52 protein-coding genes and 1 other RNA gene (2 of these 53 only partly in view) are annotated in these 55,653 nt (G+C 70.2%); 36 read left to right on the top strand and 17 right to left on the bottom strand.

The features are described from left to right. Positions 1-582 carry the 5' portion of a DsbA family oxidoreductase gene (locus AC1RN0_RS14540; RefSeq protein ID WP_492788172.1) on the bottom strand. It extends 93 nt beyond the left edge of the window, so 582 of the gene's 675 nt are visible here — the first part of the coding sequence; it begins with the start codon at positions 580-582; its stop codon lies beyond the left edge, outside the window. 677 nt (positions 583-1,259) lie between these two features. On the opposite strand from AC1RN0_RS14540, the gene AC1RN0_RS14535 reads away from it, so the two are divergent. From AC1RN0_RS14535 to murG, 16 genes are all read left to right on the top strand, one after another. After that, positions 1,260-2,057: a crotonase/enoyl-CoA hydratase family protein gene (locus AC1RN0_RS14535; RefSeq protein ID WP_492788171.1), complete on the top strand. Its 798-nt coding sequence runs from the start codon at positions 1,260-1,262 to the stop codon at positions 2,055-2,057. Then, complete coding sequence (locus AC1RN0_RS14530) at positions 2,057-2,554, top strand: hypothetical protein (RefSeq protein WP_492788170.1); 498 nt, start codon at positions 2,057-2,059, stop codon at positions 2,552-2,554. The genes AC1RN0_RS14535 and AC1RN0_RS14530 overlap by 1 nt, the downstream gene beginning before the upstream one ends. After that, positions 2,554-3,051 (top strand): hypothetical protein, encoded by a 498-nt coding sequence (locus AC1RN0_RS14525; RefSeq protein WP_492788169.1) that lies wholly within the window; start codon positions 2,554-2,556, stop codon positions 3,049-3,051. The genes AC1RN0_RS14530 and AC1RN0_RS14525 overlap by 1 nt, the downstream gene beginning before the upstream one ends. Before the next feature lie 148 nt (positions 3,052-3,199). Then, positions 3,200-4,093: a DMT family transporter gene (locus AC1RN0_RS14520; RefSeq protein WP_492788168.1), complete on the top strand. Its 894-nt coding sequence runs from the start codon at positions 3,200-3,202 to the stop codon at positions 4,091-4,093. Further along, complete coding sequence (locus AC1RN0_RS14515) at positions 4,090-4,815, top strand: peptidoglycan recognition protein family protein (RefSeq protein WP_492788167.1); 726 nt, start codon at positions 4,090-4,092, stop codon at positions 4,813-4,815. Before AC1RN0_RS14520 ends, AC1RN0_RS14515 begins: the two co-directional genes overlap by 4 nt. 149 nt (positions 4,816-4,964) lie before the next feature. Then, positions 4,965-5,373: RNase P RNA component class A (rnpB, locus tag AC1RN0_RS14510), an RNA gene on the top strand. Between the two features lie 228 nt (positions 5,374-5,601). Next, the gene (locus tag AC1RN0_RS14505; RefSeq protein WP_492788166.1) at positions 5,602-6,069 is read left to right on the top strand and encodes a division/cell wall cluster transcriptional repressor MraZ; all 468 of its coding nucleotides are present in this window, start codon (positions 5,602-5,604) and stop codon (positions 6,067-6,069) included. Next, positions 6,066-7,004 (top strand): 16S rRNA (cytosine(1402)-N(4))-methyltransferase RsmH, encoded by a 939-nt coding sequence (gene rsmH, locus AC1RN0_RS14500; protein ID WP_492788165.1) that lies wholly within the window; start codon positions 6,066-6,068, stop codon positions 7,002-7,004. Before AC1RN0_RS14505 ends, rsmH begins: the two co-directional genes overlap by 4 nt. Beyond that, positions 7,001-7,363 (top strand): cell division protein FtsL, encoded by a 363-nt coding sequence (gene ftsL / locus AC1RN0_RS14495; RefSeq protein WP_492788164.1) that lies wholly within the window; start codon positions 7,001-7,003, stop codon positions 7,361-7,363. Before rsmH ends, ftsL begins: the two co-directional genes overlap by 4 nt. Next, positions 7,360-9,126, top strand: a complete 1,767-nt coding sequence (locus AC1RN0_RS14490) for a peptidoglycan D,D-transpeptidase FtsI family protein (RefSeq protein WP_492788163.1) — start codon at positions 7,360-7,362, stop codon at positions 9,124-9,126. The genes ftsL and AC1RN0_RS14490 overlap by 4 nt, the downstream gene beginning before the upstream one ends. Continuing rightward, on the top strand, positions 9,123-10,586 hold the full coding sequence (locus tag AC1RN0_RS14485; protein WP_492788162.1) for a UDP-N-acetylmuramoyl-L-alanyl-D-glutamate--2,6-diaminopimelate ligase: 1,464 nt from the start codon (positions 9,123-9,125) through the stop codon (positions 10,584-10,586). Before AC1RN0_RS14490 ends, AC1RN0_RS14485 begins: the two co-directional genes overlap by 4 nt. Continuing rightward, complete coding sequence (locus AC1RN0_RS14480) at positions 10,579-11,970, top strand: UDP-N-acetylmuramoyl-tripeptide--D-alanyl-D-alanine ligase (protein ID WP_492788161.1); 1,392 nt, start codon at positions 10,579-10,581, stop codon at positions 11,968-11,970. The genes AC1RN0_RS14485 and AC1RN0_RS14480 overlap by 8 nt, the downstream gene beginning before the upstream one ends. After that, positions 11,970-13,070, top strand: a complete 1,101-nt coding sequence (gene mraY, locus AC1RN0_RS14475; RefSeq protein ID WP_492788160.1) for a phospho-N-acetylmuramoyl-pentapeptide-transferase — start codon at positions 11,970-11,972, stop codon at positions 13,068-13,070. Before AC1RN0_RS14480 ends, mraY begins: the two co-directional genes overlap by 1 nt. A 17-nt stretch (positions 13,071-13,087) precedes the next feature. Next, positions 13,088-14,503 (top strand): UDP-N-acetylmuramoyl-L-alanine--D-glutamate ligase, encoded by a 1,416-nt coding sequence (gene murD / locus AC1RN0_RS14470; RefSeq protein ID WP_492788159.1) that lies wholly within the window; start codon positions 13,088-13,090, stop codon positions 14,501-14,503. Beyond that, positions 14,500-15,669, top strand: coding sequence for a putative lipid II flippase FtsW (ftsW, locus tag AC1RN0_RS14465; protein ID WP_492788158.1), 1,170 nt, complete (start codon positions 14,500-14,502; stop codon positions 15,667-15,669). Before murD ends, ftsW begins: the two co-directional genes overlap by 4 nt. Before the next feature lie 10 nt (positions 15,670-15,679). Further along, positions 15,680-16,777, top strand: coding sequence for an undecaprenyldiphospho-muramoylpentapeptide beta-N-acetylglucosaminyltransferase (murG, locus tag AC1RN0_RS14460; RefSeq protein ID WP_492788157.1), 1,098 nt, complete (start codon positions 15,680-15,682; stop codon positions 16,775-16,777). An 8-nt stretch (positions 16,778-16,785) separates the two neighbouring features. Here murG and AC1RN0_RS14455 read toward each other — a convergent pair whose 3' ends face one another. Beyond that, positions 16,786-17,091 carry a hypothetical protein gene (locus AC1RN0_RS14455; protein ID WP_492788156.1) on the bottom strand — a complete coding sequence of 102 codons (306 nt, stop codon included), beginning with the start codon at positions 17,089-17,091 and terminating at the stop codon, positions 16,786-16,788. Between the two features lie 501 nt (positions 17,092-17,592). Here AC1RN0_RS14455 and murC point away from each other — a divergent pair. From murC to ligA, 12 genes are all read left to right on the top strand, one after another. Next, a complete protein-coding gene (murC, locus tag AC1RN0_RS14450; RefSeq protein WP_492788155.1) occupies positions 17,593-19,017 on the top strand; it encodes a UDP-N-acetylmuramate--L-alanine ligase in 1,425 nt (474 codons plus the stop codon). Next, entirely contained in the window at positions 19,010-19,384 is a 375-nt protein-coding gene (locus tag AC1RN0_RS14445) for a hypothetical protein (protein ID WP_492788154.1), read from the top strand. Before murC ends, AC1RN0_RS14445 begins: the two co-directional genes overlap by 8 nt. Next, positions 19,381-20,295 (top strand): UDP-N-acetylmuramate dehydrogenase, encoded by a 915-nt coding sequence (gene murB / locus AC1RN0_RS14440; RefSeq protein ID WP_492788153.1) that lies wholly within the window; start codon positions 19,381-19,383, stop codon positions 20,293-20,295. Before AC1RN0_RS14445 ends, murB begins: the two co-directional genes overlap by 4 nt. Positions 20,296-20,298: 3 nt before the next feature. Next, on the top strand, positions 20,299-21,693 hold the full coding sequence (locus tag AC1RN0_RS14435) for a M28 family peptidase (protein ID WP_492788152.1): 1,395 nt from the start codon (positions 20,299-20,301) through the stop codon (positions 21,691-21,693). 104 nt (positions 21,694-21,797) lie between these two features. After that, positions 21,798-22,745: a D-alanine--D-alanine ligase gene (locus AC1RN0_RS14430; RefSeq protein WP_492788151.1), complete on the top strand. Its 948-nt coding sequence runs from the start codon at positions 21,798-21,800 to the stop codon at positions 22,743-22,745. Continuing rightward, complete coding sequence (locus tag AC1RN0_RS14425) at positions 22,711-23,622, top strand: cell division protein FtsQ/DivIB (RefSeq protein WP_492788150.1); 912 nt, start codon at positions 22,711-22,713, stop codon at positions 23,620-23,622. Before AC1RN0_RS14430 ends, AC1RN0_RS14425 begins: the two co-directional genes overlap by 35 nt. Positions 23,623-23,653: 31 nt before the next feature. After that, positions 23,654-24,979, top strand: a complete 1,326-nt coding sequence (gene ftsA, locus AC1RN0_RS14420; RefSeq protein WP_492788310.1) for a cell division protein FtsA — start codon at positions 23,654-23,656, stop codon at positions 24,977-24,979. Between the two features lie 200 nt (positions 24,980-25,179). Further along, on the top strand, positions 25,180-26,712 hold the full coding sequence (gene ftsZ / locus AC1RN0_RS14415) for a cell division protein FtsZ (RefSeq protein ID WP_492788149.1): 1,533 nt from the start codon (positions 25,180-25,182) through the stop codon (positions 26,710-26,712). A gap of 230 nt (positions 26,713-26,942) precedes the next feature. Then, the gene (gene lpxC / locus AC1RN0_RS14410) at positions 26,943-27,839 is read left to right on the top strand and encodes a UDP-3-O-acyl-N-acetylglucosamine deacetylase (RefSeq protein ID WP_492788148.1); all 897 of its coding nucleotides are present in this window, start codon (positions 26,943-26,945) and stop codon (positions 27,837-27,839) included. A 92-nt stretch (positions 27,840-27,931) separates the two neighbouring features. Beyond that, a complete protein-coding gene (locus tag AC1RN0_RS14405) occupies positions 27,932-28,912 on the top strand; it encodes an outer membrane protein assembly factor BamD (RefSeq protein WP_492788147.1) in 981 nt (326 codons plus the stop codon). Between the two features lie 29 nt (positions 28,913-28,941). After that, entirely contained in the window at positions 28,942-30,639 is a 1,698-nt protein-coding gene (gene recN / locus AC1RN0_RS14400) for a DNA repair protein RecN (RefSeq protein ID WP_492788146.1), read from the top strand. A gap of 136 nt (positions 30,640-30,775) precedes the next feature. Further along, entirely contained in the window at positions 30,776-33,121 is a 2,346-nt protein-coding gene (gene ligA, locus AC1RN0_RS14395) for an NAD-dependent DNA ligase LigA (RefSeq protein ID WP_492788145.1), read from the top strand. Positions 33,122-33,125: 4 nt separating this feature from the next. On the opposite strand, the gene AC1RN0_RS14390 is transcribed toward ligA, so the two are convergent. From AC1RN0_RS14390 to AC1RN0_RS14375, 4 genes are all read right to left on the bottom strand, one after another. Next, positions 33,126-34,958 (bottom strand): retropepsin-like aspartic protease, encoded by a 1,833-nt coding sequence (locus AC1RN0_RS14390; RefSeq protein ID WP_492788144.1) that lies wholly within the window; start codon positions 34,956-34,958, stop codon positions 33,126-33,128. Further along, entirely contained in the window at positions 34,955-35,764 is an 810-nt protein-coding gene (locus AC1RN0_RS14385) for a TrmB family transcriptional regulator (protein WP_492788143.1), read from the bottom strand. Before AC1RN0_RS14385 ends, AC1RN0_RS14390 begins: the two co-directional genes overlap by 4 nt. 62 nt (positions 35,765-35,826) lie before the next feature. Then, positions 35,827-36,480 (bottom strand): metal-dependent hydrolase, encoded by a 654-nt coding sequence (locus AC1RN0_RS14380; RefSeq protein ID WP_492788142.1) that lies wholly within the window; start codon positions 36,478-36,480, stop codon positions 35,827-35,829. 44 nt (positions 36,481-36,524) lie between these two features. After that, a complete protein-coding gene (locus AC1RN0_RS14375; protein ID WP_492788141.1) occupies positions 36,525-38,336 on the bottom strand; it encodes an aminopeptidase P family protein in 1,812 nt (603 codons plus the stop codon). Between the two features lie 137 nt (positions 38,337-38,473). Here AC1RN0_RS14375 and AC1RN0_RS14370 point away from each other — a divergent pair, with 137 nt between their 5' ends. After that, the gene (locus AC1RN0_RS14370) at positions 38,474-38,977 is read left to right on the top strand and encodes a carbonic anhydrase (RefSeq protein ID WP_492788140.1); all 504 of its coding nucleotides are present in this window, start codon (positions 38,474-38,476) and stop codon (positions 38,975-38,977) included. A gap of 4 nt (positions 38,978-38,981) precedes the next feature. Here the strand turns inward: AC1RN0_RS14370 and AC1RN0_RS14365 are convergent, their stop codons facing one another. The 5 genes from AC1RN0_RS14365 to AC1RN0_RS14345 form a co-directional block, all read right to left on the bottom strand. Continuing rightward, a complete protein-coding gene (locus AC1RN0_RS14365; protein ID WP_492788139.1) occupies positions 38,982-39,395 on the bottom strand; it encodes a hypothetical protein in 414 nt (137 codons plus the stop codon). Between the two features lie 67 nt (positions 39,396-39,462). Next, complete coding sequence (locus AC1RN0_RS14360) at positions 39,463-40,329, bottom strand: 50S ribosomal protein L11 methyltransferase (RefSeq protein ID WP_492788138.1); 867 nt, start codon at positions 40,327-40,329, stop codon at positions 39,463-39,465. 31 nt (positions 40,330-40,360) lie between these two features. Beyond that, positions 40,361-41,374 (bottom strand): hypothetical protein, encoded by a 1,014-nt coding sequence (locus AC1RN0_RS14355; RefSeq protein WP_492788137.1) that lies wholly within the window; start codon positions 41,372-41,374, stop codon positions 40,361-40,363. 190 nt (positions 41,375-41,564) lie between these two features. Continuing rightward, positions 41,565-41,891 carry a hypothetical protein gene (locus AC1RN0_RS14350; RefSeq protein WP_492788136.1) on the bottom strand — a complete coding sequence of 109 codons (327 nt, stop codon included), beginning with the start codon at positions 41,889-41,891 and terminating at the stop codon, positions 41,565-41,567. Between the two features lie 369 nt (positions 41,892-42,260). After that, the gene (locus AC1RN0_RS14345) at positions 42,261-44,591 is read right to left on the bottom strand and encodes an ATP-dependent helicase (protein WP_492788135.1); all 2,331 of its coding nucleotides are present in this window, start codon (positions 44,589-44,591) and stop codon (positions 42,261-42,263) included. A gap of 89 nt (positions 44,592-44,680) precedes the next feature. Here AC1RN0_RS14345 and AC1RN0_RS14340 point away from each other — a divergent pair, with 89 nt between their 5' ends. Then, the gene (locus tag AC1RN0_RS14340; RefSeq protein ID WP_492788134.1) at positions 44,681-44,866 is read left to right on the top strand and encodes a hypothetical protein; all 186 of its coding nucleotides are present in this window, start codon (positions 44,681-44,683) and stop codon (positions 44,864-44,866) included. Positions 44,867-45,140: 274 nt separating this feature from the next. On the opposite strand, the gene AC1RN0_RS14335 is transcribed toward AC1RN0_RS14340, so the two are convergent. Genes AC1RN0_RS14335 through AC1RN0_RS14325 form a run of 3 tightly spaced genes read right to left on the bottom strand, consistent with a single transcriptional unit; the run spans position 45,141 to position 46,434 of the window. Next, positions 45,141-45,386: a ribbon-helix-helix domain-containing protein gene (locus AC1RN0_RS14335; protein ID WP_492788133.1), complete on the bottom strand. Its 246-nt coding sequence runs from the start codon at positions 45,384-45,386 to the stop codon at positions 45,141-45,143. Continuing rightward, positions 45,383-45,559, bottom strand: a complete 177-nt coding sequence (locus AC1RN0_RS14330; RefSeq protein WP_492788132.1) for a DUF4169 family protein — start codon at positions 45,557-45,559, stop codon at positions 45,383-45,385. The genes AC1RN0_RS14335 and AC1RN0_RS14330 overlap by 4 nt, the downstream gene beginning before the upstream one ends. Next, complete coding sequence (locus AC1RN0_RS14325; RefSeq protein WP_492788131.1) at positions 45,556-46,434, bottom strand: DUF6807 family protein; 879 nt, start codon at positions 46,432-46,434, stop codon at positions 45,556-45,558. Before AC1RN0_RS14325 ends, AC1RN0_RS14330 begins: the two co-directional genes overlap by 4 nt. Before the next feature lie 125 nt (positions 46,435-46,559). On the opposite strand from AC1RN0_RS14325, the gene AC1RN0_RS14320 reads away from it, so the two are divergent. The 4 genes from AC1RN0_RS14320 to AC1RN0_RS14305 all read left to right on the top strand — a co-directional run bounded on the left by AC1RN0_RS14320 (position 46,560) and on the right by AC1RN0_RS14305 (position 48,883). Then, positions 46,560-46,796, top strand: coding sequence for a DUF2171 domain-containing protein (locus tag AC1RN0_RS14320; protein ID WP_492788130.1), 237 nt, complete (start codon positions 46,560-46,562; stop codon positions 46,794-46,796). Positions 46,797-47,009: 213 nt separating this feature from the next. After that, complete coding sequence (locus AC1RN0_RS14315; protein WP_492788129.1) at positions 47,010-47,252, top strand: DUF3297 family protein; 243 nt, start codon at positions 47,010-47,012, stop codon at positions 47,250-47,252. A 48-nt stretch (positions 47,253-47,300) separates the two neighbouring features. Next, positions 47,301-48,386, top strand: coding sequence for a serine hydrolase (locus tag AC1RN0_RS14310; RefSeq protein WP_492788128.1), 1,086 nt, complete (start codon positions 47,301-47,303; stop codon positions 48,384-48,386). After that, positions 48,383-48,883, top strand: a complete 501-nt coding sequence (locus AC1RN0_RS14305; RefSeq protein ID WP_492788127.1) for a hypothetical protein — start codon at positions 48,383-48,385, stop codon at positions 48,881-48,883. Before AC1RN0_RS14310 ends, AC1RN0_RS14305 begins: the two co-directional genes overlap by 4 nt. On the opposite strand, the gene AC1RN0_RS14300 is transcribed toward AC1RN0_RS14305, so the two are convergent. Beyond that, the gene (locus AC1RN0_RS14300; protein WP_492788126.1) at positions 48,880-49,971 is read right to left on the bottom strand and encodes an alkene reductase; all 1,092 of its coding nucleotides are present in this window, start codon (positions 49,969-49,971) and stop codon (positions 48,880-48,882) included. The two genes, AC1RN0_RS14305 and AC1RN0_RS14300, sit on opposite strands and share 4 nt — an antisense overlap. A gap of 412 nt (positions 49,972-50,383) precedes the next feature. Here AC1RN0_RS14300 and AC1RN0_RS14295 point away from each other — a divergent pair, with 412 nt between their 5' ends. Together AC1RN0_RS14295 and AC1RN0_RS14290 are read left to right on the top strand one after the other, a co-directional pair. After that, positions 50,384-53,854 (top strand): autotransporter domain-containing protein, encoded by a 3,471-nt coding sequence (locus AC1RN0_RS14295; RefSeq protein ID WP_492788125.1) that lies wholly within the window; start codon positions 50,384-50,386, stop codon positions 53,852-53,854. Between the two features lie 130 nt (positions 53,855-53,984). After that, the gene (locus AC1RN0_RS14290) at positions 53,985-54,764 is read left to right on the top strand and encodes an acid phosphatase (RefSeq protein WP_492788124.1); all 780 of its coding nucleotides are present in this window, start codon (positions 53,985-53,987) and stop codon (positions 54,762-54,764) included. Between the two features lie 54 nt (positions 54,765-54,818). On the opposite strand, the gene AC1RN0_RS14285 is transcribed toward AC1RN0_RS14290, so the two are convergent. Beyond that, positions 54,819-55,259 carry a DUF695 domain-containing protein gene (locus AC1RN0_RS14285; RefSeq protein WP_492788123.1) on the bottom strand — a complete coding sequence of 147 codons (441 nt, stop codon included), beginning with the start codon at positions 55,257-55,259 and terminating at the stop codon, positions 54,819-54,821. Positions 55,260-55,263: 4 nt separating this feature from the next. Next, positions 55,264-55,653, bottom strand: partial view of a pyridoxal phosphate-dependent aminotransferase gene (locus AC1RN0_RS14280; protein ID WP_492788122.1) — the 3' portion only. It continues 813 nt past the right edge of the window; only the last 390 of its 1,203 coding nucleotides appear in the window; its start codon lies off the right edge, out of view — the gene reads right to left on this strand; it ends in the stop codon at positions 55,264-55,266.

The raw sequence follows: 55,653 nt of genomic DNA, 5'->3' as shown, positions 1-55,653 counted from the left end.
CTGGCGCCCCTCGTTCAGGATATAGGTCGGGCTGCCCTGGACCCGCAGCGCGTCGGCCTCCTGGTAGTCGCCGGCCAGGGCCGCGAAGGCGCGGCCATCGCGGATCAGCGCTTCGATGCGGCCCGTGTCGACCCCGGCCGCCGCCGCGACGTCGCACTGCACGCGCCAGGTCGCGATGTCGCGCGCCTCTTCGAAAAAGGCGCGGCGCATCGCGCGCAGGGTCTCGTCAGCGGATCCGGGCACGCAGCCGGCGTCGGCTTCGTCCAGTTGCACGGCCTTCAGGAACAGGTGCGCGCCCATGGACGACGCGGGGCGGACGGTGAGCCACAGGTCGGGGTGGATGGAAATCTCGGGAAAGGCTTCGGCCGAGTGGCGCAGGTGGGCGTTGAAGCCTTCGTAGCCGCCCTTCTCGCGCCAGGTGGTCGGGATCTTGCGGGCTGTGTCGCCAAACACCGGGCAGAACCGCTGTTCGATGCTCACCTTGTCGCCGAAGGCCTGACGCACCGCGGCCAGCCGCAGCTCGGCGATGTAGGCCCAGATGCACAGGACGTCGGAAAAGTAGACGATCGGAACGGAGCTCACGGGCGACCCTCTTGATGCAACACGCATTATGCCGCGCGATGGGCGAAAGTCGCCTTGCGTCAGATCATGGGCCTTCCGACCGGCCGCTGGCCGCCAAGGGTCCATGAATGGAACGGAGCGGGGTGGGGCGCGTGGTTCGACAGGCGCTCCGCGCTGCTCACCATGACGTCGAGACGAGGCGGGCCTGGAAAAACGGGCCCCAAACGAGCAAGAGGACGGAGCTTCCGGTTGCCCGGCCGCTTCGCCCTCTCACCCAGAACCCTTGCGGGTCCTGCGGTCTGGAGGTCCTGGATCGCCGGTGTCCGGACTTGCGCCCGGTCCTTGATGATCCGCTCCTGGTCCGGTCTCCGAAGGTCTCCCTCCGGTCCTTGGTTCCTGGAGCGTCCCGCCCGCCTGGCCTTCCGGTTTCCCGTCTCGCCCGCGCCGCGTTTCCTCTCGACGGGTTCACTCTGCGACCGCCCGGGACCGGGCGCAACGACTTCGGAAACCCGTGTTGTGCAGCGTTCGGGAAGAACCTGTGGATCGTCGGTGCAAACGCGGGGACTCCTTTCCGCTAGGTCAGGATATTTCAAGGATCGCCGTTATCCACAGAAACCCTGCTTCGCATGACCGATGACGCGCGGCTCCGGGGCGGCTAAGGAAGCCGCACACCACAACAACCGACCGGGGAAGCGACCATGAGCCTGATCACCACCGAAAAGCGCGGCCACATCGCGATCCTGACGCTCAACCGGCCGGACTCGATGAACGCCCTGGGCGCGCCGGGCGACGGCGACCAGGTCGCTGAAGCCTGCGCGGCGATCAACGCCGATCGGGACGTGCGCTGCGTGGTGCTGACCGGCGCGGGCCGGGCCTTCTCGGCCGGCGGCGACGTCAAGGCGATGAAGACCCGGGCCGGGGCCTTCGCCGGTAACGGCATCGACCTGCGCGACGGTTACCGCAACAACATCCACCGCATCGTCCGGTCGATCTACGGCCTGGAGGTTCCCTCAATCGCCGCCGTCAACGGCGCGGCCATCGGCCTGGGCTGCGACGTGGCCTGCATGACCGACATCCGCATCTCTTCGGCCGACGCGCGGTTCGGCGTGACCTTCCTCAAGCTCGGCCTGATCCCCGGCGACGGCGGCGCCTGGCTGCTGCCGCGCACCATCGGCATGAGCCGCGCCTGCGAACTGCTGTTCACCGGCGACGTCATCGACGCCGAGACCGCCCGCGAATGGGGCCTGGTCAGCAGGGTCGTGCCCGGGGACGAGCTGATGGCCACCGCCATCGCCATGGCCGAGAAGATCGCCCAGCAGCCGCCGCATGCCCTGCGTCTGGGCAAGTCCCTGCTGAAGCACGGCCAGACCACCAGCTACGACACCCTGATGGAGATGAGCGCCGCCGCCCAGGCGATCAGCCACCTGACCGAGGACCATATCGAGGGGGTCGACGCCCTGCTCGAGAAGCGCCCGGCCAACTTCAAGGGCATGTGATGCGCGGGCCGGCGCTGATCGTCCTGGCCGCGCTGGCGCTGGCCGGCTGCAAGCCGGCCGCCGCGCCCGCGCCGACGCCGTCGGCCACGGCCCGCTGGGCGTTCGGCGTCGGCAAGAACAGCGTCGAGATGGCCTGGGTCACCAACGCGGAGACAGCCGAGGCGCCGCTCAGCCTGGTCTGCGCCCGGGGCGACGGCCTGATGGTCGTGGCCAAGGCCTTCCGTCCGATCGGCAGCGAGGAGCGGCTGACGCTCGGCGCCGGCGACGACGCCTTCGCGCTGGTCGCCGGCAACGTCGCTGATCCGGACGCGACCCTGGTGCGGGCCACCGCGCCGGCCGACGACCTGCTGCTGACGGCGATCGCCAGCGGCCGCCCGATCAGCGCCAGCTACGGCGCCCAGCACTTCGGCCCGATCGCCGCGCCGCCGCAGGCCCTGCGCCGGGCCTTCGCCGACACCTGCCGCAAGCTGAACGCCACCGCCGGCGCGCAGATCTGATGGGCAGGGACGTCGCCGCCGTTCCCGCCCGGTTCGCCGACGGTGAGGACGTCGGTCGGCTGCAGTGGGAAGCGCCCCGGCTGGTCTTCCGCGGCGCGACCCGCCGGGTGTTCGAGGGCATTGCGCTGAGGGGCGTCGCGGCCGACGGCGGCGATCTCGTCCTCGCGGACGGGTCGCGGTTCACACTGGGCGCCGTTCAGGCGGCGCGCTGGGCGAGCTCCATCGCCAATCCGCCCGGTCGGCTCGACAAGCTCGGCGTGACGGCGGGGATGAGGGTGGCGATCCTCGACCTCGATGAGCCGGGGTTCGAAGCGGAACTCGCGGCTCGCGCCATTCTGACGAACACGTTCAACGAACTTGATATGCTGATCCTGGGGCAGACTCCCCGGAACAGCTGGACCGGCTGCCCGACGTCATCCCGAGGCTGGCCGATCGTGGCGCCCTGTGGATCGTCTCGCTCAAGGGCAGGCTGCTGCGCATCCGCGACGTCGAGGTGATGGCCGCCGCCCGGGCGCACGGCCTGGTCGACAACAAGGTCTGCGCCTTCTCGGAGACGCGCACGGCGTTGCGGTTCACGCGCAAACGGTGACGCCGGGGTCGTCTTGGCGCTCGCCTTCCGTCACGAAACCGGACTAGAGGTCGCCCATGGCCCTGCGCGACTTCGCCCTGCTCGTCTTTGTCTGTCTCGTCTGGGCGTTCAACAACATCGTCAGCAAGATCGTGGTCGCCCAGTGGGGCGTGCCGCCGCTGTTCTATGCCTCGGTGCGGTTCGCGCTGGTGGCGCTGTGCACCATCCCCTGGCTGTTTCCGGCCCCGCGGCCGCTGTGGCGGCTGATCGCGGTGGCGCTGCTGATGGGCGGGGGCAACTTCGCGCTGCTGTTCATCGGCCTGAAGACGGCCAGCCCGTCGGCGGCCTCGATCATCGTCCAGCTGGGCGTGCCGATGACCACCCTCATGTCGATGCTGATGCTCGGCGAGCAGGTCCGCTGGCGACGGGGGCTCGGCATCGCCCTGACCCTCGCCGGCGCGCTGGTCGTCATGTGGCATCCGACGGGCCTGGCCATGTCGGCGGGCCTGTGGCTGATCGCCGGCGCGGCCTTCGCCGGCTCGCTCGGCGCGGTGATGATGAAGCAGATGGAAGGCGTGAAGCCGCTGCAGTTCCAGGCCTGGGTCGGGTTCTCGTCCCTCTGGCCGCTGCTGGGGCTCAGCGTCCTGACCGAGCACGACCAGATGGCGACGTCGCTGGCGGCCGGCTGGCCGTTCGTGGCGGCGGTGGTGTTCTCCGCCGTCGTCGTCTCGGTGATCGGTCACACCCTCTACTACATGCTGATCCAGCGCTATGAGGCCACCCTGATCTCGCCGCTGACGCTGATGACGCCGCTGGCGACCATCGGGCTCGGCGTCTGGATCACCCACGATCATTTCGACGGCCGCATGGCCCTCGGCGCGACCCTGGCCCTGCTGGGGGTCTTGATCATCGCGCTGCGGCCCAATCATGTGATGCCGCTGCTGATGGCCATCCGGAACCGCGCCCAATGACCCTGACATTCATCGACGCGCCGTCGCCCAACTTCGACGCCCGGACCAAGGTCCCGGACATGCTGGTGCTGCACTACACCGGCATGAAGACCGGCCCGGAGGCGTTGGCCCGGCTCCGTGATCCCGAGGCGCGGGTCTCGTCCCACTACATGGTCGAGGAAGACGGCCGCATCTTCCGGCTGGTCCCGGAGGAGCGCCGCGCCTGGCACGCCGGCCGCTCGTTCTGGAAGGGCGAGGAGGGGGTCAACCACGCCTCGATCGGCATCGAGATCGTCAATCCCGGCCACGAGTTCGGCTACCGCGCCTTTCCGGAGGCGCAGATCGCGGCGGTGATCGCCCTGGTCGGCGACATCCGCACGCGCTGGGAGATCGAGGACAGCCGCATTCTCGGCCACAGCGATGTCGCGCCGGACCGCAAGCAGGACCCCGGCGAGCTGTTCCCCTGGAAGCAGCTGGCCGAGGCTGGCCACGGCGTCTGGGCCGAGGCCGACCCGGCGCCGGGCGAGCCCCTGGCCGAGGGCGCCGAGGGCGTCGGCGTGTTCGCCCTGCAGGCCGGCCTGACCCGGCTGGGCTACGATTGCGCCCCGACCGGCCGGTTCGACCCGAAGACCCGTGACACGGTGACGGCCTTCCAGCGTCACTGGGTGCAGACCCGCTTCGACGGCGTGGCGGACGGGCTGACGAGGGCGCGACTGATGGCGGTGCTCCGGGCGAGTGGATAAAGATTGCGTGGTTCGACACGCGCTGCGCGCTGCTCTCCATGACGTGGAGTAGCGCTAAAGCACCTCATCCTGAGCAGGCCCGCAGGGCCGTGTCGAAGGACGCACCGTCATTGACCCCACACCCGCTATCGCCCACATACCGCGACGGATCAGACGGCCGGGCGATCGCGGTCCCTTCGGGGGTCGAGGAAAGTCCGGGCTCCACGGTGACAAGGCGGCGGGTAACGCCCGCCCGGGGTGACCCGAGGGATAGCGCCACAGAAAGCAAACCTCCTCCGCTTCGGCGGCGGGAAGGGTGAAAGGGTGGGGTAAGAGCCCACCGCGGACGTGGTGACACGGACGGCATGGCAAGCCCCGCCTGGAGCAAGACCGAATAGGGATTCCGCGCCCCGTATGTCCGCCGCGCAATCGGCGGATACTGCGGAGCAGGGCCGTCTCCGGCCCGAGGCGTCCGGGTTGGTCGCGAGAACCGTCCCGCAAGGGGCGGTCCAGAGGAATGATCGTCGCGCGCCCGCAAGGGCGTTGGCACAGAACCCGGCTTACAGGCCGTCTGATCCGCCTTCCTCCCCATCGCTAGACTGCAAACGGGCAGGTTATCCCCGGTGTTATTAACGCGTTCATTGTATGTTCTGTGGATAGTTTACGCGCGTTAACCACCAGTGGCCGCGACATAGTTGTTTTCGTGAAGAAACGGGGTCGAGTGTCATTGCCACCCATTTTATCCCATGTTAACCCAGTTGCTGTCGCCGGATGGGGTTCGGCGACGTTGGGCGGGGATTGGGCGACGTGTTCCTGTCGACCTTTGACAAGCAGTTGGACAGCAAGCGCCGCATCGTCGTGCCGCATGACTTCCGCGCGGCTGTCGGCCAGCCGTTCGACGGCGTGTTCTGTTTTCCCTCGATCGAGTTCGATTGCCTCGAAGGTGGCGGCAAAGCCTTGTTCGACCGTTACCTCGGCCTGATCGAGGAGCTGCCGTTCGGCGATCCGCTGCGCTCGGCGCTGGAGACCAGCGTGCTGGGCGGCATGTCGCGGCTGTCGTTCGATGACGCCGGCCGCATCACCCTGCCGCCCGCCCTGTGCGACATGGTCGGCCTGACCGACTGGGTGTCGGTGGTCGGCATGGGCGACCGTTTCCAGATCTGGACCCGCGACGCCTTCCAGGCGCACCGGGCCGCCGCCCGCGAAACGGCCCGCACGGGCCTGGCGCAGCTGCGCGCCGCCCAGCGCGCCCGGTTGGCGGAGGCGGCCGGATGAGCGAGGCGCCGCATCTCTCCGTCCTGCTCGACGAGGTGACCCGGGTGCTCAGGCCCGGACCGGGCGAGCTGATCATCGACGGCACCTTCGGCGCGGGCGGCTACGCTCGCGCCTTTCTCGATTCCGGGGCCCAGGTCGTGGCCTTCGACCGCGACCCGACCGCCCGCCGCTTCGCCGCTCCGCTGGAAGCGACTGGCCGGTTCAAGCTGATCGAGGCCCGCTTCTCGGAAATGGGCGACCATTTCGCGCCCGGATCGGTCGACGGGATCGCCCTCGATATCGGCGTCTCCTCGATGCAGCTGGACGAGGCCGACCGCGGCTTTTCCTTCATGCGCGACGGACCGCTGGACATGCGCATGAGCGACCAGGGTCCCACCGCCGCCGATCTGGTCAACACGCTGGAAAAGGACGAGCTGGCGCGGATCATCTGGCTGTACGGCGAGGAGCGCGAAAGCCGCCGCATCGCGTCCTTCATCATTCGCCGCCGCGCGACCCAGCCGTTCGAGCGCACCCTGGACCTCGCCGAGGTGGTCGAAAAGGCGCTGGGCGGCCGCCGCGGGGCCAAGACGCATCCGGCGACCAAGGTGTTCCAGGCCCTGCGCATCGCCGTCAACGAGGAGCTCGCCGAGCTTGAGGCCGCGCTGGTGGCGGCCGAAAAGATCCTCAAGACCGGCGGCCGCCTGGCGGTGGTAACCTTCCATTCGCTGGAAGACCGCATTGTGAAGGCCTTCTTCACCGCCCGGTCCGGCAACCTGCCGGGCGGCTCGCGTCACGCCCCGCCGGTGGCGGGCGGGCCCGCGCCGACCTTCGAGCTGCCGTTCAGGGGCGCGATCGAATCCGGCGAGGCCGAACTCGCGGCCAATCCCCGCGCCCGTTCGGCCAAGCTGCGCGCCGGCGTGCGCACCGATGCGCCGGCCTGGAGGGACGCGGCATGATGTCGACCGTGCTGAACCACCGCATCCGCGGCTTCCGGACCGTGAACATCGTCTTCGCGGCCCTGCTGTTGATCCTCGCGGTCGGGGTGAACCTGGCCAAGACCATCGCCGGCCGGGAACGCAACGAGATCGCCCGGGTCGAGACCGACATCGACAAGGAAAAGCAGCGCATCCGCGTCCTCGAGGCCGAGGTCGCCCACCTGGAGCAGCCCGAGCGGCTGGAGCGGCTGGCCCGCGGCTACCTCGAGATGGCCCCGGTCGCCGCGCGGCAGGAAGCGTCCGTCGACACCCTGGCCGAGGTCGCCAATCGTCACCCCACGCCCCAGGCGGTCTCGACCGTCAGCGTGCCCGTCCCATGAGCATCGCCGACCTGACCCCGCAGCGGTATCCGGCCATCTGGCGCTGGATCATCGAGCGCGTCTGGCGGGTCGAGCACGCCTTCGAGCGCGCGCACGCCGACGGCCGGGCCGAGAATGACACCCGCATCCGCATCTTCGTCGTCATGTCGGTGTTCGCCGTCGGCTTCGTGGTGATGAGCCTGGGCGCCGTCTGGTCGGCGACCTTCGCCCACGCGGGCCGGACCGGCGGCGCGGTCGCCGGCGCGCCGGAGCGAGCCGACCTCGTCGACCGCGAGGGCCGGCTGCTGGCCGTCAACCTGATCCACTATTCGCTGTCGCTCGACCTCAAGGACGTCTGGAGCCGCCGCGAGACGAAGGCCGGACTGCTGGCGGCGCTGCCGCAGCTGACGCCCGCCCAGGTCGACCGGGCTCTCGCCGCGAAAAAGCGCGCCTTCCTGATCGGCGGCCTGACGCCGGCCGAAAAGGCCCGCGTTCATGACCTGGGCCTGCCCGGACTGATCTTCGAGCCGGAGGAACGCCGGGTCTATCCGCTGGGGCCGCTGGCCGCCCACCTGATCGGCTACACCGAAAAGGGCGGGGCCAGCCTCGCCGGGGCCGAGCGGGCGCTGCAGGCCGACATTCTCAAGGCCGGGGCCGAGGGCAAGCCCGTGGCCCTGTCGGTCGACGTGCGGGTGCAGGCGGCGCTGGAAGAGGAGATGTCCGCCGCCGCCAACGAATTCCATCCCAACGGCGCCGTCGGCATCGTCACCAACATCCACACCGGCGAGATCCTCGCCCTGGCCAGCTGGCCGGACTTCGACCCGAACTTCCAGCAGCGCGCGACGCCCGACCAGAAGCTGAACCGCGCCGCCGCCTCGGTGTTCGAGATGGGCTCGACCTTCAAGGCCTTCACGGTGGCCATCGGTCTCGACACGCGGGTCGCCACGCCGGACTCGACCTACGACGCGCGCACGCCGCTGAAGATGGGCTACCGCACCATCCACGACTATCACGGCACCAACCGCATTCTGACCCTGCGCGAGGTGTTCAACCACTCGTCCAACATCGGCACCGCCCTGCTGGCGCACGCCATCGGCAACGAACAGCTGACGCGCTACTTCAACCTGTTCGGCCTGACCCGCCGGGCCAAGGTCGAGCTCATCGAGTCCGCCCGGCCGCTGACGCCGAAGAAGTGGGACGACGACGACATCGCCAGCGTCTCGTTCGGCCACGGCATCGACGTCTCGCCGCTGACCCTGGCCCAGGCCATGGGCGCCATCCTCAACGGTGGCCGGATGATCCCGCTGACCATCCGCAAGATGCCCGCCGACTACCGCCCGCAGGGCGAGCGCGTGGTGTCCGAACAGACCACCCTTTCGATGCTGCAGATCATGCGCGGCAACGTCGTCGAGGGCACCGGCCGCAAGGCCGACGCGCCGGGGCTGTCGGTCGGTGGCAAGACCGGCACCGGCGAGAAGTACGATCCGACGATCCGCGCCTACAGCAACATCAAGCAGGTCGGCTCGTTCGCCGCCGTGTTCCCGACCGAGGGACCGGTCGACGCCGACCGCTACTTCGTGCTGATCCTGATGGACGAGCCGAAGGGCGGCATCCGCACCGGCGGCTGGGTCGCGGCCCCGGCGGTTGGGCGCACGATCGACCGCATCGCGCCCTTCCTCGGCGTGCCGCGCCGCATGACCCCGACCTATGGCGCGCCGACCCTGATCGCGGCGCGCGCCGCCGCGCCGGCCGCCGCCGGGGCGTCGCCGGAGACGGGGCTGTGAGCGCGCCGCTGTCGCAGATCCTCGGGCGCGCCGTAGGCCCCGATCCGTTGATCACCGGCGTCACGGCCGACAGCCGCAAGGTCAGGCCGGGCTTCCTGTTCGCCGCCATGCCGGGCTCGAAGGTGGACGGCCGGACCTTTGTCGACGGCGCGGTCGCCGCCGGCGCGGCCGCCATCCTCGCCCCCGACGACGTGAGCCGCGCCGACGTGCCGGTGATCCACGCGACGGATCTGCGCCGGGCCTACGCCCTGGCCGCGGCCGCCTTCTGGGGCGCGCAGCCGCCGGTCTGCGTCGCGGTCACCGGGACCAACGGCAAGACCTCGGTCGCCACCTTCTGCCGGCAGATCTTCGCCCGCCTCGGCCGCAAGGCCGCCAGCATGGGGACGCTCGGCGTCACCGTCTCGCGGGCCGGTGAGGCCGACATCCAGATCACCCCGCCGGGCCTGACGACGCCCGACGCCGCGGACGTGGCCGAGCTGATGGCGAAACTGGCCGCCGACGGCGTGACCCATGTGGCGCTGGAGGCGTCCTCGCACGGCGTCGACCAGCGCCGGCTCGACGGCGTGAAGCTGACCGCAGCCGGCTTCCTGAACCTGACCCAGGACCACCTCGACTACCACGGCACCATGGGCGTCTACCGGGCGGCCAAGCTGCGGCTGTTCGACACCCTGCTGCCGGCGGGCGGAACGGCCGTGCTGAACGCCGACAGCGACCAGTTCGACGTGTTCGCGAAGACCGCGGCCGACGCCGGCCATCCCGTGCTGTCGACGGGCGAGGCGGGGCAGGGGCTGCGCCTGACGTCCCGCCGCCTGACCGCCGACGGCCAGCGGCTAACGGTCGAGCGTGACGGCCGGTCGTTCGACATCCGGCTGCCGCTGGCCGGGGCCTTCCAGGCCGACAACGCGCTGGTCGCCGCCGGCCTGTGCATCGCCGCCGGGGAAGACGCCGCCGCCGTTCTGGCCGCGCTGGAGCACCTGAACGGCGCGCCCGGCCGGCTGCAGCACGTCGGCGCGGGGCCGCGCGGTGGCGAGGCCTATGTCGACTACGCCCATACGCCGGACGGCCTGGAGACGGTGCTCAAGGCGCTGCGGCCGCACACGGCCGGCAAGCTGATCGTGGTGTTCGGCGCCGGAGGTGACCGGGATCGCGGCAAGCGCCCGCAGATGGGCGGCATCGCCGCGCGACTGGCCGACGTCGCCATCGTCACCGACGACAACCCGCGGTCGGAGGTTCCGGCAGCGATCCGCGCCGAGATCCTGGCCGCCGCGCCCGGCGCCCGCGAGATCGGCGACCGCCGCGAGGCGATCCGCGCCGCCGCCGCCCTGCTGGGCGAGGGCGACGTGCTGGTCGTCGCCGGCAAGGGCCATGAGCAGGGCCAGCTGGTCGCCGGCGTGAACCACCCCTTCGACGACGTATCCGAGACGGCCGCGGCCCTCGGGCTGGAGATGGCCCATGGCTGACGCGCTCTGGACCTCCGCCGACATCGCCGCCGCCACGGGCGGTCAGGTCGTCGGCGCGCCGTTCGAGGCGACCGGCGTCTCGATCGACAGTCGCGCCGTCGATCCCGGCGACCTGTTTGTCGCCCTGACCGGCGAGCGGGACGGCCACGCGTTCACGCCCGGCGCGCTCGCCGCGGGTGCGGCCGGGGTGCTGGCCTCGAAACCGGTCGAGGGACCCCATGTGCTGGTCCCCGACACGCTGAAGGCGCTTGAGGCGCTCGGCGTCGCCGCGCGCGACCGCTCGGTGGCGCTGCGGGCGGCGGTGACCGGCTCGGTGGGCAAGACCAGCGTCACCCAGGCGATCGCCGCGGGCCTCGCCGGGGCGGGCCGCTGGCACTCGTCGGTCAAGTCCTACAACAACCATATCGGCGTCCCCCTGACCCTCGCCCGCATGCCGTGGGCGACGGAGCGGGCGGTGTTCGAGATCGGGATGAACCACGCCGACGAAATCTCGCCGCTGTCGAAGATGGTCCGGCCCGAGGTCGCCGTGGTCACCACGGTCGGCCCGGTGCACATCGAGAACTTCCCCGACGGCGAGGCCGGCGTCGCCCGCGCCAAGGCCGAGATCTTCGACGGCATCGAGCCGGACGGCGTGGCGGTGCTGAACGCCGACAACCCGTGGTTCGACATGCTGGCCCAGCACGCGCGCGCGGCTGGGGCGCGGGTCCTGTCGTTCGGCTCGGCCGAGGGCTGTGACGCCCGGCTGGTCGACTTCACGGCCGCGCAGGGCGCCGCCAGCGTCCGCGCCGTGATCCACGGCGAGGCGCTCAGCTACCCGTTGCTGCAGACGGGGGTGCACTGGGGCCTGAACAGTCTCTGCGCCCTGCTGGCGCTGGAGGCCATGAAGGTCGACCGCGCGATCGCGCTGGAGGCCCTGGCGAACTTCGCGCCGCTGGCCGGCCGGGGCGCCGAGAAGACCGTGCGCATCGCCGGCGGCGCCTTCACGCTGATCGACGAAAGCTACAACGCCAATCCGATCTCGATGGCCGCCGCCTTCAGGACCCTCGGCGCCCGCCAGGCGCGCGGCCGGCGCATCGTCGTGCTGACCGACATGCTGGAACTGGGCCCCGACGCGCCGGCCTTCCACGCGGGTCTGGCCGGGCCGATCGAGGCCGCGAACGTCGACCAGGTGTTCTGCGCCGGGCCGATGATGAAATCACTGTGGGACGCCCTTCCGCCGACTCGTCGGGGCGGTTACGCGGAAGCGGCGGCCGATCTGGCGCCGCGGATCGCGTCGGCCGTGGAGCCGGGCGATCTGGTCATGGTCAAGGGGTCGAATGGCAGCCGGGCGAGCGTGATAGCCGCCGCCCTGGCCGCCCTGGACGTTACGGGGGAGACGGCCTGATGTTGCAGTTCCTTGCCGACTGGCGGGATGCGGTTCCATTTCTGAACCTGCTGAAATACCTGACATTTCGCACTGGCATGGCGACCGCCACCGGCTTCATCATCGCCGTGGCGATGGGCTCGCGCTTCATCAACTGGATGCGCGCCAAACAGGGCAAGGGCCAGCCGATCCGCAAGGAAGGCATCGAGCGCCACGTGATCGAGAAGGCCGGCACCCCGACGATGGGCGGGCTGATGATCCTGGCCGGCGCCATCGGCGGCACGCTGCTGTGGGCCAACCTGACCAACATCTATGTCTGGGTCGTGCTGATGGTCACCGCCGGCTACGGCGTGCTCGGCTTCATGGACGACTACGACAAGGTCACCAAACAGACGACGGCCGGCGTGTCCGGGCCGGTGAAGCTGGTCATCCAGTTCGCCATCGCCTTCGCGGCGGTGATCATCCTGATCAAGTTCGGCGGCAAGTCGCCCGAGGCGCCGGAACTGTCGACCTCGGTGGCCTTCCCGATCTTCAAGCGGCTGCTGCTCGACCTCGGCTGGTTCTATGTCGCGTTCGGCGCGGTGGTCATTGTCGGCTTCTCCAACGCGGTGAACTTCACCGACGGCCTCGACGGCCTGGCCATCGTGCCGGTGATGATCGCGGCGGCGGCGCTGGGCCTGATCGCCTATCTGGTCGGCAACTACGTGTTCGCCGAATACCTGCAGGTCCACTTCGTGCCGGGCGTGGGCGAGGTCGCGGTGATCTGCGGCGCGCTGATCGGCGCCGGGCTGGGCTTCCTCTGGTACAACGCCCCGCCGGCCAAGATCTTCATGGGCGACACCGGCTCCCTGGCCCTCGGCGGCGCGCTCGGCGTGATCGCGGTGGCGACCAAGCACGAGATCGTCCTGGCCATCATCGGCGGCCTGTTCGTCGCAGAACTGCTCAGCGTCATCATCCAGGTCGCCTATTTCAAGCGCACCGGCAAACGCATCTTCCTGATGGCGCCGATCCACCACCACTTCGAGAAGCTGGGCTGGGCGGAATCGACCGTCGTCATCCGCTTCTGGATCGTCTCACTGATGCTGGCCTTCCTCGGCCTCGCCACCCTCAAGCTTCGCTAGGAGGCGCAGAGCTCGCCATGATCCCCATCCGCGGCTTCGAGGGACGCAAGGTCGCCGTGTTCGGTCTCGGCCGGACCGGGCTGACGGCCGCGCGCGCGCTCGTCGCCGGGGGCGCGGAAGTGGCGCTGTGGGACGAGAAGGAGGCTGGCCGCGCGGCCGCCGCCGCCGAAGGCTTTCCGGTCGTCGACCTGAAGACCGCTGACTGGTCGTCGTTCGCCGCCCTGATGCTGTCGCCGGGCGTGCCGCTGACGCATCCGAAGCCCAACTGGACCGTCGAGATGGCCCGGGCCGCCGGCGTCGAGGTTCTCGGCGACATCGAACTCTTCGCCCGGACCGTGAACGCGGCGCCGGCGCACAAGCGGCCCAGGGTCGCCGCCATCACCGGCACCAACGGCAAGTCGACCACCACGGCCCTGCTGGGCCACCTCTGCGCCAGCGCGGGCCGCGACACCCGCATCGGCGGCAACATCGGCATCGGCGTGCTGGATCTGCCCGACATGCACGGCGGGGCCGTCTATGTGCTGGAGACCTCGTCCTACCAGCTGGATCTGACCTCCAGCCTCAAGCCCGACGCGGCGGTGCTGCTGAACATCTCGCCCGACCACCTCGACCGCCACGGCGGCATGGAGGGCTATGTCGCGGCCAAGCGGCGCGTGCTGCTGAACCAGACCAAGGGCGACACCGCGATCATCGGCGTCGACGACGCCTGGTGCCAGCGCATCTGCACCGAGATCACCGCCGCCAACCACCGGACCATCTGGCCGATCAGCGCCGGCCGTTCGATGGGGCGCGGCGTCTACGCCATCCAGGGTGTGCTCTACGACGCCACCGGCGACCGCGTCATCGAGGTCGCCGACCTGTTGCGGGCCCGCTCGCTGCCGGGCCGGCACAACTGGCAGAACGCCGCCGCCGCCTACGCCGCGGCCCGCGCGCTGGGCGTGCCGGCGGAAGAGGCGGCCGAGGGCCTGATGACCTTCCCCGGTCTCGCCCACCGCATGGAGACGGTGGCGATGATCGGCCGGGTCCGCTTCGTCAACGACTCCAAGGCGACCAACGCCGACGCCGCCCGCCAGGCCCTGAGCAGCTATCCGCGCGTCTACTGGATCGCCGGCGGCCAGCCCAAGGAGGGCGGCATCGCGCCGCTGTCCGACCTGTTCGGCCGCGTGGCCAAGGCCTACCTGATCGGCGAGGGCGCCGCCGACTTCGCCAAGGTGCTCGAGGGCCGTGCGCCCTGGGTCCAGTCCGGCACGCTCGAGGCGGCCACGGCCGCGGCCTTCGCCGACGCCGAGGCCAGCGGGGAGGACGCCATCGTCCTGCTCTCGCCGGCCTGCGCCTCGTTCGACCAGTTCAGTGACTTCGAGGCCCGCGGCGAAGCCTTCCGCGCCGCCGTCGGATCCCTCCAGCGACCCGCCCTCAAGGGAGCGCGCGCGTGAGCTACAGCCCGCACACCTTTCTCCGCTCGGACACCACGCGCGTTGGCAACTGGTGGTGGACGATGGACCGCTGGCTGCTCGGAGCCGTGTTCACCCTGATCACGCTGGGCGTGCTGCTGTCGTTCGGCACCAGCCCGGCCGCGGCCGCCCGGCTGCACTATGACGACGCCTTCCACTTCGCGGTCCGCCAGTCGCTGTTCGGCGTGCTGGCGGCGGGGCTGGTGATCGGGGTCTCGATGCTCGAGGCCCGGACCATCCGGCGGGCGGCCTTCTTCATCTATCTGGCGATGATCCTTGTCATGGCCGCGCTGCCGTTCATCGGCCACGAGGCCAAGGGCGCGACCCGATGGGTCCATTTCGCCGGCTTCACCCTGCAGCCGTCCGAATTCATGAAGCCGGCGCTGATCGTGCTGGTCGCCTGGATGTTCGCCGAAGGCCAGAAGGGCGAGGGCGTGCCCGGCGTGTTCATCGCCTTCTTCCTCTATCTCCTGGCGGTGGGGCTCCTGATCACCCAGCCCGACTTGGGCCAGACGATCCTGATCACCGTTGCGTTCGGCGCCGTCTTCTGGATGGCCGGCGTGCCGATCAGCTGGATCATGGGCTTGGGCGTCGTCGCCGTCATCGGTCTCGGCAGCACCTACTTCCTGCTGCCGCACGTCCATGCGCGCGTCGAGATGTTCCTCAGCCCCGACAAGGCCGACAAGCACCAGATCACCCAGGCGTCCGAAGCGATCTGGGCCGGTCACTGGTTCGGGCGCGGCCCCGGCGAAGGCGTGATGAAGCGCGGCGTGCCCGACATGCACACCGACTTCGCCTATTCGGTGCTCGCCGAGGAGTACGGTCTGGTCTTCTCGCTGGCGCTGATCGGCCTGTTCGCCTTCCTCGTGGTGCGGGGCCTGTACAAGTCGCTGCGGCTGTCGGATCCGTTCGAGCAGGTGGCCGCGGCCGGACTGTTCGTGCTGGTCGGCCTGCAGGCGCTGATCAATGTGGCGGTGAACCTCAACATGATCCCAACCAAGGGCATGACCCTGCCATTCATCAGCTATGGGGGCTCCTCGATGCTGGCCATGGGCCTGACGCTGGGCATGGCGCTCGGCCTGACCCGCAGGCGGCCCGGCGCCTACGCCACCAGCGAGGGCCTCGCCCGCGCCGGCGCTTTCGCCTAAGACGTCGCCGATGGCACAACGCGTCGCAGTCGTCGCCGCCGGGGGCACCGGCGGCCATATGTTCCCCGCCCAGGCCCTCGCCGAGGAACTGATCCGGCGCGGCTGGCGGATTCTGCTCGCCACCGACGATCGCGGCGCGATGTACGCCGACAAGTTCCCGGCCGACATCCGCATCAGCCTGTCGGCCGCCACGGCCAAATCCGGCGATCCGATGGGCATGGCCAAGGCCGGCGTCGCGGTGCTGCGCGGCACGCTGCAGGCCCGCGCCATCTTCAAGCGCATGGACCCGGCGGTCGTCGTCGGCTTCGGCGGCTATCCGTCCCTGCCGTCGCTGCTGGCGGCCCTGACCCAGGGCCGGCCGACCGTGATCCACGAACAGAACGCCGTCCTCGGCCGGGTGAACCGCTTCCTCGCGTCAAGGGTCACGGCCGTCGCCTGCGCCTTTCCGACGCTGGAACTCGCCTCGGCGAAGGTGAAAGGGTCGGCCCATGTGGTGGGCAGTCCGGTTCGGCCGGAGATCCGCGCCCTCTACGACCAGCCCTATGAGGCGCCCGAGCCCGGCGGCCCGCTGCGGCTGCTGGTCACCGGCGGCAGCCAGGGCGCGCGCCTGCTGTCCGAACTGACGCCCGAGGCGATCCTGCGCCTGCCCGAAGACATCCGCGGACGGCTGCAGGTGCAGCAGCAGACCCGCAAGGAGTCGATGGACAACGCCCGGCGGATCTACGCCAACGCCATGGTCAAGGCCGAGGTGGCGCCCTTCTTCCGCGACATGGCCGGTCGTCTGTCCGCCGCCCACCTGGTCATCGGCCGAGCGGGCGCTTCCACGGTCTGCGAGCTGGCCGTGGCCGGCAAGCCGTCGCTGCTGGTGCCGCTGAAGATCGCCGCCGACGACCACCAGCGCTTCAACGCCAAACTGCTGGCCGACGCCGGCGCCGCGGCCGTGGCGCTGGAGGACGAACTGACCGTCGACAGCCTCGCCGGCGCGCTCAACGCCATGCTCAAGGATCCGGCCATGCTGACCCGCATGGCCGCCGGCGCCCGCTCGGTGGCGCGGCCGGACGCGGCGGAAAAACTCGCCGATCTGGTCGAGCGGACAGCCTTGGGGTAAGCCGCTTTCTAAATCGGCATCTCAATCTGCGGATAGATCAGGTCGATCGGATTTCCATCAGGGCCTTCGTACCGCCATACGCCGCTGTGCAGCATGAGTTCGACCCTTGCGAACTGGATCGCATATTCGAGGGCCTGAATCGCGCTGCCGCCGTAGGCGTTCATATCCAGCTCCGTGAAACCAGAAATCGTCAGACGCGCCTGATAGCCGTGATCCGCCCAGTCCAAGCGCACGGGATCTCTGACGGTGACAATGGATTTGACCGCGATGCCATTGTCGAGCCGCAACGCGATCAGGTCGAGCGTAACTCCCATTTGTTGAGCTTCTAGCCCAATCCTTCCCCGCAGTCCCTCTTGCACCGCCTTAGCCTGTTTGCGGATATGCCGATGCAATTAGAAGCGAGGGCCGCCCCGAGTGACACGCAAATCCCGACTTCGATTTCAAAATCGAGGTAGCAGCCCTCGATGCAACGCTGAAATGACGGGCACGACCCACCACCCAATCCGGTGGCGTCACACTCCAGCTGGGCGGCCTGCCAGCGAGAGCGTGGCGGAGAATGGCCATCCATCGCGTGGTGCGGGAAATCGTAATCCACAGCCGGCGCTGTGACCGCCGGGGGCATGTTCGCAAGGGCCGATTGTGCAATGGCAGCGAGGAGGGCTGCGATCAGCGCAGCGATGTCCGCCTTCCGCATGATTCGTAACCTCCATCCTTGGGTATATATCGTTTAACGTGTATTGAAGCGAAAAGCAATCGAGATGCGCATTTCTTGTGCTTGGTTTTAGCGTCGACGAATTTCGTCTAATCCACCGCCCATGATCCAGCGTCGACGACCCGTCCCCTTCGAAATCGGCCCCGTGCACTTCATCGGCATCGGCGGCATCGGCATGAGCGGCATCGCCGAAATCATGATCCGTATCGGCTACACCGTGCAGGGCTCCGACGTGAAAGCGTCGGCCAACACCGAGCGGCTGGAGAAGCTGGGCGCGCGCATCTTCATCGGCCACGAGGGCGGCCAGGTCGAAGGCGCCTCGGCGATCGTCTATTCGACAGCCGTCAAGCCCGACAATCCCGAGATGGTCGCCGCCCGCGAGCGCCGGCTGCCGCTGGTGCGCCGCGCCGAGATGCTGGCCGAGCTGATGCGGCTGCAGTTCTCGGTCGCCGTCGGCGGTACGCACGGCAAGACCACCACCACCTCGATGATCGCCGCCCTGCTGGACGCCGGCGGGCTGGACCCGACCGTGGTCAATGGCGGGATCATCAACGCCTACGGCACCAACGCCAAGGTCGGGGAGGGCGACTGGATCGTCGTCGAGGCCGACGAAAGCGACGGCACCTTCCTCAAGCTCAAGTCCACGGTCGCGGTGGTCACCAACATCGACGCCGAGCACCTCGACCACTGGGGCGACTTCGAGGCGGTGAAGAAGGGTTTCCAGGACTTCGTCGAGAACATCCCGTTCTACGGCTTCGCGGCCATCTGCGTGGACCACCCCGAGGTCCAGGCGCTGAGCGCCCGGGTCGAGAACCGCCGGCTGGTGACCTACGGCACCAATCCGCAGGCCGAGGTCCGCGCCACCCACATCACCATGGGTCCCGACGGGGCCAGGTTCGACGTGCAGATCAGCCCGCGCGAGGGCGAGCCGATCCGCTACGAGGGCCTGACCCTGCCGATGGCCGGGCTGCACAACGTCATGAACGCCTGCGCCGCCATCGCCGTGGCGCGTGAGCTGGGCGTCGGGGCGGACGCCATCCGCGCGGGCCTGAAGGCCTTCGGCGGGGTCAAGCGCCGGTTCACCACCACCGGCGTCGTGAACGGCGTGCGGATCATCGACGACTACGCCCACCATCCGGTGGAGATCAGCGCCGTGCTGACCGCCGCCCGCGCCGTGACCGGGGAGGGCAAGGTCATCGCCGTGGTCCAGCCACACCGCTTCACCCGGCTGCGCGACCTGATGGCCGAGTTCAGCGCCTGCTTCAACGACGCCGACGTGGTCGTGGTGGCCGACGTCTACACGGCCGGCGAGACGCCGATCGAGGGCGTCGACCGCGACGCCCTGGTCGAGGGCCTGCGCCGCTACGGCCACCGCCGCGCCATCCCGCTGGACGGCCCGGCCGCGCTGGCGGCGCTGGTCAAGGACGAGGCGAAGGCCGGCGATATCGTCGTGCTGCTCGGCGCCGGGGACATCACCAGCTGGTCCTATGCCCTGCCGGGGCAGTTGGAGGCGCTCGACGTTGGTTGATCCGGCGATTGAGGAAATTGATCGCAGGATTCGCGAGCTGGCGGCGGCGATCGGTGCGCCCGAAACCTTGCTCCCATGGCTTTCCATGCCGCCCGCATCGGTCGGGGGCGCCTGGATTCGTCGCGGGCGGCGGGGCGGCGCCTTTTCGCTGTTGTTCGTTGAACGCGGGGGCGCGTTCACAATCGCAAACGAGAAAGACGCGGACGTCTTTGTGGCCAAGGTCCTGGAATTCATCACTCGAGAAATGGCCGGCCATGCTCACGGAGAACAAGAGCGCCTTATGGCGATGCTCGACCCAGTTTGGACCGAACGTCTCAACAGGCCGGCGCCCGCGCGGTTTGAGAAGGATCGGCTCGTCGTAAGATGACCTGGCGCGACTCCCTCCCGCCCGTCCGCGGCAAACTCCTGCGCGATGAACCGCTGGCGCCGTTCACCTGGTTCCGCGTCGGCGGGCCGGCGGATGTCGTGTTCCTGCCGGAGGACGAGGCGGACCTCGCTGAGTTCCTCAAGGCGCTAGACCCGGCCGTGCCGGTCATGGCCATCGGCGTCGGCTCCAACCTGCTGGTGCGTGACGGCGGCGTGGGCGGCGTGATCATCCGGCTGGGGCGCGGCTTCAACTCGGTCGAGGCGCTGGGCGACAGCCGTATCCGCGCCGGCTCGGCCGTGCCGGACGCCATCCTGGCCCGCAAGGCCGCCGAGGCGGGCATCGCCGGACTGGAATTCTACGCCGGCATTCCCGGCACGGTTGGCGGTGCGGTGGTCATGAACGCCGGCTGCTACGGCGCCGAGACGGTCAATGTGCTGGAGTCCGCACGGGTCATGGACCGCACCGGCGCGGTGCGCGACATGCCGCTGGCCGAGCTCGGCTACACCTATCGCCACAGCGCGATCCAGGACGGCGACGTCCTCGTGCTCGGCGCGACCTTCCGCGGCACGCCGGACGACCCCGCCGCCATCAAGGCGCGCATGGCCGAGATCACCGCCCGCCGCGAGACCACCCAGCCGATCCGCGACAAGACGGGCGGCTCGACCTTCAAGAACCCGCCCGGCCACTCGTCCTGGAAGCTGGTCGACGAGGCGGGCTGGCGCGGAAAGCTGTTTGGCGGCGCGATGTTCTCGCCCCTGCATTCCAACTTCATGATCAACACCGGCGAGGCCACGGCCGCCGACCTGGAAGGCCTCGGCGAAGCGGTCCGGGCTGACGTTCTGGCCAGCACCGGCATCCAGCTCGACTGGGAAATCAAACGGATCGGCAGACCTCTGCCGGACAAGGAGTAAGCCATGCGTCGCATCGCCCTGTTCGCCGCCCTGTCGCTTCTGGCGACGCCGGCCTTCGCCGCCGAGCCCGCCGACACCGCCGCCGCTCTGCGCGACCGGGCGCTGACCGACACCACCGCCTGGACCGTGCTGGAGGATCTGACCACCACCGTCGGGCCGCGCCTCGTCGGCTCGCCGGGCATGGCCCGGGCGAAGGACTGGGCGGTGAAGACCTTCACCGACATGGGCTTCACCAACATCAAGGTCGAGGAATTCGCCAAGCCGAGCTGGATCCGCGGCGCGGAGTCAGCCTCGATCACCGGCCCCTATCCGTTCCAGCTGTCGATCCTCGGCCTCGGCCGCACCGTGCCGACGCCGCCCAAGGGCATCGAGGCCGAGGTGGTGGTGTTCAAAAGCTACGCCGCCCTGCTGGCCGCGCCGGTCGGTTCGCTGAACGGCAAGATCGCGGTGGTCACCGCCCCGATGACCCGCACCCAGGACGGCCAGGGCTACGGCGCCGCCGGCATCGTGCGGCGTTCGGGCGCCTCCGAGGCGGCGAAGCGCGGCGCGGTCGCCTTCCTGATGCGCTCGGTGTCGACGTCCGACTCCCGCCTGCCGCACACCGGCGTGCTGGGTTACGCGGACGACGCGCCGAAGATTCCGGCCGCCGCGCTGGGCGTGCCGGACGCCGAGCTGATCGAGCGGCTCGCCGCGCGCGGCCCCGTCCGCATCAAGCTCAACCTGGCCTCGACCCTGGATCCCAAGGGCGTGGCCTGGAACATCTCCGGCGAGATCCCGGGCAGCGGCAAGCCGGAGGAGGTCATCGTCATCGGCGGGCACCTCGACAGCTGGGATCCGGGCACGGGGGCCATCGACGACGCCTCGGGCATCGCCATCACCACCGCCGCGGCGAAACTGATCGGCGGCCTGCCGCAGCATCCGCGCCGGACGATCCGCGTGGTAATGTGGGGTTCGGAGGAATCGGGCGGCTCGAGCGAGGCCTATCTGGCCGCGCACAAGGCCGAGGTTCCCAACATCGTCATGGCCAGCGAGAGCGATCTGGGCGCCGACGCCATCTACAGCCTGATGCTGCCCAAGGACGCGATGAAGGACCCGGCCCTGGCCGAGCTGCCCACCGTGCTGGCCCCGCTGAAGATCTACGTTTCGCGCGACCCGGCGCCGTTCGGCGGCTCCGACACCGAAGGCCTGCAGGAGGCCGGCGTGCCCGTGTTCACCCTGCGCCAGAGCGCGCTGCGCTACTTCGACCTGCACCACTCGGGGGACGACACGATCGACAAGGTCGACCCGGCCCAGCTGAACCAGAACGTCGCCGCCTGGGCCTCGCTGCTCTACCTGCTGGCCCAGAGCGAGGCGGACTACCGCCCGAAGCCGGCGGTCGAGCCGGCGAAGGCGCCTTGATCCACCGGCGGGGCTCTCCGCTGAATATCCACGCGATGGCGGCGACGGCTTAACACCCGCCTGCTATCGCGGCTAAAGCACCGCCGAACCTACTGGAGCCCCGCATGTCCCTTCCCCTGGCCGGCCGCCACGTCGCCGTTCTGCTCGGCGGTCTGTCCTCCGAGCGCGAGGTCAGTCTCGTATCCGGCGCGGCCTGCGCCACGGCGCTGGAAAATCTTGGCGCGAAGGTCAGCCGCGTCGACGCCGGGCGCGACCTCGCCCAGGTCCTGACGGCCCTCAAGCCCGACGTCTGCTTCAACGCCCTGCACGGCGCCTGGGGCGAGGACGGCTGCGTCCAGGGCGTGCTTGAGACCATCGGCATTCCCTACACCCACTGCGGCGTGCTGGCCTCGGCGCTGGCCATGGACAAGGCCAAGTCCAAGGCCGTGCTCGCTGCGGCCGGTGTGACGGTGCCGGGCGGCGGCCTTTTCAATCGTTTCGCCGCGGCCGAACGTCACGTGATGGAGCCGCCCTACGTCGTGAAGCCGAACGCCGAAGGCTCCTCGGTCGGGGTGTTTCTGGTGTTCGACGGGGCCAACCGGCCGCCGCAGGAGCTGGTCGCGCCGTCCTGGACCTATGGTGACGAAGTTATGATCGAGCCCTACATCGCCGGGCTCGAGCTGGCTGTCGCGGTCAGGGACGGCAAGGCCTTGACGGTCACCGAGATCGTTCCGACCACCGGATTCTACGATTACGACGCCAAATACGCCGAAGGCGGCTCCCAGCACGTGGTGCCCGCACGGATGCCCCAGGAAGACTTCGACCGCGCCCTGCGCCTGGCCGAGCTCGCCCACGCCGCTCTTGGTTGCCGGGGGGTGACCAGAAGTGATCTTCGTTATGACCCCGTTAAGCGTCTTCTGGTCCTCTTGGAGGTCAACACGCAGCCCGGAATGACGCCCACCTCTCTGGTTCCTGAGCAGGCGGCCCATCTCGGAATTAGTTTCGACCAACTGGTGCTCTGGATCGTGGAGGACGCGTATGCCCGCGACATTGCGGGGGGCTCGGCGCAGTAACGCCAGGCCCAGGGCCAAAGCGCCCGTCAGCCAGGGAAAACCCCGCGCCTCCGCCAAGGGGCCTCAGACCGCGGCCAAGCTGCGGGCTGCCCGTGGCGTTGGCCTGCCGCCCCGCATCGCCATCATGGCGGCCGGCGTGGTGTTCGGCGTCGGTCTGGTCGTCACCCTCGCCACAGGTCACCGGGCCCAGGCGCTGGCCCAGAACACGCAGCAGGCCGTCGCCGGTCAGACCGCGGGTCTCGGTTTCAAGCTGGCCCGCGTTCACATCCAGGGCGCCTCGCCGATGGCGGAGCGGTCCATCCTGGCTTCGACCGGCCTGCAGCTGGGCCAGCCGATCCTCGACATCGACCTGGAAGCGGTCCGCAAATCGGTCGAGCGCGTGGGCTGGGTCCAGGAGGCGCAGGTCGTGCGCCTGCTGCCCGACACGCTGGTCGTCGCCGTGCGCGAACGCCAGACCCTGGCGGTCTGGCAGAACCACGGCCGGACCCTGGTCATCGACGCCGGTGGCAATCCCATTCCGGAGGCCGACGCCGGCCGTTTCCCGCAGCTGCCGCTGATCGTCGGGGAGGGGGCCAACGAAGGCGCCGCCCAGATCCTCCAGGCAGTCAATTCGCGGCCGCGTCTGGTCGAACGGCTGGAAGCCATCGTGCGGGTCGACGGCCGTCGCTGGGACCTGCGGCTGAAGGACGGCGGGCTGGTGCAGCTGCCGGCCGTCGAGGAGGAGTCGGCCCTGATCCAGCTGGACCAGCTCGATCAGCGTCAGCGCATCCTCGAACTTGGATTTGAACGAATCGACCTGCGTGAGCCCGGCGTCGTCGCCGTCCGCCCGCGCGGGGCGCCGTTGCCGGGCGAGCCTCTCGCTTCGGACGGCGCATAGGACTTTTGGGAGCTATCGGGTGGCAAAGACTTTGACGCGGCAGGATGATCGCAAACAGGCTGGCGACAGCCTGAAGGCGGCGCTCGCCCGTCAGCCGGTGATCGCGGCGGTCGATCTGGGGGCCTCGAAGGTGGCCTGCTTCGTCATGAAGCCGGACGGCGTGCGCCGGTCGGACCGCACCCTGACCACGGCGGGCGTGGGCTATGTCCAGTCGCGCGGCGTCAAGGGCGCGACCATTTCCAGCATGGACGAGGCGGCCGAGGCCATCGCCCTGGCCGTCGAGCGGGCCGAGTCGGTCGCCGGCGTCAGCGTCCAGGGCGTGACCATCGCCACGGCCGGCGGCCAGATGCGCAGCGACCGCGTGTCGGCCCGCGTGTCGATCGGCGCCCGGCCGATCTCCGACAACGACTGTTCGCGGGCGCTGGCCGCGGCGCTGGACCAGATCCGGCTGCCCGGCCGCCGGCCGCTGCACATCCTGCCGATCGCCTGGTCGGTCGACGCCCAGCGCGGCGTGCGCGACCCACGCGCCATGTTCGGCAAGTCGCTCGGCGTCGACCTCGTGGTCGTCTCGATCGCCGAGACCATCTTCCAGACTCTTGGACACTGCGTGGAGCGCGCGCACCTGCAGTTCGAGGGCGTGGTGGCCGCGCCGTTCGTTTCGGCCCTGGCGGCCCTCGAGGAAGACGAGATGGACCTCGGGGCCATCTGTATCGACATGGGCGCGGGCGTGACCTCGGCGGCCGTGTTCAGCGGCGGCAGCCTGGTCCACGTCGAGTGTCTCGCCGTCGGCGGCGAGCACGTGACCCAGGACATCGCCCGCGGCTTCTCGACCTCGCGCGCCGGCGCCGAGCGCCTGAAGACGCTGCACGGGTCGGCGATCGCCTCGGCCAACGAGGACCGCGAGATGATCGAGGCCCCGCCGCGCGGCGACGATCCCGGCGCCAGCCCGGTCATCGCTCCACGCTCGCTGCTCAAGGGCATCATCGCGCCGCGCGTCGAGGAGACCCTCGAGCTGCTGCGTGAACGGCTGAAGGCTTCCGGCGCGGCGATCGAGCCCGGCGCCGGCATCGTCCTGACCGGCGGCGCCAGTCAGCTGGCCGGCGTGCGGGAAGTGGCCGTGCGCGTGTTCGACCGCCCGGTGCGGCTGGGCCGTCCGCGGCGCGTGCCGCATCTGGCCGACGCGGTGACCGGTCCGGCCTTCTGCGCCGCCGCCGGAATCCTGCACCGCGCCGCCTTCGGTCCGCGCGAAGCCGTTTCCGCCAAGGCTCTCGCCGGCGCCCGCGTGCGTCGCGAACCGCTTGATCCCGGGGCGGGGCCCGTCGCCAAGGTCGCGGCGTGGCTCCGTGATAATTTGTAGCAAGTAGCGACCGTTGATTCGCGCAACCCCTTACGAATCAACAAATTTCATCCGCAGACGTCTCGATCCCCTCGCGACTCACGCTATGCGGTTAACTGCCGATTAACGATGTGGGTCCGATGTTAACCCCGCCGTAAGGCATTCCCGGCGGGTGGATCGTCGGCACGTTCGAAAGAACAATTGGACGCGGGGTCCCGACTATGAAGCTGTATGCGCCTCAAACGACCGAATTGAAGCCCAGGATCGTTGTCTTTGGTATCGGCGGGGCTGGCGGCAACGCCGTCAACAACATGATTGAAGCCGGGCTGGAGGGCGTCGAGTTCGTCGTCGCCAACACCGACGCCCAGCAGCTTCAGTTCGCCAAGACCGATCGCCGCATCCAGCTGGGCGTCACGGTCACCCAGGGTCTGGGCGCCGGCGCCCACCCGGAAGTCGGCATGAGCGCCGCTGAGGAATCCTCGCCGGAGATCGGCGAGCACCTCGACGGCGCCCACATGGTGTTCATCACCGCCGGCATGGGCGGCGGCACCGGCACCGGCGCCGCGCCGATCATCGCCAAATGCGCGCGGGAGCGCGGCATCCTGACGGTGGGCGTGGTCACCAAGCCGTTCCACTTCGAAGGCCGTCACCGCATGCGGCTGGCCGACGCGGGCATCGCCGAGCTGCAGCGCTACGTCGACACCCTGATCGTCATCCCCAACCAGAACCTGTTCCGCGTCGCCAACGAGCGCACGACCTTCGCCGAAGCGTTCGGCATGGCCGACCAGGTGCTGCACTCGGGCGTCCGCTCGATCACCGACCTGATGGTGCTGCCGGGCCTGATCAACCTCGACTTCGCCGACGTCCGCACGGTCATGACCGAGATGGGCAAGGCGATGATGGGCACCGGCGAGGCCACGGGCGAAGACCGCGCCCTGATGGCCGCCCAGAACGCCATCCAGAACCCGCTGCTCGACGAAGTTTCGCTCAAGGGCGCCAAGGCCGTGCTGGTCAACGTGACCGGCGGCCTCGACATGACCCTGCTGGAAGTCGACGAAGCGGCCAACGCCATCACCGACCAGGTCGACCCGGAAGCCAACGTCATCTTCGGCGCGGCCTTCGATCCGGCGCTGGAAGGCTCGATCCGGGTCTCCGTGGTCGCCACCGGCATGGACGGCGCCTCGATCGCCGCCATCGAACCGGCCCGTCCGCAGCGTGTGAACGCCACGGCCAAGCCGCTGATCGTCGAGCCGGTCCAGCCGATCGCCCAGCAGCCCGCGCCGGAGCCGGTCTATGAGCAGCCGGTCCGCGCCGCCGAGCCGGCCTGGCAGGCCCCGCGCGCCGAAGCCCAGCGCTTCGAGCCGGCGCCCAGCTACGAGCCCGAGCCGGAACTGACCTTCGATGCGCCGCCGGCCCCGACGCCGCCGCCGGTCATCACGCCGCCGGCCCAGCACACCCTGCGTGTCGAACAGCCGCGCACTGTCATCGTCGATCCGCTGGTCGCCGAAGAGGGCGAGCTGGACGCGCCGCTCTATGCCGACCCGCACTTCGAGGACAGCCGCCAGCAGCGGAAGGGCTTCCTGAGCCTGTTCGGCGGCCGTCCGCAGCAACAGCAGCGCTACGAGGGCCCGCCCGCCGTGCGCGCCACCGGACGCGTCCAGACCGCCGTCGCGCCGCAGATGATGGAAGAGCCCCAGGCCGACGAAGGCGAGGATCTCGAAATCCCGAGCTTCCTGCGCCGCCTGGCCAACTAGCCTCACGCGGGAAAAGCCGGGCTCCCGGCTCAACCGCCAGCACAAACGATCCCGGTCGGACTGTTGCAGTCCGGCCGGGATTTGTCGTTTAGCTCTTATGTTTCAAGGGTTTGCGAGGGTTACAATCCGAAACAGGGTTTGTTTTGCGGCGGTGCAGCATCGTCCTTAAATGGCACGTGGGGCGTTGAGCGGTCGAAGTCGGCCCTCGGCATTTAGTCAAAGGTCTTCTCGTGTCCGTGTCGGCTTATCATCAGCATACCGTGGCCGGCCCCGTGATCTTCGCGGGCGTGGGCGTTCACACCGGCGCCCATGTGCGCGTCGCCGTGCGTCCCGCCGCCGCCAACAGCGGCATCACCTTCGTGCGCACCGACATCAAGGACCGCGACAACGCCATCCGCGTGTCGGCCGAGGCCGTGGGTCAGACCCGCCTGGGCACCGTGATCAACAACGCCGACGGCGTGGCCGTCTCGACCATCGAACACCTGATGGCCGCCATGTCGGCGCTGGCCATCGACAACGCCGTCGTCGAGCTCGACGGTCCCGAAGTGCCGATCCTCGACGGCTCGGCCGAAGTCTTCGTCCAGGTGCTCGACCGCGCCGGTCGCCGCCGCCAGGAAGCGCCGCGCCACTTCATCGAGGTGCTGGAGCCGATCCAGGTGTCCGAGGGCGACAAGACCGCCGCCCTGCTGCCCTGCGACACCTTCGAGATGGCCTTCGAAATCCAGTTCGACTCGGCGCCGATCGGCCGCCAGCGTGTCGATCTGGAAATCACCGAACAGTCTTTCCGCGAAGAACTGGCCGATTGCCGGACCTTCGGCTTCCTCAAGGACGTCGAGGCCCTGCGCGCCGCCGGCCTGGCCCGGGGCGCCTCGATGGAGAACGCCGTCGTCCTCGACGGCGACCGCGTGCTCAATCCCGAAGGCCTGCGCCGCCCGGATGAATTCGTGCGCCACAAGGCTTTGGACGCGGTCGGCGACCTCTATGTGCTCGGCGCGCCGCTGATGGCCCGCTTCGAAGGCCTGTACGCCGGGCACGGTCTGAACAACCTTCTGGTGCGTGCGCTGATGGCCAATCCGCAGGCCTGGCGCATGCGCACGCTCGCGCCGGCGCTCGCTCAGGTCGGTTAAGCGGTCTCCGCCGCATTTGCGCCCGCCTTTGTGTGGTGTAGAAGCCGTGAGCTGCGCCCGGGGGCGCGCGAACTGGTTCGAGGTGAGGGTAAGTGCTTCCTAGATCGACTGGCCGGGCGGCCCTTCTCATCCTCGCCATCACAGTTTCCATGGTCGCGGCCGGCTGCGCCCGTGAAAAGCCCAAGCCGCGCCTGGCGTACGAGGAGCGGCCGGTCGAGCTGCTGTACTCGACGGGCGCCTACAAGCTCGACCAGCATCGCTGGGGCGAAGCGGTGACCTACTTCCAGGAAGTGGAGCGCCAGCACCCTTATTCTGAATGGTCGCGTCGCGCGGTCCTGATGACCGCCTACGCCCATTACCAGGGCAACCAGTACGCCGACGCCATCAAGGACGCCGAGCGCTTCATCCAGCTCTACCCGGGCAATGCGTCCGTGGTTTACGCCTACTACCTGAAGGCCATCTGCTACTTCGAGCAGATCGTCGACGTGGGTCGCGACCAGGCCTCCACCGAGCAGGCGCTCGCCTCGCTGCAGGAAGTCATCCAGCGCTTCCCCAACAGTGAATACGCCGCCGACGCCCGCCTGAAGGTCGATATGGTCAGAGACCAGCTCGCCGGCAAGGAAATGGCCATCGGCCGCTACTACCTGAACCAGGGCCAGACGCTGGCCGCGATCGGCCGCTTCCGCACCGTGGTCGACAAGTACCAGACCACGACGCACACGCCCGAAGCCCTCTACCGCCTGGTGGAATGCTACCTGACCGTCGGCCTGATCCAGGAAGCGACCAACAACGGCGCCGTTCTGGGCGCCAACTTCCCGGGCGACGCCTGGTACTCCGACGCCTACAAGCTGCTGACCGACCGCGGCCTGCAGCCGGCCGTCGAGCCCAAGACGCCGGGCGCCAAGCGCAGCTACCTCGACCGCCTGCTGAACCGCGGGACGGCGCTGCCCCCTCCCGGCGAGCATGCGCCGCCGTCCGTCGCCCCTCCGGCGGAAGCCGGCGCGCCGGCCGCGACGCCGGCCCCGGCCAAGCCCAAGAAAAAGGGTCTGTTCGGTCGCCTGTTGGGGCACTGACTTTCCGAAAATCAGGCTAGACTGCGGTCATGCTGATCGGGCTGGCCATTCGCGACGTCGTGCTGATCGAGGCGCTTGATCTCGCCATCGGCCCCGGCTTGACCGCGCTCACCGGCGAGACGGGCGCGGGCAAGTCGATCATTCTCGACGCCCTGGGCCTGGCGACCGGCGCCCGCGCCGACGCCGGCCTCGTGCGTCGCGGCGCGCAGCAGGCCAGCGCCACCGCCATCTTCTCCCCGCCCGCCGATCACGCCGTCTGGGCCCTGCTCGACGAGAAGGGCCTGAGCTACGAGCGTGACGAGGATCTGGTCCTGCGCCGCCAGCTGTCGGCCGACGGTCGCAGCCGCGCCTTCGTCAACGACCAGGCCACCGGCGTCGCCGCGCTCAAGGAGCTGGGCGCGCTGCTGCTGGAGGTGCACGGCCAGCACGAGACGGTCGGCCTGCTCGATCCGCGCACCCACCGCGCCCTGCTGGACGCCTTCGGCGGCGTGTCGCTGGGCGCGGTCGCCTCGGCCTGGAGCGCCTGGCGCGCCGCGCGCGAGCGGGCCGGCGTCCTGCGCGACCAGGCCGCCAACGCCGAGGCCGAGATCGAGGAGCTGACCCTTCGCCTCGGCGAACTGGACCGGCTCGATCCGCGCGAGGGCGAGGAGACGGCCCTGGCCGAGGAACGCGCCCTGCTGGGCGCCGCCGAGAAGGCCCTCAGCGACGTCGACGCCGCCCGCGACGCCCTGGGCGGGGAAAGCACGGCCAACCGCCTGTCACAGGCCTTCCGGGCCCTGGAGCGGGCGCGGGAGCGGGCGATCCAGGCCGGCGCGGCCGCCGATGGTCCGGCCGTCCAGCGCCTGACCGCCGCCGCCGAGGCCGTCGACCGCGCCGTCAGCGAGGTCCGCGAGGCCGAGGCGGCCATCGATCATGCCGCCCAGGCGTTCGACCTCGACCCCAAACGGCTGGAAGAGGCCGAGGAGCGGCTGTTCGCCCTGCGCGCCATGGCCCGCAAGCTGTCGGTTCCGGTGGAGTCCCTGCCGGCCGTACGCGCCGACTTCGCCGCCCGACTGCGGGCCGTGGAGACGTCCGGCGAAGCGCTGAAGCTGGCCGAGGCCGCCGAGGCCGAGGCCCGCGCCGCCTACACCGCCGCCGCCGCGACCCTGTCGGCCGAGCGCCGCGCCGCCGGTGAGCGGCTGGCCAGGGCGGTGGAAGGCGAACTGGCCCCGCTCAAGCTGGAAAAGGCCCGCTTCCGCGCCGCCGTCGAGCCGCTGCCCGAGGACCGGGCCGGCCCGTCCGGCATGGACCGTGTCGCCTTCGAGATCTGCACCAACCCTGGCGCGCCGTTCGGGCCGCTGGAGGCCATCGCGTCGGGCGGCGAACTGGCCCGCTTCGCCCTCGCCCTGAAGGCCGCGCTGGCCGGCCGGACCCAGGGCGCCCAGCCGCTGATGATCTTCGACGAGGTCGACCAGGGCGTCGGCGGGGCCGTGGCCGACGCCGTGGGCCTGCGCCTGCGCCGGCTGGCGGCCGACGCCCAGGTGCTGGTCGTGACCCACAGTCCGCAGGTCGCCGCCCGCGCCCACGCCCACTGGCGCATCAGCAAGAGCGGCGACGACACCTCTATCCGCACGGCGGTCGAGACCCTGTCGGCCAACGCCCGCGAGGAAGAGATCGCCCGCATGCTGTCCGGGGCCGAGGTGACCGACGCCGCCCGCGCCGCCGCCCGGGCGCTGATCGGGGCTTAGGGCGTCCTTCGAGACGCGGCTTCGCCGCGCCTCAGGATGACGAACGGGGGTGGGCTGCCATAGTGTCCGTCATGGTGAGGAGCGAGCCTCAGGCGAGCGTCTCGAACCACGCACCGAATCGAACCACCTCAGGCTGATGACCGAAACGCCCGTCCCCGACCTGACCGAAGCCGAAGCCGTCCTCGAGCTCGAGCGACTCGCCGACGAGCTGGCGGCGCACGACATCCGCTATCACCAGGAAGACGCGCCGGTGATCAGCGACGCGGACTATGACGCGCTCAAGCGCCGCAACGAGGCGATCGAGGCGCGCTTTCCGCATCTGGTGCGCGACAACAGCCCCTCGCTGCGCGTCGGCGCCTCCCGATCGGAGCAGTTCGCGCCGGTGGCGCACGGCGTGCCGATGCTCAGCCTCGACAACGCCTTCGCCGACGACGAGGTCGAGGCCTTCGTCGCCCGGGTGCGGCGGTTCCTCGACCTGCCGGCCGGCGAGCCGGTGGCCTTCACGGCCGAGCCGAAGATCGACGGGCTGTCGGCCTCGATCCGCTACGAGAAGGGCGTTCTGATCCGCGGCGCGACGCGCGGCGACGGCCGGACCGGCGAGGACATCACCGCCAACCTGCGCACCCTGAAGGACATTCCCGAACGCCTGTCCGGCCGCGGCTGGCCCGACGTGATCGAGATCCGCGGCGAGGTCTATGCGCCGCTGGCCGAGTTCGAGGCCTTCAACACCACCGCCGAGGCGGCCGGCCAGCGCACCTACGCCAACCCGCGCAACTTCGCCGCCGGCTCGCTGCGCCAGATCGATCCGGCGATCACGGCGAAGCGGCCGCTGCGCTTCTTCGCCTACGCCTGGGGCGAGATCAGTGAGGCCTTCGCGAAGACCCAGAGCGAGGCCCTGAAGCATCTGGCGGAGTGGGGCTTCACCACCAACGACCGCTCGCGCCGGGTGGAGAACGCCGAGGGCCTGATCGGGGTCTATCGGGAGATCGGCGCGGCCCGGCCGACGCTGGCCTATGACATCGACGGGGTGGTCTACAAGGTCGACCGGCTGGACTGGCAGCAGCGGCTGGGCTTCGTCTCGCGCTCGCCGCGCTGGGCCATCGCCCACAAGTTCCCGGCCCAGCAGGCGACCACCGTGCTGGAGGGCATCGACATCCAGGTCGGCCGCACGGGCAGCCTGACGCCGGTCGCCCGGCTGCACCCAGTGACCGTCGGCGGCGTCGTGGTGCGCAACGCCACCCTGCACAACGCCGACGAGATCGCCCGCAAGGACATCCGCATCGGCGACACCGTCACCCTGCAGCGGGCCGGCGACGTGATCCCGCAGATCCTCGGGCCCGTCGACGCCGACCGGCCAGGCCGGGGCGAGCCGTACGCCTTCCCGACCACCTGCATCTGTCCGCTGAAGACGCCGGTGGTTCAGGAAACCACCGCCGGCGGGGCGATCACCGTCGCCCGCCGCTGCACCGGCGAGTTCGCCTGTCCGTTCCAGAAGATCCGCCACCTGATGCACTTCGTTTCGCGCCGGGCGTTCGACATCGAGGGCATGGGCGAGAAGCAGCTGCAGGCCTTTCTCGACGAGGGCTGGATCACCGAGCCGGCCGACATCTTCCGCCTGGCGCGGGACGAGGAGCGGCTGGCCGTCCTTCGCGAGCGCGAGGGCTACGGCGAGACCTCGGTGGCCAACATCGTCCGCAACGTCGACGCCCGCCGCACGATCAGTCTCGACCGCTTCCTGTTCGGCCTTGGCATCCGCGACATCGGCGAAACCACGGCCACCCACCTGGCCCGGGCCTTCGACAGCTTTGCCGAGCTGGAGGCGGCCGTGATGGCGGCCTCGCAGCAGGCGCCGAGCCCCGCCTATGTCGAGCTGACGGCCCTGCACGGCCTCGGCCCCAAGGCCCGCGACCAGCTGCTGGCGCTCGCCCCGACGCTGGGTGAGGATCCCTGGCCGCAGGCGCCGATGAGCCAGAAGATCGACCACGCCGCCGCCGGCCTCGCCGCCCCGGCGCGCCGGGCGCTGGCCGACCGGTTCGAGAGCTGGGGCGATTTTGTCGAGACCACGAAGGCCGCCGCCGCCGGCGCGCCGGGCGAGGCCTTCCTGGCGCTCTCGGCCATCGACGGGGTCGGGCCGGTGGCCGCCCAGTCGGTCGCCGACTTCTTCCGCGAGGATCACAACCGCGCGCTGGTCGAGGCGCTGGTCGCCGAGCTGGACGAGATCCAGCCCCTGCCCAAGGCGAAGACCGACACCGCCGTCGCCGGCAAGACCGTGGTCTTCACCGGGGCGCTGGAGAAGATGACCCGCGACGAGGCCAAGGCCCAGGCCGAGGCGCTGGGCGCCAAGACCGCCGGCTCGGTATCGAAGAAGACCGACCTCGTCGTCGCCGGTCCCGGCGCCGGCTCAAAGCTGAAGGACGCCGAGAAGCACGGGGTGAAGGTGCTGACCGAGGACGAGTGGCTGGCGCTGATCGGCGCGGGCTGACGGCCTAGAAGTAGTCCTTCAGCACCACCGTCCGCGTCTCGCCGGTCGACAGGGTGAAACTGACGCTCGACCCGACGGGCAGGGTGCGGAGCGCCTGGATCGCCGCGGCGTTGTCGCCGGTCAGCGCCAGGCCGTTGACCGCCGTCAGGATCTGGCCGGCCTTCAGGCCCGCGGCCTCGGCCGGGGAGCCCGGTGCGATCAGCAGGATCTCCGCCTTGCCGTCGCGGGCCGGACGGGCGAGCACGCCCGAACGATCCTTCGAGAAGGGCCGGGCGGCGGCGTCAGGCAGCGGAGTCAGGAACAGGCGGTTGTGGGCGTAGTCGGTCGTCAGCCGGAAGCGGCTGAGGATCGGCATGCCGACGTTGCCCAGGGTTCGGTTGCTCTCCGCGCTCTGGCCGTCGTCGTCGAAGAACACGGTCGGCACGTCATGGAAGGTCACGCCGGCGAAGGTCACCGACCGCAAGCTGGCGATGCTGCGGGTCTTGATGCCGCCGATGGCGCCGGAAAGCGTCTTTGACACCGGCCGGCCGTCGGACAGCGTTCCGGCCGGCTTCCACCAGGCCGAATAGGCGAGGAACGCCGAGCCGTTGCCGAGGTCGAAGTCGACCTGCACCGGCGGACCGCCCTCGATCGACACGGGCACGGAGCGGATGCCGTTGGCCGAGGTCACCGGCACCTCCACCGCGCCGGCCGGCGGCGTGAATCGGGCCGGGTCGGCGAAGGCGATGGTCTTGCCCTGGAAGTCGAGTTCGACCGTCAGGGCGTTCAGCACCTCCTTGCCGAGGATCACCGGGATCGGCCGGCCGATCGCCTGTTCGATGCTCGACAGGTCGACCAGGGCGACGGTCAGGTCCTTCAGTTCGACATCGCCGATGCGGATGGTTACGCCGGAGGCCAGCTGCGCCTCCTGGCGACCGCCCGTACCGACGGCGGTGACCACGCCGGACACCTTGATCCAGGCGGCGTCGGCGAAGCGGCTGTCGAGCACGGTGGTCTCCGCGCCGCTGTCGAGCAGCACGTGCGTCTCCTGGCCGGCCACGGTGGCCGGAATGTAGATGCGCGAGCCGAGGAAGAACTCGAACGGCAGCGGCGCCGTGGCCTGGACGCCGGGCGCGAACCGCGCCACCTGCCGCGGCGCGGGCGGGGTCCAGACGGCCGGCCCGACGGCGGGGTCGATGTCCATGGCCGTGAAGGTCAGGCGACGTTCGATCGGGTCGCCCTCCTCCTGCAGCCGTTCGACGAAGGGCATGCGCACGCCCTCGACGGTGCGCCAGTCGTCGTACCGGACCAGCGTCCTGCGCCCGTCCTCCAGCCGCCGCTCGGCCTTCAGGGCCCCGGTCGACGGGTCGATCAGCAGGTCGTAGGCGTCCGGGCCGCCGAAGGTGACGTGCAGAACCGAGACGGGCGCGCCGTCCAGGGTCTCCGGCGTGGCCAGGGTGACCGTTGCGCCGGCCGCGCCGCGCAGGGCGTCGTCGAACGTGAGCAGGTCGCGGCGTCGCGCGGCGTCGGCCTCGGCCGGCGAGGGCGCCTCGATCTGGCCGCTGAGGGTCACCGTCCAGGCGCCGTCGGGCCCGTAGGCGGAATCGGAGGTCAGGGCGCCGAAGGCGAAGCGGTCGCGGCCGTGGCCGGCCGTGATCCAGCGCTCGACGGAGCCGCCGAAGCGGCCGTCGGTGGCCGTCCCGGTGGCGTGGACCCCGGTCGCGCGCTCAAAGGCGGGGCCGCCGCGCCAGGCGACATAGCGGTCGACGAGGATCGCGGCGGGATCGGCCGCGGCGGCCTGTCCGGCGATCAGGGCGAGGCCGGCGGCGCAGGCCAGCAGGGCGGAGGTGCGGGTCATGAACGGTCTCCGAGGAGGTGGGTGAGGCCGGGCGGGCGCAGGGTCAGCAGGGCGACGTCGGCGAACGGATCGTCGCCGGGCGGGAGGGCGGAGAGGCGGATTTCCGACGACAGGGCGCTGTGTTGCAGGCAGGCCAGATAGGCGCTGTCGCTCCAAAGCCCGCGCAGAACCTGATCGCCCTCGTGGGCCAGCAGGGCGACGAGGTGTTCGCGCGCGTCGGCGGCGAGCGTCATCTGCTGGCCCGGCCAGCGCCCGGCGGCTTCGGGGGCCGAACCGGTGATCGCCACCCTCACGGTCGTCTCGGTCGGCCCATAGACCAGGCCCGCCACGACGATGCCGGCGGCCGCGGCCGTCTCAAGGTCCTGACGGAGGGCTTCGAACGGCTCGGGAAACAGGTCGAACAGGACCACGGAAGAAGCGCCCGCGATCATCGCCCGGGCCTTGGCCAGGACCTGGTCGCGGCTCTTGAGCGCGTAGAGCCGGTCATCCGGCGTCGCCATGTCGATGGTGCTGAGCGCCGCCAGGGCGGCCGCGCCGCGCCGGTCGAAGGTCGCCTTCAGTCCGGCCAGCAGTTCGCCGGGCGCCGCCGCGCGCCAGGTCCGGGCCTCGCTGTCATCGACGATCACCGCGCCTTTCGACAGCAGGGACTCCAGGGCCTGGTAGGTGTTTGCGGGCGCCTTGCCGACGGCCCTGGCCAGACGATAGCCGGTGGCCGGTCCGGCGCGGACCAGTTCGCAATAGACCCGCGCCTCGATGGCGCTGAACCCGAGGTCGCGCAGGCTGTCTTCGGCAATAGTAGTTGTCATGACTACTACTATTTTCGGGCCGGCGCGGAAGGTCGAGTGAAACCTTTGTAATCCGCGTCAGGTCAGGCTTCGTCCCGGTGCTGGCCCCGGTCCGCGAGCCAGGCGACGGCGATCGTGACGAGGTAGACCGACAGGCCCAGCCGCGCGAAAGCGAAGGCGTCGCCGGTCGGGGCGGACAGCTCGCCGATCATCTGCAGCGTCACGAGGTAGAGCAGGAACAGCAGCGCCGGCCAGGCCGTCCGTCCGAAGCGACCGCGGTTCCACAGCCAGCAGCCGCCGGTCAGGGCGATCAGGCCCATCTCCAGTGTCTTCTCCGCGCCGGGCAGGTTCCACAGGCCCAGCCCAACCTTCTGGCCGCCGGGCCAGACCTCGAGATCCGGCCGGTGCACCAGCCAGTCGGCGGCCCAGTGCGAGAACACGACCAGCCCCACGGCCAGGGCCGTTCCCCAGGGCAGCTTGAGCAGCCACCGCGCCAGCAGCAGGCCCGCCAGCGACCAGACGATCGCGGCCGGCAGGCTGTGGGTCCAGGGCATGTGGTCGAGGATGAGCGGGCTGCCGGGCAGGTCCGGGTCGAAGCGGACCGTTTCCACCCCGGCCATGACCAGGCTGCTCCAGCCGATGTCGATCAGCTGCGCGGCCCCGACGTAGGCCCACAGCGGCGCTTTCGGCGCGATGGCCTTGCCGGCGAGCGCGGCGGCGTAGTGTCCGACAAACATGACGGTCCTCCCCCGAGTTGGTCAGGGAAGGAGGGTGGACCCGTTCAGAGCGGCGCGCACGCGGTTTCCAGCCAGGCGCGAACCTCGTCGCTGACCAGCGGCCCGATCAGCTCCAGCACCCGGGCGTGATAGCCGTCCAGCTGGGCGGTCTCCTCGTCGGTCAGCAGGTCGACGTCGATGCAGGCCCGGTCGATCGGAGCCCAGGTCAGGTTCTCGAACGCCAGCATCGGCCGCTCGCCGCCCGGCACGTCGACGGCCTCGGTGACGTACTGCAGGTTCTCGATGCGGATGCCGTATTCGCCCGGCTTGTAGTAGCCCGGCTCGTTGCTGAGGATCATGCCCGGGCGCAGGGCGACGCTGTTGGGGGCCTTGGCGATGCGCTGCGGGCCCTCGTGGACGCCGAGGTAGACGCCGACGCCGTGCCCGGTGCCGTGGTCGTAGTCGAGGCCGGCGTTCCACAGCGGCGCGCGGGCCAGTACGTCGAGCGCCGAGCCGGTCGTGCCGACCGGGAAGCGCACGCGGGCCAGATGCAGGTGGCCCTTCAGCACCAGAGTGAAGCGGTGCTTCATCTCGGCCGAGGGCGCGCCGATGGCCATGGTCCGGGTCACGTCCGTCGTGCCGTCGAGGTACTGGCCGCCGCTGTCGACCAGCAGCAGGGAGCCTTCGGCGCAGCGCTCGTTGCTGCGCTCGGTCGGGCGGTAGTGGGGCAGGGCGCCGTGGCCGTTGGCCGCGCCGATGGTGTCGAACGACAGGTCCTTGAGCGCGCCGGTCGCCTCGCGGAAGGCTTCCAGCCTGGCCACGGCCTCCTTCTCGTCGGGCGGGTTGATCTGCCCCTCGGTGGCGATCCAGTGGAGGAAGTTGGTCAGCGCCGCGCCGTCGCGGATGTGGGCGCGGGCCGTGCCGGCCAGCTCGACGGCGTTCTTGCAGGCGCGGGGCAGGGTGCAGGGGTCCATGCCCCGCAGCACCGTCGCCCCCTCGGCGGCGAGGGTGTCGAAATACCAGGCCGAGGACTGCGCCGGGTCGACCAGCACAGTCTTGCCCTTCAGCTCCGACAGCGCGGCGGCGAGGGCCTCGGGCGCCTCCAGCGTCACCTGGTTGCCGAGCCAGGCCGGCAGGTCGGGCGTCACCTTGGCGGGGTCGAGGAACAGCCGGGCCGCGCCATCCGAACGCAGGATCGCCTGGCCGATGGGCAGCGGCGAGCGGATCACGTCGCCGCCGCGGATGTTGAACAGCCAGGCGATCGAGGCGGGGGCGGTGATCACCGCGGCGTCGGCGCCATCCCGGGCCAGCGCCTCGCCGATGCGGCCGCGCTTGGCCGCGGATTCTTCGCCGGCGAATTCCAGCGGCTGGGGCACGACCGGGGCCGTGGGCTGGGCCGGGCGGCTCTGGCCCCAGGCGGCGTCGAGCGGGTTGGGATCGACCGGCTTCAGCGAGGCGCCGGCCTTCTCGGCGGCGGCGCGCAGGCCGGCCAGGGCGGCGGGGCTGTGAAGGCGGGGATCGTAGCCGACCACGGCGCCCTTGCCGGCCGTCTCGAGATAGGCGGGCACGCCGCCGTCGACGAGGTCGCGGATCTCGAACACGGACGAGTCGACCTGTTCGCGGACCTGCAGGGTGTAGCGGCCATCGACGAACACGGCCGCCCGCTCCCTGAAAATCACCGCCGCCCCGGCGGAGCCGGTGAAACCGGTGGCCCAGGCGAGCCGGTCATTGGCCTCGGGCAGGTATTCGTTCTGGTGTTCGTCCTCATGCGGGATGAGGAAGCCGTCGAGGCCCTGGGCCTGCATCGCGGCGCGGATCAGCGGCACGTGACGCGGGCCGAAGGTCGGGTCGGTCGATTCATCGAAGGTCTGGCGCATGGCGCTAACCTATTCATCCGGCGGCGGTCGCGCCACAGCGCGAAACAGATTGCTAACCGGCGCGCTCCACGGTTCCGCCATCAACCCACGTTCGTCGAGCGCCCATGACCTGTTGCACCGCCTCCCAGCCCGTTCCCATGTCACGCCGTCGCGCGCTCCAGGCCGTCGCGCTCGGCGCCGGCGTCAGCCTGCTCTCCATGCTGCCGCCGGGCGTGGCCAGGGCGGGCGGCCATACGGAAATGCTCCTGCTGACCTGCATGGACTTCAGGCTGGCCAACGAGATCGAGGCCTACATGGACGCCCGCGGCCTGCGGGACAAATACGACCATGTCGTCCTGGCCGGCGCGTCGCTGGGGGCGCTCAACGATCGCTTTCCCGCCTGGACCGAGGTGTTCTGGCAGCACCTCGATCTGGCGATCGAGCTGCACGAGGTCCATCGCGTGATGGTGCTCGACCATCGCGACTGCGGCGCCTACCGCATGATCCTTGGCGAGGCCTCGGTGAAGGACCCCGAGACAGAGCTGAAGAGCCACGTGAAGCAGCTCTACGCCCTGCGCTCGGCCATCCTCGCCAAACATCCGCACATGGAGGTCGAGATCGGCCTCATGGCGCTGGACGGCGCGGTCATGCAGATCGTCTGACCGCCTACTGCTGCGGCGGTTCAGTCGTCGGGGCCGGTTCCCTGCTGCGGTCGCTGGCGTTGGTCGCCGCGTCGCTGGCGCTCTGGGCCGCGCGATCAGCGGCGGCGCGGGCTTCGGCCGCGGCGTTGGCGGCGTCGGCCGAGGTGCGGGCGGCGGCTTCACTGGCGGCGTCACGAGCGACATCGAGCGTGGACTGGGCGCCGGCGAGGGCGCCTTCGGCGCGACCAAGGTCACGCGCCTGGGTGACGGCGGTCTCGTCCTGCTCGGGCGCGGTCTGGTTGGTGACCATGAAGGCGACGGCGATGATCGCCACCACGGCGACGAGCGCCGCGACGACCCAGGGCGTGGTGTTCGTGCCGCGGGGCCCGGCCGAACGGTTGTCGACGGGCGGCGGCGTTTGGGGATCGGTGTAGGTCATGGGCAGCCCTCCACGGGGATGAGCCCCCGACGGGCAGACAACGCCGCGCGGTAACTGCGGTTCCGGCTCAGCCCCGCTGCAGGACCAGCGTGGCCCACGCGTCGCGATGGATGCGGCGCACCACGCGGAAGCCCTTGGACAGATAGGCCGCCTTCACCCGGCGCTCCTGGGTCCGCAGCAGGCCGGACAGAATGGCCATGCCGCCCGGCTTCAGCGCGCCCTTGATGTCCTGGGCCAGGGCGACCAGCGGCGGGGCGAGGATGTTGGCGAACACCAGGTCGTAGGGCGCGTCCTGGCGCACCAGCCGGTGGTTCAGGCCCGAGGCGTGCACGAAGCGGGCCTTCGCGGCGTTCTCGACGGCGTTCTCGTTGGCGATACGCACGCTCGGACCGTCGATGTCGGTGCCGACGGCTTTTTTCGAGCCGGTGCGGGCGGCGGCGATGGCCAGCACGCCGGTGCCGCAGCCCACGTCGAGCACGCGGCCGAAGCGGCGGGACTTGAGCAGGTCGTCGTAGGCCTTCAGGCAGCCGGCCGTGGTGCCGTGGTGGCCCGTGCCGAAGGCCGCGCCGGCCTCGATCCGCAGCTTGACCGCGTTGACCGGGGCGCGGCCCGTGTCATGGACGCCGTAGACGAAGAACCGGCCCTCGCGCACCGGCGGCAGGCCGGACAGCGCCATGGCCAGCCAGTCGGCGTCGGCCAGGGCCTCGACGACGACCGTCAGGCCGCCCGAAGCGATCAGGCTGGCCTCGATGCCTTCGGCCTCCTCGGTGGAGGTCGGGAAGGCGTCGATGCGCCAGATGCCCCTGTCCTCGTCCTCTTCGAGGATCGAGTAGGTCGCGCCCTCCAGCATGGGATTGGCGTCGAGCGCTTCGGCGGCGGCTTCAGCCAGGGCGCGCGGGCCGCGGGCGATGATCTGGAGGGCTTGTTCGGTCATGGCGTCCCCTTAGCCTCAGGGACGCGCGACGTCACGCGGCCTTGCGGTCTTCCGTGCGGCGGCGGGTCGACTTGCGCGCGGCCTTGGCCGGTTTGGCGGGCTGCGCCCAGTCCGGCGCCATGCCCTCGCGCCAGCGCACGCAGCCCGGGGCCGACAGGTCGACGTCGAAGCGGCGCACGTGCGCGCGCTCGACGTTGTGCGCCGGCGGGGCCCAGGTTTTCAGCGCCTTGGCGACCAGCAGGCTGGCCGGGGCCAGGGCCTGCATCACGCCGCGCGACTTCGGGGCCCAGCCGAACGCCCGGCGCATCCGGCCGTGCGTGTAGAACACGCTGTTGGTCAGCACCGACTGGGGCGAGGAAAACTCGACCGAGATCGACACATTCAGATCGTCGCCGTTGACCACGCGGTGCGGCGAGTGCTGCGGCCAGAAGGCGGCCTGGCCGGGCTTCAGCGGCACCGGCAGGCCGTGGTCCTCGAACGCGGCGCTCCACGGCAGGTCGGACAGATTTTCCTTGAGCAGGATGGCTTCCAGCGCGGCCTCGGTGACGATCTCTTCGCGCGGCGGATAGACGTGGATCGTCTTGTGCCCGCGGATATGCCACAGCATCGTCTCGGCCGGATCGACGTGGAAGAAGATGCCCATGTTGGCGCTGGAGATCAGCACCGCCGCGTCGGCGGACAGGTGCGGCAGGCCGGTTTCCTTCGAGAATTCGCCCATCAGCTGGTCGAACACCACCTTGTAGCGCGGGTTCTTCGTCATCGCGCTGCGCGGCGAGACCCACAGGGTGCCGGTGCGGGCGGCCGTCACCAACTCCTCGCCCGACAGGCCGTTGGCCTCTCCGGCGATCCAGGTTTCGTCGGCCGGCGGGTTGGGCCGCATGGTGCAGATGGTCACCTCGTCGCGCGGATGCTCGTCGAGCAGGGTCGCCAGAGCCGCGTCGGTGAACAGGCCGGTCTGCTCCAGCCGGTGGTTGAAGCGCAGGATCTCCTTGCGGACGATCTTCTTCTGGTCGGTCGAAAGCGGCGGAAGAATGCGGTTGGTCATGCCCAATGTCCCAATGCGGCGCAGGTCGGAGCCTGCGCAGCAAGGGATTTGCCAGATTGGGGGATGTCGCGTCGGCAAACCCTCCACGTCATCCTGAGCAGCCGCGAAGCGGCGTGTCGAAGGACGCACGGACAGCCTGCGTGGTTCGACACGCGCCTTCGGCGCTGCTCACCATGACGTCGGAATGAGCCTACTGCCGCGGGCCACCCAGCAGACCCGTGCCGTCGACGTCGCGTGTGTCGGTCGACGGCCTGGACTTCGGCGGGAGCACCGTCGTGCCGGGTCTGCCCGGGGGCATCGGGGTGATGGACATCGGCTGGCCGAGGCCGGCCAGAATATCGCCATCGGCGCTGGGGTAGCGCACGGGCGTCGCCTCCGGCGCCGCGGCGGTCGCGCCCTGGCCTGCGGCGGCCTCGATGATGGCGTTGGCCCGGCTGGCGGCGTAGGGGCGCTGGTCCACGGCCGCGCCGTGGCCGAAGGCCATCGAACCGGCCAGCATCAGGGGCATGAGGATCATCGCGGTCTCCATCGCTTTGCGCAGGCAGAGCGCGGCAAACGGCGGATGGTTGCGCGGCGGTGTCCCGGGTGTCCCGGCGAGCGCCTGCTTCCGCCCTTGCGGCAGAAGGTGGCCTCCAGGGAGGAGCGCGGGGAGCGCGGGGACAGGTTATCCTGTCCCTTGGGGCTGGATAACCTGTCCTGTCCGGCGCCATCAGGGGACGGGACAAGCCGTCCCAAGCGACAGCTGGTCCAGTCCCCTGATCTTCGTACGCCTTCATCCAGCCATTCTACGGCCGCCTGACACGGCGTGGGCTCGGCGGGCGACGATTTGGGGCGGGTGTCTCGTGACTGTCCCGCCTTGTCCCGGGATTATCGGTCCCGGAAGTCCTCACCCCTTCTCGACGAACCCGTCGAGCACCTTCTTGGTCCCGGCCTTGTCGAAGTCGACGGTCAGCTTGTTGCCCTCGACGGCGGCGACCTTGCCGTAGCCGAACTTGATGTGGAACACGCGGTCGCCGCGCTTGAAGTCGCTGGCGGCGTAGCTTTCCGAGACGGCGACCAGCTTGCCTTCGCCTTCCAGCACCTGGGTGCGGCCGGCCGGGCCGCCGTGGTAGCCGCGCTCCTGGGCGCGCTTCCAGCCGGGCGAGGAGTAGCCGGCGCCGAACGTGCGGTCGTCGTCCCAGCGGCTGGAGGTCGGCTGGGCCATGCCCGGGCCGCCGCCGTAGTAGCCGGTCTCGCTGCTGGCCTCGACGTTGGCCAGCGGCAGTTCGTCGACGAAGCGGCTGGGCAGCTGGCTGGTCCAGCGCCCGTAGACCATGCGGTTGGCGACGAAGCTGATGCGCGCCTCCTCGCGGGCGCGGGTGACGCCGACATAGGCCAGGCGGCGTTCCTCCTCGAGGCCCTTCTCGCCCTTCTCGTCCATGCTGCGCTGGCTGGGGAAGACGCCTTCCTCCCAGCCCGGCAGGAAGACCAGTGGGAACTCCAGCCCCTTGGCCGCGTGCAGCGTCATGATCTGCACCGCGTCGTCGCCCCGGCCGCGGTCGAGGTCCATGACCAGCGAGACGTGCTCCAGGTAGTCGCCCAGGGTATCGAAGGCGGCCATGGCCTGGACCAGTTCCTTGAGGTTCTCCAGCCGGGTCTGGCTGGTCGGTCCCTTGTCGAGGCGCAGGGCGTCGGTGTAGCCGCTCTCCTCGAGGATCACCTCGGTCAGGCGGTCGTGGTGCACACCCGTCGCCGACTGGTGACTCCAGCGGTCGAGGTCGCGGATGAAGTTGGCCAGGGCCGTGCGGGTGCGGGCCGCCAGCTCGTCGGTCTGGACGATGCCGCGCGCCGCCGTCACGGCCGAGACGCCGCCGCCGCGGGCGATCTGCAGGATCTTCTGCACCGTGGTGTCGCCGATGCCGCGCTTCGGCACGTTGATGATCCGCTCGAAGGCCAGATCGTCGTCCGGCGACTGGACCAGCCGCAGGTAGGCGTGGGCGTCGCGGATCTCGGCCCGCTCGAAGAAGCGCGGCCCGCCGACCACCGTGTAGGGAATCTGCAGCATGACGAAGCGCTCTTCGAACGCCCGCATCTGGAAGCTGGCGCGCACGAGGATGGCGGCGTCGCGGTACTTGCGGCCGCTCTTCTTCCAGCGCTCGATCTCCTCGGCGACGAGCCGGCTTTCGGCCTCGCCGTCCCAGACGCCGCGCACGCGGACCTTTTCGCCGCCGTCCTGCTCGGTCCACAGGGTCTTGCCGAGCCGGCCCTTGTTGACCGCGATCAGGCCGCTGGCGGCGGCGAGGATATGACTGGTGGAGCGGTAGTTGCGCTCCAGTCGGATCACCGCCGCGCCCGGGAAGTCCCGCTCGAAGCGCAGGATGTTGTCCACCTCCGCCCCGCGCCAGCCGTAGATCGACTGGTCGTCGTCGCCGACGCAGCAGACGTTCTGCCGCTTCTGCGCCAGCAGCCGCAGCCAGAGGTACTGGGCGACGTTGGTGTCCTGATATTCGTCGACGAGAATGTAGCGGAAGCGGTCGTGATATTCCGCAAGAACGTCAGGGTATTGCTGGAATATCGTCAGGTTGTGCAGCAACAGGTCGCCGAAGTCGCAGGCGTTCAGCACCCGCAGCCGCTCCTGGTACATCCGGTACAGCTGCTGGCCGCGGTTGTTGGCGAACACCGCGCCTTCCGAGGGCGGCAGCCGGTCCGGCGTCCAGCCGCGGTTCTTCCAGTGATCGATCAGGCCCGACAGCGTCTTGGGCGTCCAGCGCTTGGCGTCGATGTTCTCGGCCTGGAGGATCTGCTTGATCAGCCGTTCCTGGTCGTCGTCGTCGAGGATGGTGTAGCTCGACTTGAGGCCGACCAGCTCGGCGTGGCGGCGCAGGATCTGGGCCGCCACCGAGTGGAAGGTGCCCAGCCAGCGCAGGCCCTCGGCCTGCGGGCCGATGATGTGGGTGATCCGCTCGCGCATCTCGCGCGCGGCCTTGTTGGTGAAGGTGACCGCCAGCAGCTCCCACGGCCGGGCCCGGCCGCTGGCGAGGATGTGCGCCAGGCGGGTGGTCAGTACGCGCGTCTTGCCCGTGCCGGCGCCGGCCAGCACGAGTACGGGCCCGTCGACGGCCTCCACGGCCGCCCGCTGTTCGGGGTTCAGGCCGTCGAGATAGCCGGGCGCGGCGTCGACGCGGGCGAGGTCGCTGATACGGGTCTGGGGCAGGGGAGAGTCGGACATTTGGAACATATGTAGCACACGATGCGCCGGGCTTAAGCGGAACCGGCAGCGATCGGGCGCCGTTATCCGGATCACATCCAATCCGGAAGGAAACTCCAATGGCCGATCAATCCTCCTCCAGCGGCGGCGTGCCCGTGCTGGCCTTCATCGTCGGCGGTCTCGTGGTGGTCGTCGCGATCGTCGCCTTCATGATCTATTCGGGCCAGTCGCCCGTTCCGGCGAAGTCCGTCGACGTCAAGATCGAGGCCCCGCAGCTGCCCGACGCCCCGCTGCCCAAGCCGTAGCGAGACCAAAGCGACGGATCGGCGACGGTCCGGCGTTAATCCTCTGAAGGCGGGAGCCGGGATGACCGGTCGACAGTCGTTCCGGCCGGTCTTGCCGCAGCGCCTGGCTCCCGTCTTTGCTTGGTCCTGATCACTCCTCCCCTCGCAGAGGAGAGGGGGACCACACGCAGCGTGGTGGAGGGGGCGGCGGCGCCGTCATCGGACATTTCTGAAGCACGCCGTCGGCCGGCAGCCGACTTCATTTCTTTCCGGATGCTTCGGCTCTGCCCCTCAGTCAGGCTCCGCCTGACAGCTCCCCGCGAGCGGGGAGCAACGACGCACTTTCCAGCGCGAACACCCGGCAGGCGCTCGCCAGCGGGCGTTCGCCGCGCCCGTCGTCGATGCGCGCGATCAGGCCGGACAGGCTGACGCCGTCCGCCGCCGCCGCCGCATCCAGCACAGCCCAGAACTCCGGCTCCAGCGCCAGCGAGGTGGCGTGTCCGTGCAGGTTGACCGAGCGCTTCTTCAGGAGGCCGGTCACGTATCGCGCTTGCTGCCGTCGAGGTCGCGTTCGGCCTTCTCGCGCTCGGCCTGGACACGGGTCTGTTCGGCCTTGGAGCGACCGAAGCGCACGCGGTTTTCGGCCGCCGTGGCCTTGGCCTCGGACTTCGCCTTGGCCTTGCGGAAGCGGTTCAGGTTGACGGGCTCGGTCATTGGCCGGCCGGGCGGACGATCAGGGTCGACTGCAGGCGCAGCGGCTTTCCCCGGGTCAGGGCCACCGGCGCGCGGCCCGGCCAGACGCAGTTCTGCATCGACGGCTCGCGGCGCAGGATCCACAGGCTTATCGGCCGGCCGTCGACCTTGCAGGCCATGCCGACGGCCCACTTTGACAGGCCCGGCTGTCCCGGCCAGGAGAAGCCCATGGCGGGGCCGGCCGTGACCGGCGTCGCCTGGGGCGTGACCGCCTTGCCGGCCGAGCCGAACACCAGCCTGTCGGGCGCCACCAGCCGCACGGCGAACCCGCCATAGCCCTTGGCGTCGTCGCTGCCGCCGAGCGACAGGCCGTCGACCAGCGGGGTGAGGGTGGTCTCGATGTCGATGCGCCGGGCGCCGTCCTTGAGCGGCTGGATGCGCACCCTGGTCACCTCGCGGGCGACGAACAGCAGCTCGGGCCGGCTGTTGACGATCCAGTCGACCTGCAGGGTCAGCACGCCCGCGCCGTTGGATTCGCCGCCGAAGTTGGTCTGCTTCACGAAGAAGGTCAGGCCCTTCATGGCCCAGCCGTCGGCGACCGTCTCGTCGCCGAGCCGCACCTGCCGCCAGGCCCAGAACACCCCGCGCTGCTCGGGCAGGACCGCCGGCCGGTCCTCGGTCAGGATCGTGCCGTCCGGGGCGTAGAGCGGGTGGATGTAGTTCAGCCGGCCGGGCTCGACCGCAGGGTCGGACGGCTTGGTGCGGTAGAACAGCACCGGCTGGTCGCTGTCGGTGATGGTCACGCCATCGGGGCCGATGCTGGCGTCCAGGCCCGGGCGGGCGAGGGCGGCGGCGGGAACCAGGGCGAGCAGCGCCGCGACGAGGAGGGCCTTCATGCAGAAACCTTCAGCAAACCGGAGACGGGACTGAACAAGAACGACGGTCGACGCGCAACCGCCTGCGGGCTGTACCCGTTAGTTGGCCAAGGCGGGGCGCCCCTTTGATGACCGGAGACAATACCATGATCGACGCCTCTCTCATTCGCGAACATCTCGAAGTGGTCGGCTCGGACGACAAGCACGTCGGCAAGGTCGACAAGGTGATGGGGACCGACATCGAACTGGCCAAGTTCGACCTCGGCGCGGGCTTCAAGCACCACCTGATCCCCACGTCCTGGGTCGATTTCGTCGATGACGAAAAGGTCCACCTGAACGTGACCGCCGACGCCGCCAAGGCCGCCTGGCGCGAGAAGCACTAGCCCGTTCCCGATCCGCTCATCCCGGCGAAGGCCGGGATCCGGATGCAGTTCCGGTCTCGGGCAGGCGCCCACAGACCGGACTCCTGTGATCTGGGCCCCGGCCTTCGCCGGGGCGAGCGGGGAGGGGATGTCCCTCGGGACGAGGGGTTTTCGTTGGAATCCGCCGCGAGGATGGCTATCAACCGCGCCTTCACGCGTTGAAAGCCGACCGACATGAGCGACACCCCTCCCGACCGCCTCGCCACCAACCCGAAGAGCCCCTTCTACGACGCGGCGATTCTCGAGCGGGGCGTGGGCATCCGCTTCAAGGGCGAGGAAAAGACCAACGTCGACGAGTACTGCGTCAGCGAGGGCTGGGTGCGGCTGACGGTCGGCAAGACCCTCGACCGCCACGGCAATCCGATGACCGTGAAGCTGCAGGGAACCGTCGAGCCCTATTTCCGCGATATCGCCTGACGCTTTAGACCGGTGGCCGCGGGCCGCTGACGGTGGTCAAATGCGGCCATGGCGCGGGGCAGGTCACTTCTGGGCGGACTTCTGATCGGCGGCGTCGTGCTGACCGCGCTATCGGCCGTGCCCTCGCCGCCGTGGGTCCAACGCGCCGACCTTCTGTCCGCGCCGCAACCGCTGGCGCCGCCGACCCAGCAGCAGCTGTTGCGCGCCGACATTGATGAACTGGGCCATGCCTTCGACGGCCAGGCCGGCATCGCGGTGCTCGACGTCGCCGACGGCTGGTCGGTCGACTTCAACGGGCGGGCCCATCTGCCGCAGCAGAGCGTCAGCAAGCTGTGGGTGGCGATCACCGTGCTGAACGCCATCGACCGCGGCGACTTCAGGCTCGACGACACGGTGGTGATTCACCGGGAGGACCTCAGCGTCTTCCACCAGCCGTTGCGCGACAAGGTCGGGCCGGGCGGCTACCGCGCCAGCATCGCCCAGCTGCTCGCCGCCGAGATCCAGCAAAGCGACAACGCCGCCAACGACGCCCTGATCCGCAAGGTCGGCGGACCGTGGGCCGTGCAGGTGGCCATCGTCAGCAAGTCGCTCGGCGAGATTCGCTTCGGGCCCGGCGAGAAGGAGATGCAGACGCGCGCCGCCGGCCTGACCTGGAAACCGGAATACAGCTTCGGCCGGACCTTCTGGGAAGACCGCGACAAGCTGCCGGCGGCGCAACGCCGCGCGGCGCTGGAGGCCTATCTCGCCAACCCGCCGGACGCCGCCAGCCCGCTGGACATCGTCGACACCCTCGGCCGGCTGCAGCGCGGCGAGTTGCTGTCGCCGGAGTCGACCGCCTACCTGCTGCGCCTGATGGCCGGCACCGAGACCGGCGCGGGGCGGCTGAAGGGCGGCCTGGCCCCGGGCTGGACCCTTCAGCACAAGACCGGCACCGGCCAGGTCATGGGATCACTGGCCACGGGCCAGAACGACGTCGGCCTGCTGACCGCGCCGGACGGGCGGGTCTATGCGGTGGCGGTGATGATCGGCCAGACCCGTGAACCGTTCGAGGCGCGGCAGGAACTGATGCGGGCCGTGGCCCGGGCGGTGATCGCCCGCCACCCCTCGCCGCCGCCGCCGCAGGCCGCGCCATGAGGCGGGTCCTGGCGGGTCTGACCGGTCTCGCCCTCCTGGCGGGCGCGACCACGGCCGACGCCCGCGGCTGGGTCTGGATCAGCCAGACGGCCGGCCGCGACCCCGTCGCCGCCATCGGCGACGATCACGGCTCAAGTCTCAGCGTCACCTGTCTGGGCGGTCCCCGGCCGACCTATGTGCTGGTCATCGACGGGCCGATGGCCGGCCTCAGGCCCGGGCGCGGCCTGCTGACGGTGATCGAGGGGCGACGCCCGGTCGCCCTGCGGCTCGACGGGGTCCGGCTGCCCTATCGCGGGGTGGTGCAGCGGACCGGCCGGGGCGATGACCGCGCTGTGCTGCAGGCGATACAGGCCCTCTACGAGGCGAAGGGCCCGATCGTCGTCTCCAGCGGCGCGTTCCGGTTCAGCGTCAGCTCGCTCGGCGTCCGCTGGGCCATGGCGCCGGTGATCCGCCGCTGCGGCGACCTGCCGACCCTTATCCGCCGGGCGCGGCCCTAGCCGGCCTCGGCCAGGGTCGGGAAGTCGGTGTAGCCCCGCGCGCCGCCGCCGTAGTAGCTCTGGCGCGGGGCGTCGGTCAGCGGGGCGTTGACGCGCAGCCGCTCGACAAGATCCGGATTGCCGATGAAGGCCCGGCCGAAGGCGACCATGTCGGCGGTGTTCTCCGCCCGCGCCTTCAGCGCCAGCTCGCGGTCATAGAGGTTGTTGGCGATGGTCACGCCCCTGAACAGGCGGCGGAGCTTCTGCAGGTCGAACGACGGCTCGCAGTCGCGGGATATGCCGGTGTCGCCCTCGACCAGGTCGAGCCAGCCGATGTTCAGCGCGTTCAGCTGCTCGACGACATGGGTGAACAGCGGCTCGGGGTCGCTGTCCCAGGCGTTGTAGGCGTGGCCGATGGGGGCGAGGCGGATCGCGACCCGCTCGGGGCCCCAGACGTCGACCAGGGCCTTGAGCACCTCGACGAGCAGCCGCGCGCGGTTCTCGATCGAACCGCCGTAGGCGTCGGTCCGGTGGTTGGTCATGTCACGCAGGAAGGCGTCGATCAGGTAGCTGTGGGCGGCGTGCAGCTCGACGCCGTCGAAGCCGGCGGCTTTCGCCCGCACGGCGGCCTGACGGTAGCTGTCGACGAGGCCCGGCAGTTCGGCGATGTCGAGCGCGCGGGCTTCCTCGTAGTCGGCGAAGCCCGTCTCGACGAACATCTGGCCCGGCTGCCTCATCGGGCTGGGGGCCACCGGCGCGCCGGCGCCGTTCGACAGGGTCGAGTGGCTCAGCCGGCCGGCGTGCCACAGCTGGCTGAAGATCAGCCCGCCCCTGGCGTGCACCGCGTCCGTCACCAGCTTCCAGCCGGTGATCTGGTCATCGTCCCACAGGCCGGGGCAGTAGGCGCCGCCGCGGCCGCCCGGGGTCACGGCCGTGGCCTCGGTGATCAGCAGGCCGGCCGAGGCGCGCTGGGCGTAGTATTCGGCCTGCAGCGGCCCGACCTTGCCGGCCATGTCCGCCCGGGTGCGCGTCAGCGGTGACAGGGCGATGCGGTTCTGCAGCCGCAGGCCGTTGAATTCACAGGGATCGAACAGGTCGGTCGTGGTCATGGCGCGGCTCCGGGCGAAGGCTTGGCGGCGACCCTGCCGCGTTCCGTCGCGACAGGCGCAAGCGGGAATCTGCCGGGTCGCGCCGCGCGTCCGGGAAGGCTCGGCAAGGCCAGACCGCCGCGCGGCGGGCGCGACATCAGCCCACCCGCCGGCGACTGCCTGCGAACACTCGAAGACCGGCCGCTTCCGGCAACGGGAAGTTCCGCCGATTCCTGATGAAGACTTCAAATTCGCCGCAATCCGGTGGCGCAGATGTAGACTATATTTCAGCTTCTATTGTTTCTGACAATTTGTCGCCACCGACGGAACAACAATAATATTGCGACGTTCAGCTAACAATCGCGGGGTCCCCCGTGAAGTAGTCTTGCATCGCGCGCCCCGGGCGCGCGTTTTGCTGCATGGAGGGCGTATATTGCTCAATTCGAAATTCCTGGCTCGCCGCACCGTATGGATGGCGACGTCGTCGCTGATGGCCTCGACGGCCGGCGCGGCCCTGCTCGCCATCGGCGGCCTGGCCCTGACGCCCGCGACGGCGCTCGCCGCCGACGAATGCGGCGTCGGCCCGTCCGTGGTCTGCACGCCCGCCGGCAATCCGTACGCCAACGGCATTTTCTACGTCCCGGCCACCGACTTCACGATCCAGATGCAGGACGGCGTGGCCGTCGACACCAGCGGATCGTTCGGCATCGGCCTGTTCGTGATCCAGGCCGGCCCGACCGAGACCATCACGGTTGACGCGCCCACCGGCGTGACCATCAACACGAGCGACACCGGGGCCTTTGGCGTGCTGCTCGCCACCAACGCCGGCGACATCACCGCGGACATCGACACCGTCACGACCTCCGGCGGCAACGCGGTCGGCGTGTTCGCCACCTCGGCCGACGGCGACATCGCTCTGACGACGTCCTCGATCACCACGCTCGGCGACGGCGCCACCGGGATCAACGCGACGACCAATACGGGCGACGTGACCGTCGTGTCCGACTTCGTCAGCACGCGCGGCGTGGCCGCCGGCGGCATCAACGCCACCAGCGACAACGGCGTCGTCAGCGTCACGTCGAACACCCTGAGCACCGACGGCGCGAACGCGGCCGGCATCACCGCCGCCAGCACGTTCGGCGCGACGACGGTCCGCAGCACGCGCGTCACGACCACGGGCGACAACGCCACCGGCATCCAGGCGTCGAGCAGCACCGGTCTCGCCCGTGTTGTCAGCGGCTCGGTGATCACCACCGGCGCCAACGCGACCGGCATCACCGTCAACCCCAACCACAGCGGCTCGGCCGACGTGACCAGCACCTCGGTCAGCGCGACCGGGGCCGGCAGCCAGGGCATCACCGCCTTCGGCGGCGACGGCGTGACCGTGACCGCGGGCAGCGTGACCGCCAATGGCGACGCCATTGTCGCCTCGACCCTGCCGGTCTTCATCTTCGGTACGCCGCTCCAGTCGGGCAACACGACGGTCAGCACGACCGGCGCGATCACCTCCAGCAACGGCTTCGCCATTGACGCCTACACCGCGCGCGGCTCGGTGGCGGTCACCACGGCGGCCGGCCAGGTCGTCACCGGCGGCGCCGGCGGCATCCGCACCCTGTCGCTGGGCGTGGGCGACGGCGGCGTTGACGGCGTCAACGACGGCAACATCACCATCACCAGCAACGGCTCGGTCGGCGTCAGCGGGACCCCGGTCGGCGGCGACGGCATCTCCGCCGCGATCGCCCAGCCGACGAGCGCCGGCCGGATCGCGATCACGGCCAACGCGATCTTCGCCACCGGCAACGGCGTCACGGTCGTCAACAACGGTACGGGCGCCACCGCGGTCACCACCACCGGCACGGTCACGGCCGGCGCGGACGGCATGAACATCGTCAGCAACGGCGCCTTCACCGTCGTCGCCGGCGGCGCGCTGACGGGCGGCGCGAACGGCATCCAGGCCAGCGGCGTCAACGGCGGCGTCGTCACGGTCAACGCCGGCGGCGTCGTGCGGGGTCTGGGGACGTCGGCGACGACCGCCGTCGTCGATGTCGCGAGCCCCGTCGGCCAGCGCGTCACGATCAACAACAACGGCACGATCCGGTCGACCAACGCCACCATCGCCGGCGCGGCCGGCGACCTCGCCATCCGGGCCCAGGACGGCAGCGTGACGGTCAACAACGCCGGCCGCATTGATGGCCGGATGGACTTCTCCGGCCTCGGCGCGGGCTCCAGCGTGACGGTCAACAACAGCGGCGCGGCCGGCTGGCACACCACCGGCCTGACCACCTTCAGCGGCGGCAACGACCTGCTGAACAACAGCGCGACGGGTCTGATCGCCACGAGCGGCGCGACGACCTTCAGCTTCGGACCCGACACCGGCGTCGCGCCCCGCGACGTGCTGACCAACGCCGGCCGCATCGTCGTCGGCGAGACGACCGGCGCCTCGACCCTGACGATCACGGGCCTCGAGCGCTTCAACAACAGCGGCCTGATCCTGCTGGGCAGCCTCAACGGAACGACCACCGACGGCCAGACCAACGACCGTCTGGTGATCAGCGGAACCGGCGGCGGCACGACGTTCGTCGGTTCGGGCAGCTCGGTCATCGCGCTCGACGCCTTCCTTGGCGCCGCCAGCCAGACCAACTGCTCCGCCGCGACCGTGGCCGACTGCGTCAGCCTTCCTGGCGGCGCTGTCTCCGGCGGCACGCTGCTGCGGGTGAACAACACCAACACCCTGCCGGGCGCCTTCAACCCGACCGGCATCGTGCTGGTCGACGCCTCGGGCGGCTCGATCGCGGCCGGGTCCTTCTCGCTGGACCCGACTTCCTCGGGCTACACCCTGCGCAACGGCGCCGGCGCCCTGGATACGGGCCTGTTCTTCTATCACCTGACCCCGGTCGGCACGACGCAGGTCGCCCTGGTCAGCGCGCCCGACAGTGAAGTGTTCGAGTTCGTCGGCGTCAGCCAGGCCGCCACCAGCGCCTGGTACACCGCCAACGGCGTGTGGTTCGACCGTCAGGCCGACCTGCGCGACGGCCTCGAAGGGCGCGGCCAGTCCGGCGCCGGCATCTGGATGAAGATCGTCGGCAGCCAGGCCGAGCGGGAACTCGCCCAGACCTATGCCGGGCCGGGCGGCCCGTTCGTGTTCGACACCGGCTATGAGCAGAGCACGGTCGCCGTCGTCGGCGGCATTGATCTGGTCCGCGGCGGTGGCGACACGTCGGCCTGGGTCCTCGGCGCCGACGTCGGCTACCTCGACACCGACGTGAATTTCGCCGGTTCGAACACCCAGGCCAGCCTGCAGGGCAACCTGTACGGCCTGTACGGCTCTTACGTCAGCGGCGGCCTGTTCCTCGACGCCAGCGTCACGGCGCTCGACCTCGACATGATCTACTCCATGCCGAGCGTCCCCGGCGCGCCGGGCACGACGACCCGGGCCAACGGCGGCGTTTCGTCCGTCGGCGGCCAGATCGAGGGCGGCTGGCGCATCGCGCTCGGCGAGCGCAGCTTCATCGAGCCCCTGGCCGGCGTCGCCTACGTCCGGACCTCGATCGACGACCTGACCGTGCCGGGCGGCGTCGTCGCCTTTGACGACACGACCAGTCTGCGGGCCAACCTCGGCGCGCGGATCGGCCATGTCGCCGAGTACGACATGTTCAAGGTCAAGACGACGGCGATCGCCCGTGTCTGGGACGAGTTCGACGGCGACGGCCAGACGACGCTGGTCAACGGCGGCCCCGACATCCTGGTCACCGACCAGTTCGAGGGCGTGTTCGGTGAAGTCGGCGGTGGTCTGGACGTGTTCAGCAAGGACGAACGCGTCTCCGCCTTCGTCAATGTGAACTACCGCTGGAACGACGCCTGGTCGGAAACGGCCGTCACCCTCGGCGGCCGCTACCGCTGGTAGGACATCCTTGCCGGGGCGGCGGCGTCAGTCGTCGCCCCGGCATCCTGTTTTAAGTCGCCGACCCTCTGTCCATTCCGCGACGGCAGGCCTGTAGCCTGTCGGGAATCAGAAACGACGGGGGAACGGTGCGATGGGCAAACGCCTGGCTTTGGGTCTGACGGCGGTCGCCGTCGTGGCCGCAGCGATCGGCGGGCTGGCCGTCGCCCAGGACATTCCCCGGGTCGGCTACCTCGGCCAGACCGGGCTGAACACCACCGGCCTGATCGGCGCGCCGCCCGCGCCCGGCTCGGTCGAGGCGGAGGCGGACCGCGCCATTTTCCGCGCCACCCGCGCCATGAAGGGCTCGCCGCGCTGGGACATGGCGGTCGCCGACTTCAATGAGCGGATGATCGTCAACAACATGAGCTGCGCCATCGGCGTGCAGATCAACCTGGCGACCATGCCGGCGACGACGAAGCTGATCCTCCACATGGCCCCGGACGTGACGCGGGCGGTCTACGGACCCAAGAAGGCCTACCTGCGGCCGCGGCCCTACAAGGTCGATCCGGGCGAGACCTGCGGCGCCCTGCCGGAAACCGAGGACAACTGGGACTATCCGTCCGGCCACGCCGCCTGGGGCTGGGCCGCGGGCCTGGTGTTCGCCGAGATGCTGCCCGGCCGGTCGGTGGCGATCCTCAAACGCGCCAGGGCCGTGGGCACGGGGCGCGCCATCTGCGGCGTGCACAACGCCAGCTCCGTCGACGCCGGCCAGATCATCGGCGCGGCGGTCGTCGCCGCCGAGCACGGCTCGCCCGAATTCCGCGCCGACCTCGAGGCCGCGAAGGCTGAACTGGCCGCCGCCGTGGCCGCCGGCCCCGCGCCGACCGGCTGCGAGGCCCAGGCCGCCGCGCTGGAAACACCGGCCTGGTAGGATTTGGGGACATGTGCCGACGGTATATGTCCCCGGCCGCAATGCGGGCTGCGCTCAGTTCCGGGGCGGCAGGAGTTCTGCCAGCCCTTCCCACTCGGGGTCCTCGAACACGCCGAAGTCGAGCGGGTATTCGGGATGGCTGCCGAGGGCCTCGTTCAGCGTTCGGAAGAAGGCCTCCGGATCGCGGGTGTAGTAGCGCCACTCCCGCACACCGCCGCCGGTGAGGCTGGCGACCTGGACGCCGTCGCCCCGCGCGTCGACGCTCGCCAGCAGGGCGTCCTCGAACGCGTCCTGCAGGCCGCTCTCGACATCGTCCGGCATGCCGTCTTCGTTGGCCGTCTCGCAGGACCAGCCGATCTGGACGAGATGGGGCCAGTCCGCCCGGGCGGCCGGGGCGGGCAGGTGCGAGCGGAACCGGACGATCATCGAGACGCCGTCTTCCGCCTCGGCCTCGCCGACGGTCCAGAGGTCATCGTCGAAGGGGCCGACCGCCATGGTCCTACTTCACGTTGCCGCAGAAGCGCTGGATCCGGCCGCAGGCGTCCTCGAGGATGTCCTCGCTGGTCGCGTAGCTGATGCGGAAATAGGGCGACAGGCCGAAGGCCGCGCCGTGCACCACGGCCACGCCCTCGCTCTCCAGCAGCTCTGTGGCGAAGTCCTCGTCGGACTCGATGACCTTGCCGCTCGGCGCGGTCTTGCCGATCAGGCCGGCCACCGACGGATAGACGTAGAAGGCGCCTTCCGGGGTCGGGCAGTGGATGCCCTGGGCCTGGTTGAGCATCGACACGACCAGGTCGCGGCGCGTCTGGAACAGCCGGGCGTTCGGCTTGATGAAGTCCTGCGGGCCGTTCAGCGCCTCGACCGCCGCCCACTGGCTGATCGACGAGGG

It is taken from the genome of Caulobacter sp. GW821-FHT12F03 (genome assembly GCF_058806855.1).
This window is presented reverse-complemented; position numbering and strand designations above follow the sequence as displayed.

Coding starts and splice junctions, on each gene's coding strand:
- AC1RN0_RS14535 (WP_492788171.1), top strand. CDS start 1,260: ATGAGCCTGATCACCACCGAAAAGCGCGGCCACATCGCGATCCTGACG.
- AC1RN0_RS14530 (WP_492788170.1), top strand. CDS start 2,057: ATGCGCGGGCCGGCGCTGATCGTCCTGGCCGCGCTGGCGCTGGCCGGC.
- AC1RN0_RS14525 (WP_492788169.1), top strand. CDS start 2,554: ATGGGCAGGGACGTCGCCGCCGTTCCCGCCCGGTTCGCCGACGGTGAG.
- AC1RN0_RS14520 (WP_492788168.1), top strand. CDS start 3,200: ATGGCCCTGCGCGACTTCGCCCTGCTCGTCTTTGTCTGTCTCGTCTGG.
- AC1RN0_RS14515 (WP_492788167.1), top strand. CDS start 4,090: ATGACCCTGACATTCATCGACGCGCCGTCGCCCAACTTCGACGCCCGG.
- rsmH (WP_492788165.1), top strand. CDS start 6,066: ATGAGCGAGGCGCCGCATCTCTCCGTCCTGCTCGACGAGGTGACCCGG.
- ftsL (WP_492788164.1), top strand. CDS start 7,001: ATGATGTCGACCGTGCTGAACCACCGCATCCGCGGCTTCCGGACCGTG.
- AC1RN0_RS14490 (WP_492788163.1), top strand. CDS start 7,360: ATGAGCATCGCCGACCTGACCCCGCAGCGGTATCCGGCCATCTGGCGC.
- AC1RN0_RS14480 (WP_492788161.1), top strand. CDS start 10,579: ATGGCTGACGCGCTCTGGACCTCCGCCGACATCGCCGCCGCCACGGGC.
- mraY (WP_492788160.1), top strand. CDS start 11,970: ATGTTGCAGTTCCTTGCCGACTGGCGGGATGCGGTTCCATTTCTGAAC.
- murD (WP_492788159.1), top strand. CDS start 13,088: ATGATCCCCATCCGCGGCTTCGAGGGACGCAAGGTCGCCGTGTTCGGT.
- murG (WP_492788157.1), top strand. CDS start 15,680: ATGGCACAACGCGTCGCAGTCGTCGCCGCCGGGGGCACCGGCGGCCAT.
- AC1RN0_RS14455 (WP_492788156.1), bottom strand. CDS start 17,091: ATGGGAGTTACGCTCGACCTGATCGCGTTGCGGCTCGACAATGGCATC.
- murC (WP_492788155.1), top strand. CDS start 17,593: ATGATCCAGCGTCGACGACCCGTCCCCTTCGAAATCGGCCCCGTGCAC.
- murB (WP_492788153.1), top strand. CDS start 19,381: ATGACCTGGCGCGACTCCCTCCCGCCCGTCCGCGGCAAACTCCTGCGC.
- AC1RN0_RS14435 (WP_492788152.1), top strand. CDS start 20,299: ATGCGTCGCATCGCCCTGTTCGCCGCCCTGTCGCTTCTGGCGACGCCG.
- AC1RN0_RS14430 (WP_492788151.1), top strand. CDS start 21,798: ATGTCCCTTCCCCTGGCCGGCCGCCACGTCGCCGTTCTGCTCGGCGGT.
- AC1RN0_RS14425 (WP_492788150.1), top strand. CDS start 22,711: ATGCCCGCGACATTGCGGGGGGCTCGGCGCAGTAACGCCAGGCCCAGG.
- ftsZ (WP_492788149.1), top strand. CDS start 25,180: ATGAAGCTGTATGCGCCTCAAACGACCGAATTGAAGCCCAGGATCGTT.
- recN (WP_492788146.1), top strand. CDS start 28,942: ATGCTGATCGGGCTGGCCATTCGCGACGTCGTGCTGATCGAGGCGCTT.
- ligA (WP_492788145.1), top strand. CDS start 30,776: ATGACCGAAACGCCCGTCCCCGACCTGACCGAAGCCGAAGCCGTCCTC.
- AC1RN0_RS14390 (WP_492788144.1), bottom strand. CDS start 34,958: ATGACCCGCACCTCCGCCCTGCTGGCCTGCGCCGCCGGCCTCGCCCTG.
- AC1RN0_RS14385 (WP_492788143.1), bottom strand. CDS start 35,764: ATGACAACTACTATTGCCGAAGACAGCCTGCGCGACCTCGGGTTCAGC.
- AC1RN0_RS14380 (WP_492788142.1), bottom strand. CDS start 36,480: ATGTTTGTCGGACACTACGCCGCCGCGCTCGCCGGCAAGGCCATCGCG.
- AC1RN0_RS14375 (WP_492788141.1), bottom strand. CDS start 38,336: ATGCGCCAGACCTTCGATGAATCGACCGACCCGACCTTCGGCCCGCGT.
- AC1RN0_RS14370 (WP_492788140.1), top strand. CDS start 38,474: ATGTCACGCCGTCGCGCGCTCCAGGCCGTCGCGCTCGGCGCCGGCGTC.
- AC1RN0_RS14365 (WP_492788139.1), bottom strand. CDS start 39,395: ATGACCTACACCGATCCCCAAACGCCGCCGCCCGTCGACAACCGTTCG.
- AC1RN0_RS14360 (WP_492788138.1), bottom strand. CDS start 40,329: ATGACCGAACAAGCCCTCCAGATCATCGCCCGCGGCCCGCGCGCCCTG.
- AC1RN0_RS14355 (WP_492788137.1), bottom strand. CDS start 41,374: ATGACCAACCGCATTCTTCCGCCGCTTTCGACCGACCAGAAGAAGATC.
- AC1RN0_RS14350 (WP_492788136.1), bottom strand. CDS start 41,891: ATGATCCTCATGCCCCTGATGCTGGCCGGTTCGATGGCCTTCGGCCAC.
- AC1RN0_RS14345 (WP_492788135.1), bottom strand. CDS start 44,591: ATGTTCCAAATGTCCGACTCTCCCCTGCCCCAGACCCGTATCAGCGAC.
- AC1RN0_RS14340 (WP_492788134.1), top strand. CDS start 44,681: ATGGCCGATCAATCCTCCTCCAGCGGCGGCGTGCCCGTGCTGGCCTTC.
- AC1RN0_RS14330 (WP_492788132.1), bottom strand. CDS start 45,559: ATGACCGAGCCCGTCAACCTGAACCGCTTCCGCAAGGCCAAGGCGAAG.
- AC1RN0_RS14325 (WP_492788131.1), bottom strand. CDS start 46,434: ATGAAGGCCCTCCTCGTCGCGGCGCTGCTCGCCCTGGTTCCCGCCGCC.
- AC1RN0_RS14320 (WP_492788130.1), top strand. CDS start 46,560: ATGATCGACGCCTCTCTCATTCGCGAACATCTCGAAGTGGTCGGCTCG.
- AC1RN0_RS14315 (WP_492788129.1), top strand. CDS start 47,010: ATGAGCGACACCCCTCCCGACCGCCTCGCCACCAACCCGAAGAGCCCC.
- AC1RN0_RS14310 (WP_492788128.1), top strand. CDS start 47,301: ATGGCGCGGGGCAGGTCACTTCTGGGCGGACTTCTGATCGGCGGCGTC.
- AC1RN0_RS14305 (WP_492788127.1), top strand. CDS start 48,383: ATGAGGCGGGTCCTGGCGGGTCTGACCGGTCTCGCCCTCCTGGCGGGC.
- AC1RN0_RS14300 (WP_492788126.1), bottom strand. CDS start 49,971: ATGACCACGACCGACCTGTTCGATCCCTGTGAATTCAACGGCCTGCGG.
- AC1RN0_RS14290 (WP_492788124.1), top strand. CDS start 53,985: ATGGGCAAACGCCTGGCTTTGGGTCTGACGGCGGTCGCCGTCGTGGCC.
- AC1RN0_RS14285 (WP_492788123.1), bottom strand. CDS start 55,259: ATGGCGGTCGGCCCCTTCGACGATGACCTCTGGACCGTCGGCGAGGCC.